Below are 57,671 nucleotides of genomic sequence, written 5' to 3' on the forward strand. Positions count from 1 at the left end.
ATCGCCGACAAGGCGGACGCCTACCCGTCGCAGCTCAGCGGCGGGCAGAAGCAGCGGGTGGGCATCGCCCGCGCGCTGGCGACCAACCCGCGCATCCTGCTCGCCGACGAGGCGACCAGCGCGCTCGACCCCGAGACCACGCGCGAGGTGCTGCGCCTGCTCCAGCGCGTCAACCGCGAGCTCGGCATCACCGTCGTGATCATCACGCACGAGATGGACGTGGTGCGCTACTGCTGCGACCGGGTTGCCGTCATGGAGCACGGACACGTGGTCGAGACCGGCGGGGCGTACGAGATCTTCTCCAACCCGCAAGCGCCCGTGACGCGTCGCTTCGTGGCGACGTCGCTGCGCGACCGGCCCTCGGACGAGACCCTCGCGCGGCTGCGCGAGCGGCACCCCGGCCGCCTCGTCGTCGTCGGCATCGACGAGGTCACCGGCTCGACGCGCGCGATCTCCCAGGTGCTGCGTGACCAGGGCGTCGAGCCCTCCATCGTCTACGGCGGCATCACCGAGGTGGCCGACCGGCCGTACGGGTCGCTGACCTTCGAGCTCACCGGGCCCGACGACGCCGTGGCCGCCGCGATCGCCCGCCTGCGCGAGGTCACGGGCGTCGACGACCTCGGCACGGCCGCCCGTCCGGCGGTGGCGCCCGCGGTGGCTGAGCCCGCGGTGGTCGAACCCGCGGTGGTTGAGCCTGTCGAAACCACTCCCGGGGGCTCGCCCGGCAGGCCCGGCATGCCCGGCACGAGCGGGCCGCAGCGCCGTCCGGGTGGCGGGCCGTTCGGCGGCCCGACCGGGTTCGTGGAGGGAGACCACTGATGGACTGGGCGAACCTCGGGCCGCTGCTGTGGCAGGCGGCCGGCGAGACCCTCTACATGGTGCTCATCACCCTGGTCGCGGGCGGGTTCTTCGGCCTGCTGATCGGGTTGGGCCTGTATCTGACGCGGGCGGGGAACCTGCTGGAGAACCGCGTGGTCTTCACGGTCCTCAACGTGCTGATCAACCTCATCCGGCCCGTGCCGTTCATCATCTTCCTGGTCGCGCTCGGCCCGGTGACGCGGTTCGTCACCGGACGCACCATCGGCATCGACGCGTTCACGTTCGCGATGTGCGTCATGGCGTCGGTGGTGTTCGCCCGCCTGGTCGAGCAGAATCTGGTGACCATCGATCCCGGCGTCGTCGAGGCCGCGCGCGCGATGGGCGCCTCGCCGCTGCGCATCATCCGCACCGTGCTGGTGCCCGAGGCGCTCGCGCCGCTCATCCTCGGGTACACGTTCCTGTTCGTCGGCGTGCTCGACATGTCGGCCATCGGCGGCTACCTCGGCGCCGGCGGCTTGGGCGACTTCGCGATCGTGCACGGGTACCAGCAGTACAACTGGGGCGTCACGTTCGTCGTCGTCGTGATCATCGTCGCCGTCGTTCAACTCGTCCAGGTGCTGGGCAACACGCTCGCGAAGCGCGCGCTGCGTCGGTAGCGCGCGCGACGGCGACGGCGAGGGCGTGTGCGTGACAGCGCAGGCCTGCGTGTGAGTCCTCAGAGTCACACTTCAGAACGGTGGCTCGCCGTAGGGGTTGGGCTCGCCGTACGGGTCGGGTTCGGCGCAGGGGTCCTCTTCGGGCCCATGAGGCCGATGGATGGTCGCCGGCACGACTGCGGGGTGCGTGGTGTGGGTGCGGCCGGTCGGTGTGGTCCAGGTCAGCGCGCCCTCGGCGTCGGTCTGCCTGACGGTGAACGTCGTCTGATGCTTGGTCACGTGGTGCCGTCGGCACAGGTGGGCGAGGTTCCCCGCTGTGGTGGGCCCGTGGTCGGCGTGCGCGAGCGTGTGGTCGACGTCGGTCGTGGCGGCGGGTCGGGTGCAACCCGGGAACCGGCAGGTCGTGTCTCTGACCTTGACGAAGTGGCGTAGCTCGGCTGGCGGCCGGTAGGCCTCGGAGCCGACGGCCAGCACGCGGCCCGTCTCGGGATGGGTCAGCAGTCGGGTGAACGAGGTGGCCAGTCCGGCCAGTTCGCGAGCTGTCTCGGGATCGATGGGGACCACGCCGTCCAGAAGGGCCGGAGCGTCCGTTCGGCCCAGCAATGTCAGCACGGGAACGGTGACATAGATCCGAGGTCGAATCGCGCGGGCGATGGCCGCCAGGCTGAACTCCGTGCGCTCATACTCACCGGTCCGGTTCCCAGCGTCAGGGGTGAGCGGGTTGCTCACGGCCTCGACGACGCCTGAGGCGCCGCGGGCGCTCGCGGCGCCGGCGCTGCTTGCGGTGCTGGTGCTCTTCGCGACGTCGGTGATGCGCGCCGCCTCGGTGGCCCGCACGGCGCCGGCACCGGCACCGGCGGCGGGGGTCGTGGCGGTGGCGTAGGCCGTGGGGGTCGCGCTCTGCCGGCCGCGGATGGCTGCGGCCCGCACGTCGAGCGTTCCGTCGTCGAGAAGGAGCGCGCACGCGACGTCGGCGCGCAGTTGCCCGAGCGTGCGCCCGTCGCCCCGCCCACGCACAGTCTGTGCCGCCAGGGTCAGTCGGTCGGCGATCGCGTGAACGGCGGGGGCCGGGGCGAACAGCGTCAGGTAGGCCATGCCGTCGGCGGCAGGGTCGGTCCACACCCCTCGCTTGGTCGCCGCCTCGCTGTGGCGCACCTCCGCGGGCGCGGGGCAGAGCCGCTCCCGTGCGCGGCGCACCGTGCGCGAGAAGGTGCGCGGATTCTGGTGTTGGGCGGCCGTGACGACGTCGGCGTCGAGCCGTGACGCGGTGTGTTCGTCCAGTTCGGCGACGGCGTCGCCCAGCCGACCGGCGTTGGCCCATGCGACGTCGCCGGCGACGGCCGCGGCCAGGGTGCGCGGCGCCCGCGCGACCAGTCCCTGTGCCTGCCCCATGCGGGCCGTCACCGCCTGCTCGCTCTGGCGCACGGCCAGCGCCACCTCGGCCACGACTGCGCGGAGGGCAAGCTCGCGTCGCCGCCGCGGGCCTGCCGCGCGGACCATGGGATCACGCTCGTCGACCAGGCCATCGGCCCGCAGCCCCTGGCGGCGCACCCTCTCCAGCAGCACGCCCTCAAGCGCCTCCAGCGCGTTGACCCGCGCCCTCACGTCCTCGATCAGCGCGAGCGTGGCGTCGATGTCGTCGACCCCGACAGGCCCACTGACGTCCACCAGCCTTGAGACGAGCGGCGGGAGGATCGCCGCCTGCGCAGGTGAGGGACGGGATGAGCCCACGCTCGCCGGATCCAGCGGAGAGCGACCCAGGATCGCGTTCGCCAGGCCCGGCTGGTCGGACAGGCGCACAGCCAGCGAGCCGTCGTCCTCGATCCGTACGTTCGCGAGCGCGGCGAGGCGTTCGGCGAACTGCGCGCGGAGTGCGTCGTGCGCGTCGTCAGGCCGGGCAGCGGGTTGCACGGCGAGCCGCATCTCGGGCCGGACGGCAGGAGGCTGACCTGGTTCGATCGTGGACTCAGCGCTGGGCTCAGCGCTGGGCTCAGCGCTGGACCCGGGACTGGACTTGGAGCTGGACCCAGCGGTGGACGTGGTACCGGACTCGGGGCTAGACCCACCGCTGGACCTAGTGCTGGGCTCGGAGGTGGTGCGTGCGCCGGGCTCTGCGGGCTCGCCCCTCGGTGGCCTGTCCGCGGTCGGCTCGCTGGCCCTCGCGCCGCCGACGTCGTCGGGCAGGAGAGTCGGAGTCGGAGCCGCGGCCGGTGTGAGCGCATCACGGTGTGCGGTGCGACCTGTCACGGTCTCCCGCATCCTGGCTCCGGCGCCTGAGTTGCCCACGAGGACAGTTTAGTCGAACATGTGTTCGAACCCAAGCCGGTTGGTCATTTCGCGACAGTGTCATGTCTCTGGACATCGGTGACGGTTCTGCATCAGGACATCGGTGACGGTTGATGTGTCAGGACTTCGGTGACGGTTCGGGCTTCTTGGGGTGGGTTCCGCGGGTTTGCCGTTGCCGACGTACCTGACTCCGGGAGCGGCCCGAGTGTGCTCGATGAGGATCTCGCCGTGGTGGTCGGCGACGATGATCCGTTCGCCGTCGATGACGACGATGACTTCCGCGAAGGCGTGCTCGGCGCCGACCATGTAGAAGACCTTGCGTAGGTAGAAGGTGCCGGCGTGGTTCAGCTTCTTGATGCAGGCGCCCTGGGGAAGTGCCGCCCGCACGGGCGCCGGTACGACTGCCTGCGGCTTGGGCGCGGTGCGCGTGAACAGGGCGCGGATCGGGTTGGGATGGGGAGCCTCGGCCTTCGCCGTCGCGTCCCATGCCGCCTGCGGGGTGATCCTGCCGGGCAGCCCCTGGTGAGGGCGCTGCGTGTTGTAGATGAGGTCGAACGCGTCGACCTGCGCCTGAAGCTGGTCGAGCGTGTCGGCCAGGGGCTGCTTGCCGAGGTAGCGGAACAGGGTCTGATGGAAACGCTCGTTCTTCCCCTGTGTGGTGGGCTTGTAGGGCTTGCCGGTGATCGCCTCCACGCCCAGGACGGTCAAGTGCTCGACGAGCTGGCCCGCGTAGCCGCGTCGAGTGGGGTTCAACGCGGCGCCGTTGTCGCTGAGCAGTCTCTGCGGGACGCCGCGCGCCGCGATGGCCTTGTCCACGACGACGATCGCGCCCTCGGATGTCTCACCCCACGCGACGTGGGAGGCGACGGCGTAACGGGAGTGGTCGTCGATGAGTTGGAAGATCACGCACTTACGCCCACCGGTCAGGACGTACTCGGTCGCGTCGAGCTGCCAGCACGCGTTCGGCGCCGGGTAGACGAACCGCCGGTACGCCGCCCGCGGCTTCTTCCTCGGCTCCAGCCTCGCGACGCCGGCCTGCCGGAAGATCCGTGCGAGCGACGCTGTCGAGGGTGCCGGGTCCAGACCCATCGCGACCATCTTGTCGTGCACGCTGATCGGCCCGTGGTCCAGCCCGGACGCCTCCAGCGCCGACCGCACCGCGACGGCCTGCGCCTTGACCTCGTCGGTCAGCCTCGTCGGGCTTGACGCTGGGCGCCGCGACCGCGGCTCGAGCACCGCCGCCTGGCCCTCAACCGCCGCACGCTTGCGCAACTCGTAGAACGACTTGCGCGAGATGCCATGCTCCGCGCAGAACGTCGTCACCGACCCTCGCGGGGCGTCATCGGGCCACTGCGCGATCGCCAGACGGACACGCGGATCGATCGGTTCTGGGGCTGCCATGCCCCGAGCCTCAGGGCAGAAGTGTCACCACCAAGAACCCCGAAAGCGTCACCGATGTCCTGATGCACAACCGTCACCGATGTCCTGGGACATGACAGTCATTTCGCGACAGTGCCATTTCGCGACAGCGTCGCTTGCTGCGCTTGCTGCGCTTGCTGCGCTTGCTGCGCTTGCTGCGCTTGCTGCGCTTGCTGCGCTTGCTGGGCTTCCCGGGCCTGGCTCGCTGGACGCGGCTCGTCGCGCCCGCGCCCGCGCCCGCGCCGCGCCCGTGACCATCTGCGCCGACTGAGCCCGTCCATGGCCGTCGTCGCAGTCGATCGGAACAACCGCGAGATGACGAGATGTCGGCGCGGGGCGACCCTGGCGAGGAGGACCCCGACGGGTTCGCGTGCTGGACGCTGAACGACGAGGGATGGGAGCGCGGGTCAGGCCGACGCAGACTTCGCCGACCGTTGCCGCCTCATGGACGGAGGATGGGCCAGCGCTGATTGGTGTTCGGCACGCACCACAAGGGCGCGGGGCCACCGTCGACGCCGGGCCTGGCGCAACGGCCGACGGCGTCGCAGCGGTCGCCGCCACGCTCGCGGACGCGCCGAAGGCCGAGCGCCGCGCCCACAGGGAGGTCATTTCCCGCATCACGGACGGCTGAGTGGTCGCCACGAGGACGTGTCGCCCGGCGGTTGGTGGGGCATGGGAGTGGTTCGGGGGGAGCGCGGGAGCAGTAGGCTCCCCCTCGCCGTCGTGCTCGACGTCTCCGCGGTCGGCGGTCGCGGCCCCGCGCGCCAGCGTCCACAGGGCGGCCAGCCGCGTGTCGGCGCCGCCGTCTAGGGTGGTCGGGTGACCACCGCCCTGTACCGCCGCTACCGGCCCGAGACGTTCTCCGAGGTGATCGGTCAGGAGCACGTCACGGGGCCGCTCATGCGGGCGCTGCGCAGCGGGCGCGTCAACCACGCCTACCTGTTCTCCGGGCCACGTGGCTGCGGCAAGACGACGTCGGCGCGCATCCTCGCGCGCACGCTCAACTGTGCGCGCAACACCCCCGAGACCCCGATCGACACTCCCTGCGGGCAGTGCGCGTCGTGCGTGGAGCTCGCGCGTGGCGGCCCTGGATCGCTCGACGTCGTCGAGATCGACGCCGCGTCGCACGGTGGCGTCGACGACGCGCGCGACCTGCGCGAGCGGGCGACGTTCGCGCCGACTCGCGACCGGTACAAGATCTTCATCATCGACGAGGCCCACATGGTCTCGCCGGCCGGGTTCAACGCGCTGCTCAAGATCGTCGAGGAGCCGCCCCCGCACATCAAGTTCGTGTTCGCGACGACCGAGCCCGACAAGGTCATCGGCACGATCCGTTCGCGCACCCACCACTACCCGTTCCGGCTTGTGCCGCCGGACGTGCTCGGCCCGTACCTGGAGGAGCTGTGCGCCGCCGAGGGTGTGACGCTGGGTGGCGGGGTCGTGCCGCTCGTCGTGCGCGCCGGCGGCGGGTCGGTCCGTGACTCGCTCTCGGTGCTCGACCAGCTCATCGCGGGCGCCACGGGTGGCACGGTCGACTACGACCTCGCCGTCGGGCTGCTCGGCTACACGCACGCGTCGCTGCTCGACGACGTCGTGGACGCGCTCGCCGCGCGTGACGGCGCCTCGATCTTCCGCGTGGTCGACCAGCTCATCGTGTCAGGCCACGCGCCCCAGCGGTTCGTCGACGACCTGCTCGAGCGGCTGCGCGACCTCATCGTCATCGCGGTGTCGGGCGACGCCGCCGGGGCGGTGCTGCGCGGCCAGCCCGAGGACCAGCTTGAGCGCATGGCCGCACAGGCGTCGCGGCTGGGGATCGCCGAACTCTCGCGGGCGGCCGATCTGGTCAACACCGCGCTGACCGAGATGACCGGGGCGACGTCGCCGCGCCTGCACCTGGAGCTGCTGTGCGCCCGATTGCTGCTGCCCGGCGCGGACGCCGGGTCGGCGGGCCTCGCCGCACGAGTCGAGCGGCTGGAGCGTGGCGGGATGTCCGTCGGCGCTCGCGGACCCGCACCGGTCCGGCCAGGGGCTCCCGCCGACGACGACGCCGCGGGGCCCGGGGGCGCTGACCCCGAAGGGCTGCGCGGCGCGGCGGCCGTTCGGGCGGCGATGCGCCCCGGTCGCCCGGTGCCCGGGACGGCGCAATCGGACGCAGTCGAAGGCGCGCGGTCGGACGCCCGCGGCGGCGCTCGGCCAACGGCGCCGGCTGGGCGTGACAGGGCGCCCGCGCAGGCCGAAGCGCCTGCCGGGGTTGGCTCGCCCGCGCAGGCCGACGCGTCTTCCAGCTCCGGCTCTCCTGCGCGCGCCAGTACGACCGTCAGTCCTGGCGCGCCCGCTCCGGGGCCCGTACTGGCGGAAGCCAGCGAGTCCGTGCCCCCCGCCGCTGCGCCTGCGGCGGAGCCGACTGCATCTGGCCAGCAGGATTGGCCGGAGTCCGGTCAGCCGGAGCGACGCATTGCCGGCCCGTCGGCGCCGCCGGCGTCCGGACGACTGGTTTCGGCCGCGCCCGACGCGGCGGCGCCAGCCATGCCCGACGAGCAGACTCCTGCCATGCCGGACGTCCCGGCACTTGCGGCGCCTGGCACGCAAGCGCCCGCCGCGCCCGCCGTCTCGGAGCCCGACGTGCCCGGGCAGGCGCGAGTGGCGTCCGGCGAACAGACCGACTCGCATCCGGCGGCGCCCGAGGCGTCTGTCTCTGCGGCCGAGCCCGAGTCTGCGTCGTCGGCCGAGTCTGCGACGCCGACTGACTCTGCGTCGGTGGTGGAGACCGCCTTGGCGTCATCGGGAGCGGGCGACGTCACGACCGAGGTTGTCCGACGCCGCTGGCGCGAGGTGCTGGCAAGCATCGGCAATCCCCGAGCAGAGGCGTTCCTTGGCGAGCACTCCCAGGTGCTGAGGCTTGAGGCAGACGTGCTCCGACTCGGGTTCCCGCCCGCCGTCGTCGCGCAGGCGCGGCACGGACGCCCCGAGACCATCTCGGACGCCGTCTACCAGACGCTCGGCATTCACGTCCGGATCGAGATCGACGTCGACGACGGCGCACGCCCGCGCGAGTCGGGGCTCGTTCGCGGCCCGTCATCGGACTCTCCCGACGAGGAGGCCGCGCGCGCGGGCGGGCAAGGTCTCGGCCGCGCGCGCGACGACGTGACAGAGGAAGAGGCGACAGAGGGCTCGTCCGCCGAAGGCCGCGCCGTGGCGTCGACGAGCCGCACCGACGCACTCGAGGCAGTGCGCGCGCACATTGCGACGGCATCGATCAGGTCGGAGGCGGCCTCGGAGCCCGCGCAGGCGCTCGCGTTGGGCACGGAGCCCTGGCCGGAGCCCACTTCGGGCACGGAGCCCCGGCCAGAGCCCGAGCGGCCGACGGAGCCTCCTTCCGAGCCGCAGTCTGCGCTGCGGGATGCTCCGCAGTCCGCGCGACCGACTGGGGCGCAGCCTGCGCGACCGACTGGGGCACCGTCCGCGCGGCCGACTGGGGCGCAGCCTGCGCAGGTGTCGCCTCCCGCGCCCGCTGGCGCGTCCGAGGCGGGGCCAGGGTCGCAGGAGCCCGGGTACGACGAGGCCGACGCCGCGTGGCTGGCCGGGGTTCCGCTGCACGAGCCGCCCGACTTCGACGAGCCTGAGCCGCCCTTCGACGACCCGGTCGAGGAGTCGCTCGGCGACGCGGCGCCCGGTGTTGTGACTCCCACGGCGACGACCCGGCCCCCGGCGCAAACGCATTCCGCAGCTCTCGCCGGGCGGGCGGCCGCGCTCGGTCGCGGAGCTCCCGCGTCGTCAGCGGCGGCGTTCGCTCCGGGGGCGGCGTCCGGTGCTGCTGCTGCGGCGGCGTCCCCCGCGACGGCGTCCTCGCCGGCCCCGGCTTCCTCGGCGGCTGGTGCTGCGGCGGGATCGGCGACTCCGAGCGCCTCGGCGTTCGCGCGCGTGGCGGCTCCCGCTCCGTCCGCGCGCACCGTGGTCGCAGCGCCCGACCCCTACGACGACTCCTCGGCAGACGACCCCGACATCGCCTCGAGCGGACTCGTCGGCGTGCCACTGGTGGTCAAGATGCTCGACGGCACGATCATCGACGAGCAGGTCGACCAGACGTGAGCGGGGCGGCGCCTGGCCCGTCCGGTGAGGTGACGGGCAGCGCGCCCGGCGCCGCAGACCCCACGGTGCTGCGCATCGTCGCCGCGGTCATCGTGCGCGACGGGCGGTTCCTGCTGGTCCGCAAACGCGGGACGACGTCGTTCATGCAGGTGGGCGGCAAGATCGAGCCGGGGGAGCGTCCGGGCGATGCGCTCGTGCGCGAGGTCGCGGAGGAGATCGGGGCGTCCCTGGACCCAGGCAGTGTTCGCGCGCTTGGGCGGTTCTCGGCAGTGGCGGCCAACGAGTCGCACCACGTGGTGGACGCGCACGTCTTCGAGGTCGACCTGCCCGCCGACGTCGACCCGCGACCACAGGCCGAACTCGAAGACCTCATCTGGGTCGACCCGGAGGCCCCGGTCGCGCCGCACCCGATCGCGCCGCTGTCGCTCGACTTGATCGCGGCCTGGTCGCGTCGCGCCCGCTGAGGCCAACAGCCCAGGTCACAGGCCTGTGCGCGCCATGCGGGCCACCGTCGGGCGGACGCGAGAGAATCCCCGGGTGACTGCCTCCCCGCGGCGGCTGCCGCGCACATCGCCCGAGGCCGTGGGCGTGAGCCCGCAGGCCCTGACCTCGCTCGTCGACGCCCTCGACGCGATCGGCGGTGCGCACAGCCTCATGGTGCTGCGCCACGGCCACGTCGTCGCCGAGCACTGGTGGCAGCCCCACGCACCGGGCCAGCGGCACGCCATGTTCTCGGTCTCCAAGACGTTCACGGCGATGGCCGTCGGCCTGGCTGTCGAGGAAGGCCTGCTGACCATCGAGGACCGCGTCGTCGACCTGCTGCCCGAGGCCGCACCCCCGGCGCCGAGCGACCACCTCGCCGCGATGCGGGTGCGCCACCTGCTCACGATGACGAGCGGCCACTCGGACGACTCGATGGCGGTCGTCGACGCGGGTCCCGCGGACTGGACGGCCGCCGTGCTCGCGCACCCGGTGGACCTTGAGCCCGGCACGCGGTTCGTCTACGACACCGGCGCGACCTTCCTGCTCTCGGCGATCGTGCACCGGCTCACCGGGCAGCGTCTGCTCGACTACCTGACTCCGCGCGTGTTGGCGCCGCTCGGCATCGAGGGCGCGACCTGGGAGCAGGACCCGAGCGGCGTCGACATGGGCGGGTTCGGACTGACGCTCCACCTGGAGGACATGGCGGCCTTCGGTGAGCTGTTGTTGCGCCGCGGGCGATGGGGCGAGCGCCAGCTCATTCCCGCGGCGTGGGTCGACGCCGCGACCGCCGCGCACGTCGACAGCTCAACCCAGGGCTGGGGCCCGGACACGCGTGTCGGCTACGGGTATCAGATGTGGCGGTGCCGTCCGGGCGCGGTGCGCGCCGACGGCGCGTTCGGCCAGTTCATCGTCGTCTGGCCCGAGCACGACGTCGTTGTCGCCCTCACCTCCGGCACGAGCCAAATGCAGGACGAGCTCGACGCCGTGTGGCGCAGCCTCGGTGGGGCGTTCGGCTCGGCGCCGGACGCGGTGGTGCCGAGCGAGGTTGTGCCCGTGCCCGTGCCCGTGCCCGTGCCCGTGCCCGTGCCCGTGCCCGTGCCCGTGCCCGTGCCCGTGCCCGTGCCCGTGCCCGTGCCCGTGCCGGCGCCCGCGCCGCCCGAGCACATGCTGCGCCTGGCGGTCCCTGTGGGCCAGGGGCGTAGCGCGCTCGACGGCGTCATCGACGGCCGGACGTTCGCGCTCGACGTCGCGCACGCCGGCGGCGAAGCGTTCGGCGGCGGGCACGCCCCGGGCACGCTCACGGTGCGCCGCGATGGGGACCTGCTCCTGCTCGACGTCGGAGGGGAGCGGGCCTGGGCGGCGCACGCCGACTGGCACACGCCCACGTCCACGCACCCCGAACCGGAGCGGGAGCGGGAGCGGGATACTCAGACGGGGCAGGCCGACGTCCGGGCGGGACGCGCCGATCTGAGCGCGGCGTCGTCGTACGCGTGGACCGACGAGCGCACCCTGGAGGTGCGCGTCGCCGGGCTCGGCACGCCGTTCATGTGGACAGCGCGGCTTGCCTTTGGTGACGACGGCGCCACGGTGGACGTCGCGATCGACCAGAACGTCTCGTTCGGGCAGACGGTGGTGCTGCTCGCGGTGGGCCGCGCGGGCTAGCGGCGTCGCGCGAGCAGCGCCCGCGCGATGGTGAGGTCGGGCGCGGCGAACGGCCGACTGGGCGCCTCGAGCGCCCACAGCAGCGAGGACAGGCAGCGCGCCAGCGTCCATGCCACCGCGCGATCGGGATCGAGGCAGGCGGACTCGATGAGGCGGTCGAAGCGCCGCAGGGCAACGCGCGCGGCGTCGCCGGTGGCCACCGCCTCGTCCCAGCGGTTGTGCAGCGCGGGCAGCAACTCATAGCAGGGGTCGCCGAGCAGCGGCTTGGGGTCGATGGCGAGCCACTCGCCGCGCTCGGCGGCCGGGGATCCGGCCAGCGGTGCGAGCACGTTGGCGTAGTGCAGGTCCCCGTGCAGGACCCGGTCGCCGGGCTCGGTGATGACCTCGGCCAGGGCGGCCGCGCAGCCGTCGAGCACGCGGCGCCATCCGGCGTCGGGCGCGACGACGTGGGGCGCTTCGTCGAGCAGGCGAGCGCCGAGGTCGGCGAGCGTCCGCAGGGCGCCGTCCGGCGGCGTCGCAGGAGCGGGTGGTCGCGCGGTCGCCCGAGTGGGTGACGGCGTGGGCTGCGGTGCGGGTGGCGGCTCGGGTGGCGGCGGGGGCTGCGGTGCGGGTGACGGTACGGCTGGCGGCGGGGGCTGCGGTGGGGGTGGCGGCGTGGCAGGCGGCAGGGGCGACCGGTGGAGGCGGCGGAGCAGTGCGCCGATCACGTCGAGCGCTGCGGGGACGGGCAGCGTCCCGATCGAGCGTGAGGCGTCAAGCCGTTCGAGCAGCATCGACCCGCTCGGCTCGTCGTGGTCCAACAGCAGCACCGCGCCGTCGCCCGACCAGACGCGCAGGGCCAGCGGCTCGCCCACCGTCTCCTCGTCCCGCGGCTGCAATTTGAGCACGGCCTGGCTGCCGTCGGCTCGCCGGACGGGCACGATCCAGGCGACGGCGCCGTGCGCCGTCGGGCCGTCCACCCGCAGGCCCCACGCGTCGAGGAGGCGCGCGGCGAGGTCGGGGGCGGCGTCGAGCCAGGCGCCGGTGTCGGCGCCGTGACCGCGGTGCGCCTCGCGCAGCGCCCTCGGCACGCGCAGGCCGTCCGCGCGCGAGAGGTCCGCCCGCGAAAGGCCCGCGCGCCTGGGGTCCAGGGGCGCGGGGTCCAGGGGCCGGGGGTCCATGGGGCCATCCTGGTCTCGCCTGCGACCAGCGCCAATCCGCCTTCGGGAATTGAACGCGACGCGATCCTCCGCTACAGATGGACTCATGAGCACGTCCCCCTCTGGCGCCGGATCGCAGGCATCGCTGCGTGAGCGGAACACCGCGGCCCTCTCGGCCGCCCTCTCGGCCCGCGGCCCGCAGCTACAGGCCGAACTCGCCACGCTGACCGGACTGTCGCGCGCGACGGTGTCCAACATCGTGGGCCAGGAGGTCGAGGCGGGCCGGTTCCGCGTCGAGCGCGTGCTGCGCGACGGGCGCTGGGGCGTGCTGGTCTCGCTCGTGCCCGAGGGCTGGGTCGTCTTCGGCGTCGACGTCGGGCGCACGCACGTGCGCCTGGTCGGGTGGGACACCGCACGCCATGAGATCGGCGGCCGGGCGGAGCCGCTGGCCCCGGGCCACTCGCCCGAGTCGACGCTGACGCTGGTCGCGCGGCTCCTGGACGACGTCGTGGCCGACGCGGGCATGGGCAGGTCGGCCGTGCGCCGCGTGGGCCTGTCGCTTCCGGCGTCGATCGGGCCCGACGGCGAGGTGGTCCAGGGCTCGGTGCTGCGCGAGTGGTCGGGGCGCGACCTGCATCGGCTGGCGGTCGAGGCGTTGGGCGTCGACGTCGTCATCGAGAACGACGCCAACCTCGGGGCGCTGGCGCACGCGCAGCATGCGTCCGCGCGCGGCGGGACCCTCGTGTACGTCAAGATCGCCTCGGGCATCGGCGCCGGGATCGTCACCGGCGACCAGGTGTACCGGTCCACGTCCGGGCTGACGGGGGAGATCGGCCACGTGCAGGTCGTCGACGGCGGGCAGACCTGCTACTGCGGGTCGCGCGGCTGCCTGGAGACGCTGGCGTCGGTGCGCACGATCGTCGCGGACTATGGGCACGCCCGCGGTCGGGAGGCCACCGTGGACGACCTCGTGGCGGCGGTGCTCGCTAACGACCGGGTGGCGGTGCGCATCCTGGAGGAGGCGGGCGACGCGCTCGGCCGCGTGCTGGCGTCGGTGTGCAACCTGCTCGGGCCCGACGCCGTCGTCCTCGGTGGCCCGCTCGCTCCGGTCGGCGAGCCGTTGCTCGCCGCCGTGGTCGCCTCGGTGCGTAAGCGCGCCCTGCCGTCGGCGATCGGCGGGGTCGAGTTCTCGATGTCGCACCTTGAGCCGCGCGCCGAGGTCCAGGGGGCGTGTCTGCTCGCGCTGGCGCCCGGTGGCGTGGTCTGAAGCCCTTCGTCACAAGAACGTAACGCGACCTGGCAATTTGCGTTCAAGACTTGAAAGGGTGGTTTCCCGTCCCTAGCGTGGGGCCTGCCCGGCGCGGACGCCGGGCGACGGCGCCGCGATGTCGCGGCCGGGAAGGAGCACCCGATGCGGAACCAGGACCCCATCCTGGAGATGCGGTCGATCACGAAGACGTTCCCGGGCGTCAAGGCCCTGGACAACGTGTCGATGACCGTCGCGCAGGGCGAGATCCACGCCATCTGCGGTGAGAACGGCGCGGGCAAGTCCACGCTCATGAAGGTGCTCTCGGGCGTCTACCCGCACGGCTCCTATGAGGGCGAGATCGTCTACCGGGGCCGCGAGGTCGCGTTCAGCTCGATCAAGTCGAGCGAGCAGTCGGGCATCGTCATCATCCACCAGGAGCTGGCGCTCATCCCCGAGCTGTCGGTCGCGGAGAACATCTTCCTCGGCAACGAGCAGCGCGGCCCGGTCGGGATCGACTGGCTGACGACCCACGAGAAGGCCAAGGAGCTCCTGCGCCGTGTCGACCTCAAGGTGGACACCAGCACGCCCGTCAAGAACCTCGGCGTGGGTCAGCAGCAGCTCGTCGAGATCGCCCGCGCGCTGTCCAAGGACGTCGAGCTGCTCATCCTCGACGAGCCCACGGCGGCCCTCAACGAGCACGACTCGCTGCTCCTGCTCGACCTGCTGCGCGACCTGCGCTCCAACGGCCTGACCTGCATCATCATCTCCCACAAGCTCAACGAGATCATGGCGGTCTCCGACTCGATCACCGTCATCCGCGACGGCCAGACCGTCGAGACGATGGACGTGGGCGCCGCGGACGTCGACGAGGACCGCCTCATCCGCGCGATGGTGGGCCGCTCGCTCGAGTCCCGGTTCCCACCGCGCACGCCCGACATCGGCGAGGTGTTCTTCGAGGTCGAGGACTGGACCGTCGAGCACCCCCAGATCCCCGGGCGCCTGGTCGCCAAGGGGTCGAGCTTCTTCGTCCGGCGCGGCGAGATCGTCGGGTTCGCGGGCATCATGGGCGCCGGCCGCACCGAGCTGGCCCGCTCGCTCTTCGGACGCTCCTACGGGCGCTACCTGGCGGGGGCCATCCGGATGAACGGCGAGGAGATCAAGATCCCGAACGTCCCCGCGGCGATCGAGCACCACATCTCCTACGTCACCGAGGACCGCAAGGCGCTCGGCCTCAACCTCCTTGACGACATCCAGACGACGGTCGTCTCGGCCGACCTGAGGAAGGTCAAGCCCGGCGTGGCGCTCGACGCCAACCTGATCCATGAGGCGGGCGAGCACGCCCGCTCGTCATTGCGGATCAAGGCGACGAGCGTCTCGGACGGCGTCGCCAAGCTCTCGGGCGGCAACCAGCAGAAGGCCCTGCTCGGCAAGTGGCTGTTCCCCGAGCCAGAGCTGCTGATCGTCGACGAGCCGACGCGCGGCATCGACGTCGGCGCCAAGTACGAGATCTACGGGCTCATCAACGCGCTCGCCGCCGAGGGCAAGGGCGTGGTGGTGATCTCGTCGGAGCTGCCCGAGCTGCTGGGCCTGTGCGATCGCATCTACACGATCTTCGAAGGCGCCATCACCGGTGTGCTCCGCCGGGGCGACGCCGACCAGGAGAAGCTCATGCGGCTCATGACCGGCGTCGGCGCCGACGCCGCGTGACGACGACCACTGACACACAGCAACGACAAAGGACGACGATGACCGCACTCAAGGAGCTCTTCAGCGGCGGGGCTCGCAAATTCGGCATGGTGTTCGCCCTGCTCGCCCTGGTGATCATCTTCAACTTCGCCACCAACGGCCTGGTCGTGACCCCGACCAACGCGCAGAACATCATCTTCGGCAACGCGCACATCCTCGTGATGACCATGGGCATGGTGCTGGTGATCATCGCCGGGCACATCGACCTGTCCGTCGGTTCGGTCGCGGCGGCGGTCGGCGTGATCGTCGCGGTCGCGACGCGTGACTGGGGAGTGCCGTGGTGGGCCGGGATCCTGCTGGGCGTCGCGTGCGGCCTGATCATCGGGGCCTGGCAGGGCTTCTGGGTGGCGTACGTCGGCATCCCCGGCTTCATCACCACACTCGCCGGCATGATGCTGTTCCGCGGTCTGCACCTGTACATCTCGGCCCAGGCGGGCACCAACGTGCGGGTCCCCAAGGAGATGTGGTTCATCGGCTCCGGGCACCTGCCCGAATGGGGCCCCGACACCGGGCTCAACAACTCGACCCTCGTGCTGGGACTCGTCGGCGTCGCCCTGGTCGTGTGGGGTGAGATGCGCAGACGCGCCAACGCCAAGCGCCTGCAGGGCGAGGCCCCGAGCCTGAGCCTCTCGCTCCTGCGGGCGGGCGGCCTGGCGATCGTGATCGGCTACCTGACCTGGCTGTTCGGCTCGGGCCGCCCGGGCACGTCGTTCCCGGTCACGGGCCTGATCGTGCTCGCGATCGCCGCGATCTACTGGTTCCTGTCGACCAAGACGATCACGGGCCGGCACGTGTACGCCGTCGGCGGCAACCGGGCCGCGGCCGCGCTGTCCGGCGTCAACATCAAGCGCGTCAACTTCCTGGTCATGATGAACATGTCGCTGCTCGCGTCGGTCGCGGCGATCCTGTTCATCAGCCGCGCACGCACCACGGGCCCCGCCGACGGCACGGGCTGGGAGCTCGACGTTATCGCGGCCGTGTTCATCGGCGGCGCCGCGGTCTCCGGCGGCATCGGCACCGTGACCGGCTCGCTCATCGGCGGCATGGTCATGGCGGTGCTCAACAACGGCCTGCAGCTCATGGGCGTCGGCGCCGCCCAGAACTACATGATCAAGGGCCTCGTGCTCCTCACCGCGGTCGCCTTCGACGTCTACAACAAGGTCCAGGGCCGCCCGTCGATCATCGGGAAGATCACCGACTCCCTGCGCGGACCCACGACGACGGAGGCAGCCGCCCCCGCCGCCCCCACCCCCACGTCCACGTCCTGACGGACCGATGCCGGCACGGATGGGCCTGCCGGCAACAGAAAGGTGCATCATGAAGAAGCTCAAGTCCGCTCTCGTCGCCTCGGCGATGGTCAGCGTGCTCGCCCTGTCGGGCTGCGGAGAGGGCCGCGGCGGCGACGCCACCGCGGATGGCGACGGTGACGGTTTCGGCGCTGACGCCGTGATCGGTGTCGCGCTGCCGCAACAGACCTCGGAGAACTGGGTGCTCGCCGAGGACCTGTTCAACGACGGCCTACGCGAGGCTGGGTTCGAACCGATCGTGCAGTTCGCCAACGCCGGCGTCATCGAGCAGCAGAACCAGATCGAGGCGATGATCGAGCGCGGCGCGTCCGTCATCGTCGTCGGCGCCGTCGACGGCGCCCAGCTCGGCACGCAGGTCGAGGCCGCCCGCGCCGCCGGCGCGACGGTCATCGCCTACGACCGGCTGCTGACCCAGACCCCCGACGTCGACCTGTACGTCGCGTTCGACAACTTCCAGGTGGGCGTGCTCCAGGGCACCGCGCTGCTGGACGGCCTGGCCGCGCGCAAGGGCGAGGGCCCGTGGAACATCGAGCTGATCGGCGGCTCCGCCGACGACGCGAACTCCACGCCGTTCTTCGAGGGCGCCATGAGCGTCCTGCAGCCCAAGATCGACGACGGCACCCTGACCGTCGTCTCGGGCCAGAACACGTTCGAGCAGGTCGCCACGGCCGGCTGGCTCGCCGACAACGCGCAGCGCCGCATGGACACCGTGCTCGCCGGCTTCTACGCCGACGGCGCCGAACTGCACGGCATCCTGTCCCCGAACGACACGCTGGCCCGCGCCGCTCTGACGGCGGTCGACTCGGCTGGTCTGGACGTCCCGGTCATCACCGGCCAGGACTCCGAGGTCGAGTCGGTGCGCTCCATCATGGAGGGCGTCCAGTTCTCGACCATCTACAAGGACACCCGCGCGCTGGTCGCCGAGACCATCCGCCAGATCAAGCTCGCGCAGCAGGGCGAGTCGTTCGACGTCAACGACGAGCTCGACAACGGCGTCACCGGCGTCCCGACGTTCTTCCTGCCTCCCGTCATCGTGACGCAGGACAACGCCGTCGAGGTCTTCGACGGAGACCCGATCCTCGAGCCCGTCATGTCCGAGTTCAAGTGACGCCCACCCTGTAGGCGCCCGAGGCGAAGCGGTCCACGGCGTCCGCCGTGGGCCGCTTCGCGCGCTTTTGTGCGTACCGTCATACGCACCGTGGCACCACCCTGTGCGCACCGCCGCACGCACCCTGACTCATCGAGGAGAAACCCCATGACGGCCCTGTCCGGATCGGTCGCCGCGACGTGGCCATCGTCGCCGACGCACCGCCGCTGGCTCGACGACGAGGCCCGCCGCCTGCTCGCCTTCGGCGCCGCCGCCGCACGTCCCGCCGCAGACGGCGGCGCCGCCTACCTGGACGACGACGGACGCCCCGACGCCTCCCGCGGCGTGCAGACCTGGATCACCGCCCGCACCGTCCACTCGTTCGCGCTCGGGCATCTGCTCGGGGTCCCGGGCTGCGCGCCCGTCGCCGACGCGGCGCTCGCGGGGCTGACGGGCGTGCTGCGCGACGAGGAGCACGGCGGCTGGTTCCATGCGGTGGCGTCGTCGGGCGAGCCCGACCGCGGCGCCGGCAAGTCGGCGTACGACCACGCGTTCGTCATGCTCGCGGGAGCCTCCGCCACGATCGCGGGCCGCCCGGGCGGGCCCGGCCTGCTGGCCGCCGCCACACAGACCTACCTCGACAAGTTCTGGGACGAGGAGACGGGGCGCCCCGTCGACACGTGGGACCACACATTCACCACGGTGGACGGGTATCGCGGGCTCAACGCCATGATGCACTCGGTTGAGGCGATGCTGACCGTGGCGTCGGCGGTCGAGGCAGGGCAGGGCGCGGCGTGGGTCGACCGCGCCGCGCGCGCCGTCTCCTTCGTCGTGGACATGGCGGCCGCGCACGCCGGGCGGCTGCCCGAGCACTTCGGCCCCGACTGGGAGCCCGCGCTCGACCTCAACGCCGACCGTCCCGGCGACCAGTTCAAGCCATACGGCGCCACCCCGGGGCACGGACTGGAGTGGGCGCGGCTGCTGCTGCACCTGGAGGCGATGCGCCCCGCCGACCGGCTCGTGGAGACCGCCGTCACGCTCTTCGACCGGGCCGTGGCCGACGCCTGGGCCGCCGACGGCGCCGACGGCTTCGTCTACACCACCGACTGGTCGGGCGCGCCCGTGGTGCGCACGCGCATGCACTGGGTGGTCACCGAGGGCATCGCCGCGGCCGCCGCCCTGTACGCGCGCACGGGCCAGGACCGCTTCGCCGACTGGTACGCCACCTGGTGGGACTACGCCGAGCGGCGCCTGATCGACCGGGTCCGGGGGTCCTGGCGCCATGAGCTCGACCCCGACAACCGGCCCGCGGCGACCGTGTGGCCGGGCAAGCCCGACATCTACCACGCGCTGCAGGCGACACTCGTCCCGCGCCTGCCGCTGGCCCCGATGCTGCCCGCCGCGCTGCGCGACGGGAGCCTGCGGTGACCGGCCCGGCCGCGGCGCGGCTCGTCGTCGTCGGTGAGGCGCTCGTCGACGTCGTGCCGGACGCCGACGGCGGGACGCGCGACCTGCCCGGCGGCAGCCCGGCCAACGTCGCGGTGACCCTCGGCCGCCTCGGCCACCGCCCCACTCTCGTGACGTCGTTGGCCCAGGACGCGCGCGGCGCCCTGGTGCGTGACTGGCTCGAGGCGTCCGACGTCGAGGTCCGCCTCGCCGCGCCCGCGTGCGGGCGCACGTCCACTGCCGCCGTCGTGCTCGGCGCCGACGGCGGCGCGTCCTACGAGTTCGACCTCGACTGGGACCTGCCGGCCGACCTGCTGCGCGCCGCGCTGGACGGCGCCGACGTCGTGCACACCGGCTCGATCGCGACGGTGCTCGACCCGGGGGCCGACGCCGTCGAGGTGGCGATGCGCGCGGCCCGGGGGCGCGCGCTGGTCTCCTTCGACCCCAACGCCCGTCCCGTCATCACCCCCGACGTCGACGCGGCGCGCACGCGCGTCGAGCGGCTGGTCGGTCTGTCGGACCTGGTCAAGGTCTCCGACGAGGACCTCGGCTGGTACTACCCCGGGCAGCCGGCGCCCGCGGTCGCCCGGCGCTGGGCGACCGCGGGCCCGGTGCTCGTCGTGGTCACGCTCGGCGCGCAGGGAGCGCTGGTGGTGCGCGGCGAGGACGTCGTGACCGTCCCCGGCGTGCGGGTGCAGGTCGCCGACACCATCGGCGCCGGGGACACGTTCACCGGGGCTCTCCTGGACGCGCTGACCAGGGCCGGCGTCGGCGGGCCACGCGCCCGTGGGGCGCTGGCCGACCTGAGCGTCCGGCAGCTCGCCGACGCCGCCGCATGGGCGGCGCGCGCCGCGGCCGTCACGGTCTCGCGCCCCGGGGCCGACCCGCCCACGCGCGCCGAGCTCGACGCGGCCGACGCCTGAGGGGAGCGGCGGCGGCCGGAGCGGGCGCCGTCGTGCGTGGGCGAGGTCACCCGCCCGACCGCTCGGGGCCTGGCTCTGGTCGCGCGGGCGGGCGTAGACTCGTCGGCGGCCCGACAACGGCCGCCAACGCGCGATCAACCAGCGCCCGGGACGAAGGAGGTGGCACGCCATGCGCAGCGAGCCTCCCAGTAGTCCCTGCCGCGGCTGACGCCCCGGCGGAGTCCCTCCCCCGCTGCACAGGCCGCGGCACGCCCCGCGTCCCATCCCTCGCACGCCTGCGCGCGCCTCGCCGCGCCCACCCGGCGTCGCGCGCCCGCGGAGGTTTCCCATGACCACGTCCTTGCCCACCCCTGCCCTTCGTCCGACGACGCCGCGCCCGGCCCCGCGCGGCCTGAGTGGAGTCCTGCGACCCCGACGACGACCCGCCGAGGTCGCCGTCACGGTGACCCCGCCGACGCGTCCCGCGCGCCCGGGCACCGTCGTCGCGTCCGCGATCTACGACGACGGCGCCCGCCGATCGAGCCACGTCCGCCTCGGCGAGACGTTCCGCGCGCTGCGCTCGCGCCCGGGTGGCATGGCGTGGATCGACCTCGACCGGCCCGACGCGACCGAGCTGGCGACGCTCGCCGCCGAGTTCGACCTGCACGCGCTCGCGGTCGAGGACGCCGTCCAGGCCCACCAGCGCCCCAAGCTGGAGCGGTACGGCGACACGCTGTTCGTGGTGCTGCGCGCCGCCCGGTACGTCGACGCCGCCGAGGAGGTCGAGTTCTCCGAGCTGCACGTGTTCGTCGGCCCCGACTTCGTGGTCACGGTGCGCCACGGCGGCTCGCCGAACCTCGCCGAGGTGCGCGAGCGACTGGAGGCCGACCCGGCGATGCTCGCGCGCGGCCCCGAGGCGGTGCTGTACGCGATCCTGGACGCCGTCGTCGACGGGTACCTGCCCGTGGTCAGCGGCCTGGAGAACGACATCGACGAGATCGAGTCCCAGGTCTTCGCCTCGGGCGCCGAGGCGTCGCGGCGCATCTACGAGCTCTCGCGCGAGGTCGCCGACTTCCAGCGCGCCGTGCGCCCGCTGCGTCAGGTGCTGCACGCGCTGACCCAGGGGTTCTCCAAGTACAAGGTCGACGACGAGCTGCAGGCGAACCTGCGTGACGTCGCCGACCACCTCACCGAGGTCGCCGAGCGCGTCGAGACCCACCGCGGCGCCCTGCGCGACATCCTCACCGTCAACGCGACGCTCGTCGCACAGAGGCAGAACGAGGAGGCCACGGTCCAGAACGAGGAGATCAAGAAGATCTCCTCGTGGGCGGCCATCCTGTTCGCGCCCACCGTCGTCGGCGGCATCTACGGCATGAACTTCGACGTCATGCCCGAGCTGCACTGGGCGTTCGGCTACCCGTTCGCCCTGGGGCTCATGCTCGCCGTGAGCGGTGTGCTGTGGATGGTCTTCCGCCTGCGGCACTGGATCTGAGCGCGCGGGACTGTCAGCCCGCGGCCGTAGGCTGTCGGGCGTGTATGAGGGCGCAGTCCAGGATCTGATCGACGAGCTCGGACGCCTTCCCGGCGTCGGACCCAAGAGCGCCCAGCGCATCGCGTTCCACCTGTTGGCGGCTGACACCGCCGACGTGCGCCGCCTCGCGGACGCGCTCATCGAGGTCAAGGCCCGGGTGCGGTTCTGCGAGGTGTGCGGCAACGTCGCGGAGGCCGAACGCTGCCGGGTCTGCCTGGACCCGCGCCGCTCGGACGAGGTCATCTGCGTGGTCGAGGAGCCCAAGGACGTCGTCGCGATCGAGCGCACCCGCGAGTTCCGCGGGCGCTACCACGTGCTCGGCGGCGCCATCAACCCCATCGACAACGTCGGCCCCGACGACCTGCGCATCAAGGAGCTGCTGACCCGCCTGGCCGACGGGCGCGTGCAGGAGGTCATCCTCGCGACCGACCCCAACGTCGAGGGTGAGGCGACGGCCACCTACCTGGCCCGACTCATCGGCCCGATGGGGGTCACAGTGTCACGCCTCGCGTCCGGGCTGCCCGTCGGGGGAGACTTGGAGTACGCCGACGAGGTCACCCTCGGGCGGGCGTTCGAGGGACGCCGCGTCGTCGGGCGCTGAGGACGAGAGGAGCACGTCATGGGCGAGATCCAGTCCGGGAGCGACCTGCGCGAGATCGCCGAGAAGACCCAGGCCCAGGTGCGCGCCTTCCTGTCGACCGTGATGGAGGTCGCCTCGGGCAGCGCGCCCGGCGCCGAGCTGTCGCTGCTGCTGCTGGCCACGAGCGACCTGCTCGGGTGCGGCGCGCACCTGGCGGCCATCACCGACGTCGTGCCCGCCGAGCGATTCGAGCCCGACGCCGGCCCCGACACCGACGTCGATCCGCTGCGCGCGGCGCTCGCCCAGATGTTCGACGGGTTCGACGACTACGTCGAGGTCGTCGACCCGGTGCTCGGCGCCGAGATCGGGCCGGCCACCCTCTCGGGCGACCTCGCCTGCGTCGTCGAGGAGCTCGCCCGCGGGCTCGCGCACTACGACGACGGGCACGAGCTCGAGGCGCTGTGGTGGTGGCAGTTCTCCTACCTGTCCTCGTGGGGCGAACGCGCCGCCTCCGCGCTGCGCGTGCTCCAGGCCGTGCTCGCGCACGTCCGCCTCGACGTCGAGGACGACGTCGCCCAAGAGGCCGAGTACGACGCCCTCCACTCCTGAGCCCCCCGGCGGTTGAGCCCGTCGAAACCACCCGAAACCCACGCCGGTGGTTGAGCCTGTCGAAACCACCGATGCTCAGGCGACGCGCGTGCCCCGCGGGAGCGTGCGTGTCGGGATGCGCAGACGGTTGACGGCCAGCACCACGCCCCCGGCGCCGAGCAGGAGCTGGAGGCCGAGGCCCCACGGCCACACCGGGTTGCGGCTGGGCTCGACCGGCGCGACCGGTGAGGCGGGCTGCGCGATGAGCTCGCCCTGGCTGTTCCACTGCGTGAAGTTGCCGGTGCAGTAGTCGAACTCGTCCGCGGCCCCCGCGCGCACGTACCGCACCGCGAACTGCAGCGCCGCGAGCGGGTTCGCGTCGTCGGCGAAGGCGCGCGCCAGGTCGCCCTCAGGCAGCGGCTGCGCGTCGGCGACGATGACGAACGGGTTGGGAGCGAGCAGCCACCAGGTGCGCTCGGAGTGCCACACCTGCTGCTCCTGGGTCTGCCACTCGCACACCGCGGGGTCGTTGCTCGAGTAGTCCCAGTTGGTCGGCACGGTCCACACGCGCACCTGCGACGTCGTCGTCACGAGCGGCGCCGACAGCCCGAACAGCACCGGTGCGACGACGGCCAGGCCGCCGATCGTCAGATACGTGAGCACCGCCGAGCCTGACGTCTTGGTCACGAGCGCGGAGAAGCCGAGCCCGATCGCGCACACCACGAGCAGCACGGCTGCGAGCATCAGCAACGTCGTGACCAGCGAGAGCACGCCGACGCCGCCCGAGGCCAGCGCCCACAGGATGAACGGCACGCTCGTGAGCAGGAACGCGAGCGCCGCGACCCACGCCGCGAGCAACTTTCCGAGCACGATCTCGGCGGGGCTGAGCAGCGTCGCCTGGAGGGTGGCGAGCGTGCCCGCGTTGCGGTCGCCGTTGATCGCCGCGGCGCTCAGTGTGGGCGAGACGAGCAGCCCGAGGAACAGCACGAAGAACACGACGATGCCGTAGATCATCGGGCCGAGCGGCGGGTCCGTGGCCGAGCGGTCGTCGGCGAGCACGTGCAGCGCGCTCGTGGTGAGCCCGGTGATGACGCCGACGACCACGAACCACACGACGAGCGCGACCTTCCAGCGCGTGGAGCGCACCCGCTGGCGCAACTCCAGTTGCGCGACCGTCCGCAGCCCCTGCCAGGTCACGCGCCAGTCGCCGCGGCGCCTCGGTGAGCGGCCCGACGGCGCAGCGACCGACACCTCGACCGTGGGAGTCTCGGGGGTGCTCATCGTCGCTCCTCCTCGAGAGCCAGGTACGCCTGTTCGAGCACGCCGCCCGCGGGGGCGATCGAGCTGATGGGAACGCCAGCGGTGACCGCCGCGCGCAGCAGCGCGGCCGCGGCGTGCTCGCCGTCGAGGTCGACGACGACGCCGGTCGAGCCCGTCGCCCCGCTCCCGGTGGTTTCGACAGGCTCAACCACCGGGGGTGGGGGGCCGGCTGCGGGGGCGCCGAGGTAGCCGGCCGTCGTGAGCCAGCGCTCCAGTGCGGGCTGGTCGAGTGCGGTCACGCGCCATGGCCGGCGCTGCGCGGCCGCGCCCTTCACCGACTGTGTCGCGACCGTGCGGCCGCGCGAGAGGAACACGGCGTCGTCGACCATCTCGTCGAGCTCGCTGAGCACGTGGCTCGAGACCAGCACCGTCTTGCCCTGAGCGGCCAGCCGCCGCACCAGGACGCGCAGGTCCACCCGCGAGCGCGGGTCGAGGCCCGAGGCGGGCTCGTCGAGCAGCAGCACCTGCGGGTCGTGGACCAGTGCGCGGGCCAGGCCGAGCCGCTGCTTCTGCCCACGCGAGAGCACGTGGGCGGGCGCGTCGGCGAGGTCGTCGAGGTGCACGAGCGTGAGCAGGTCGGCGGCGCGGGCCGCGGCGACGTCGCGCGGCAGGCGGTAGGCCGCCGCGACGGTGGTGAGGACCTCGCGCGCGGTGAGCGAGTCCCAGGTGCCGAACACGTCGGGCATCCAGCCCGTGCGGCCGCGGGCCTGCGCGCCCTGCGTCACGGGGTCGAACCCGGCCACCGTGACCGTGCCGGCGTCGGGCACGAGCAGGCCCGCCAGGACGAGCAGCAGAGTCGTCTTGCCCGAGCCGTTCGGCCCGACCAGCGCGGTGACCCGCCCGGGCTGCGCGTCCAGGTCGACGCCGTCGACCGCCCTGACCGCGCCGAACGCGCGCCGCACGCCCGAGGCGTGGACGCCCCCGGACCCTCCGACATCGGTGTCCATGCGTGGAACGTACCCGCCGAGAGGTCTGACCGACAGGCGCACCGCCGCACACGCGGGTGAGACCATGCGCGAGTGCTCGAACTCGACGTCCTGGCGTGGGTCCTGCTGCTGCTCGCGGGGCTGACCGCGGGGTGGGTCGACGCCGTCGTGGGCGGCGGCGGCCTCATCCAACTGCCCGCGCTGCTGCTCGTCCCCGGCATGGCGCCGGTTCAGGCGCTCGCGACCAACAAGGTCGGGTCGATCATGGGGACCTCGACGTCGTCGATCACCTACGCCCGGCGTGTGCACCCCGACTTCACGACGGCGGGGCCGATGGCGGTTGCGGCGCTCGCGGGCGCCGTCGGGGGAGCGGCGCTGGCCGCGCGCATCCCGGCGTCGGCGTTCAAGCCGATCATCCTCGTGGTGCTCGTCGCGGTCGCCGCCTACACCGTGGCCAAGCCGTCGCTCGGCGAGCACACGCGGCTGCGCTGGGAGGGCAACAGGCACCGCGTCTCGGCCGCCGTGATGGGCCTGGTCATCGGCGTGTACGACGGTGTGCTCGGGCCGGGCACGGGCACATTCCTGGTCATCGCGCTGGTCGGCGTGCTCGGGTACGCGTTCCTGCCGGCCTCCGCGCTGGCCAAGATCACCAACTTCGCCACGAATCTGGGCGCGCTGGTCTTCTTCGTGCCCGCCGGGCACGTCGTGTGGCACGTGGGTCTCGCGGTCGGTGCCGCCAACCTGGTCGGCGGGTACGTCGGGGCGCGCATGGCGGTCGCGAAGGGGTCGCGGTTCGTGCGCGCCGTGTTCGTCGTCGTGGTCGCGGCGCTCATCGTGCGGCTCGGGTATGACGTTGTCACGGGAGCGTGAGGCTGCGACGGTGGATGGCGTGAGCATCGCGCGCACGCCCGAGCCGCCCTACACCGCCGTCATCTTCACGTCGCTGCGCACTCCCGGCGACCAGGGGTACGCGCGCATGGCCGCGCGCATGGAGGAGCTCGCGCGGCTCCAACCCGGATTCCTGGGGATCGAGTCGGCCCGCGAGGGTCTGGGCATCACCGTGTCGTACTGGTCCGACGACGCCGCCGCGGCCGCGTGGAAGCAGGTGCACGAGCACGTCGTGGCGCAGGATCGCGGCCGTGAGGTCTGGTACGCCGACTATGAGGTGCGGGTCGCGACCGTCACGCGGGCGTACGGGGCACGCGACGGTGAGCGGGGCTGAGGCGGGTCAGGTGGTGGCCGGAATGTGGCCCTCGGACGCCGCGCGCGGCTCGAGGCACGTACCATCGACGCGCAAGCACAAGCACCCGGCGGGCCGTTGAGAGAGACGGAGGCCGGCGACAGAAAGAGCAACAGCATGGCACTGGTCGTACAGAAGTACGGCGGGTCCTCGGTCGCTGACGCGGGCAGCGTCAAGCGCGTCGCCAAGCGCATCGCCGAGGCCAAGCGAGCCGGGAACGACGTCTGCGTCGTCGTCTCCGCGATGGGCGACACGACCGACGAGCTCCTCGACCTCGCGGCGCAGATCACGCCTCTGCCCCCGCAGCGCGAACTCGACATCCTCCTGACCGCCGGCGAGCGCATCTCGATGTCGCTGCTCGCGATGGCGATCAACAACCTCGGCGTCAAGGCCAAGTCGTTCACCGGCCAGCAGGCCGGCGTCATCACCGACGCCGTCTACGGCCGTGCGCGCATCGTCGACGTCGTGCCGGCGCGCATCCGCGAGACGCTCGACAAGGGACAGGTGGCGATCGTCGCCGGGTTCCAGGGCGTCAACACCGACACCAACGACGTGACGACGCTGGGCCGCGGCGGGTCGGACACGACCGCCGTCGCCATCGCCGCGGGCCTGGGCGCCGACGTCTGCGAGATCTACTCCGACGTCGACGGCGTCTTCACCGCCGACCCGCGCATCGTGCCCACGGCCCGCAAGATCGACCGCGTCTCCTACGAGGAGATGCTGGAGCTCGCGGCCTCAGGCGCGAAGATCCTCGCGCTGCGCGCCGTCGAGTACGCCCGGCGCTACGACGTGCCGGTGCACGTGCGCTCATCGTTCTCCGCCGCCTCCGGAACGCTCGTGACCGGCACGTACGGCGACTTTCTCGACCCCAACGCACCCGTGGAGGCTGACGTGGAAGCCCCGATCATCTCCGGCGTCGCGCACGACCGCAGCGAGGCCAAGATCACCGTCGTCGGCGTGCCCGACGTGCCCGGCATGGCCGCGCGCATCTTCGAGGTCGTGGCTGCCGCCGGCGCCAACATCGACATGATCGTGCAGAACGTGTCGGCGGCGCAGACCGGCCTGACGGACATCTCGTTCACGCTGCCCGAGGGTGACGGGCCCGCGACCCTGGCCGCGCTCAAGGGCGTGCAGGGCGAGATCGGCTACGACTCGCTGCAGTTCGACGACCAGATCGGCAAGCTGTCGCTCATCGGCGCCGGGATGAAGACCAACCCGGGCGTCTCGGCCAGGCTGTTCGGCGCGCTGCGCGACGCCGGCATCAACATCGAGATGATCTCGACGTCGGAGATCCGCATCTCCGTCGTCACGCGCTCCGACTCGCTCGACGAGGCCGTGCGCGCCGTCCACTCGGCCTTCGGGTTGGACTCGAGCGAGGGCGAGGCCGTGGTCTACGCCGGGACCGGGAGGTGACCAGGATGACGCAGATCAACCCTGAGGGTGTCAACGTCGCCGTCGTCGGCGCGACCGGGCAGGTCGGCGGCGTCATGCGCCGCCTGCTCGCCGAGCGGGACTTCCCCGTCAAGGAGCTGCGCCTGTTCGCCTCCGCGCGCTCGGCGGGGTCCGTGCTGCAGTACCAGGGCCACGACGTCGTCGTCGAAGACGTCGCCGCAACCCCGACGGACCAGCTCGCCGACGTCGACATCGCGCTGTTCTCGGCCGGTGGGTCGACGTCGAAGGAGCACGCGCCGCGCTTCGCGGAGGCGGGCGCCGTCGTCGTCGACAACTCCTCGGCCTGGCGTCGCGACCCGCAGGTGCCGCTGGTCGTCTCGGAGGTCAACCCCGAGGCCATCGCCGACGCCGAGCTCGGGATCATCGCCAACCCGAACTGCACCACCATGGCCGCGATGCCCGTGCTCAAGCCCCTGGCCGACGAGGCCGGGCTGGAGCGGCTGCGCGTGGCGACCTACCAGGCGGTGTCCGGGTCCGGGCTGGCCGGGGTCGCCGAGCTGGCCGGGCAGGTGCGCGCCGCCGTCGAGCAGGACCTGGAGGGGCTCGCGCACTCGGGCGACGCCGTGACGCTGCCCGAGCCGGTCAAGTACGTCGCGCCCATCGCGTTCGACGTCGTGCCGCTGGCCGGGTCGCTCGTGGACGACGGGTCGCTCGAGACCGACGAGGAGCAGAAGCTCCGGTTTGAGTCGCGCAAGATCCTGGGGTTGCCTTCGCTCGCGGTCGCGGGCACGTGCGTGCGCGTGCCGGTGTTCACGGGGCACTCGCTCGCGATCCACGCCGAGTTCGGCTCGCCGATCACGCCCGAGCGCGCCGTCGAGCTGCTCTCCGCGGCGCCCGGGGTGCGGCTGACCGACGTGCCGACGCCGCTTGCCGCGGCGGGCGTCGACCCCTCGCTGGTGGGGCGCATCCGCGTCGACCAGTCGGTGCCCGACGGGCGGGGGCTCGTGCTGTTCGTGTCCAACGACAACCTGCGCAAGGGCGCCGCGCTCAACGCGATCCAGATCGCCGAGCTCGTGGCGGCCGACATCGCGGAGCTCGCGACCCTGGATGCCGCGCAAGCCTGAGCCCGTCGGTGGTTGAGCCCGTCGGTGGTTGAGCCCGTCGAAACCACGCCTGTCAACGCACGGGTGGTTTCGACAGGCTCAACCAACGGGGTGCGGGGTGGTTTCGACAGGCTCAACCAACGGGGTGCGGGGCGGTTTCGACAGGCTCAACCGCCAGAGCGGTCAGGCGTGTGACACCGCGAACGGGCCGCCCGGGCCGAACGCCCGACGGGCGAAGCGCTCCCCGATCCGGCGGTGCGCCGCCGTCGTCGGATGCAGGTTGTCGGGCAGCGGCAGCTGCGCCTCATCGGCCTTGCCGTACAGCTCCCGGCCGTCGAGGTAGTGCAGGTTCGGGTCGTCCGCCGAGCGCTCCTCGACGATCCGGGCCAGCTCCTTGCGGATGACGCGCAGCGTGAGCCGACCGGCGTTGACCTCGTCCGGGTCGCCCGTGGCGATGAACTTCAGCTCGCCGCGCCCCAGCGCCTCGACGTCGAACGCCCCCGGTCCTGGGGTCGACTCGTGGATCGGGCACAGGATCGGGGAGACCACCAGCAGTGGCGTGGTGGGGTGCCCCTCGCGGATCGTGTCGAGGAACCCGTGCACCGCAGGGCGGAAAGCGCGTCGGCGCATCGCGTCCGCGTTGACGACGTTGATGCCCAGGCTGAGGCTGATGAGGTCGGCGGGCAGGTCGCGCATGGTGCGGGCCACGAACGGGTCGACCATCGCCGAGCCGCCGAAGCCCAGGTTGAGCAGGTCGACGCCGCCGGCCATCGCGGCGATGGCCGCCCACGTGCCCGTGGGGTGCGCGGCGTTGGAGCCCTGGCTGATCGAGCTGCCGTGGTGGACCCACCGGCGACCCGCCGGATCGACGGGGCGCACCGGCGCGTCGCTCAGGAGTTCGACCAGTTCGATCGTCTCCTGGTGTGGCAGCCAGATCTCGACGCGCTTGTCGCCCTCGGGGAGGTTGTCCGCGACGACGCCGCGCACCTGGCCGGGCGTTGTCTCGGCGCCGCCCGTGCGCGGGTCGAGCGTCACGAGCGTGGCGTCGTCGAGGGTCCCCTGCGCGACCAGGGCGCCGTCGACGACGACGTCGAACACGCCGTCAGGTCGCGCAGGCGCGCCGCGGTAGGCGAAGCGGGTGGCGAGCGCACGCAGCTCAACGCGCCGCGCCGTCGTCGAGACGACGACCCGAGCGCCCGCAGGCTGCGCCTCGACCATGGCGAGCTGGGGGTCGGCGGCCTGGGCGCGAGCCCATGTGGGCAGGCGGTGGACACGCAGCCCGGCGTCGGTGGGCTCGAACTCGACGGCTCCATGGACGAGAGCCTCGGTGAGCGGCGTGGTGTGCATGGCGTTCTGAGGGTCCTTCGCGGGCGGGGGGCGGAGCGGCTCCGAACCTACCTCTTAGCAGGTGGTGTGTCGGTTGAGGGTGTCGCAGTACAGGTGGGTGCGGGCCTCGGTGAGGGTGTAGGTCCCGGCGGGGCTGGTGGTGGTGAGGGTGTCGGGGATGGTGGTCCAGGTCGGGGCGCCGAGGATGCGGTATTGGCCTTGCCAGGTGGTGGTCAGGGTGATGGTGACGTTGGTGCGGTATTTCGCGCCGTTGGCGGCGCGGTGGGTTTCGGCGTTCTTGCCGGTGGGGGTGTCGGGGTCGCCGAGGCGGGTCCAGGCGTGCGCGGTCCAGGTGTGGTCGACGTCGCCGTCGCCGGGGGTCCACGCCCTGCCGGGGTCGGTGGTGGTCAGGGTGGGTCCGGTGGGGGAGAACGGGTCGTCGAAGTCCCAGGTGTATTGGGTGGGGATGGCGCGGACCTGGACGGGCACGCCGAGCAGGGTGGCCTCGCGCGTGATGGGGGTGGCGGTGGTGTGGGCGGGGTACCAGGCGTTGACCAGCAGGGTCGGGGACGCGGTTTGGAGGGTCGCGTTGGGGGTGGGCACGTGCAGGGTCGCGAGCTCCCGACGGGCCTCGGCCTGCAGGTCCGCGGCGGTCACACACTGTGCGGGGGAGACCATCTGCGCGGGACCGTACGTCCCGTCCTCGGCAAGGCGCTGGACCCACAGCGCGGCCAGTTTGTGCGAGTCCTCGGGGCAGGGGGCGGGGATGAGCCACTCCACGGCGCCCTCGCCGCACGGCTCGCGCTGCTTGACCTTCGCTCCGTCCAGGTCAAGGAGCGCGCAGTAGAACACGTCCGCCCGGAAGTACACCTCGGGCGGCAACGCCTGCTCCTTCTCGTTGCGACCTCCGCCCGACGACTCCCACGCCGAATCCTCCGCCGAGACGTTCACTTCCTTGGTTGAGCGATCGAGTATGCCGTCGAGCGCGGCGTCGCTCGGGTAGGGCGATCCAACAAGCGAGAGAGCGAGAAGTCCAACGAATGCGGTCTTCGGCACGAGGTCACCTTCCTGGGATATTGCCGGCTTCGAAGAAGACCCAACGTCCATCGCGCCGTGCCACCTCCACGCGGCGGTCGCCTTGGCCCGAGTCGATCACCGTCACGATCGAACCGTTCGCGTCGGTCACAGTCGCAGGCGCCTGGGTGATCTCGACGTCAATGGGCCAGATCCCGGTCGCAGCGTCTTGGGCGTACGTGTGAAGAACCCTGACGGAGACCTCGCCTCCTTCCCACGTGTACCCCTCGTGCTGGACTCGTCGGGCTTGTGCGAGTAGGTCCGCGCAGTAGTCGCAGGTCGAATGCGACATCGCCTCCCACTCCGCGGTGTCGCCGGTGGCCTGCGTGTAGGAGTCCAGTTGCAGGAAGTAGGTGGCCGCGGCCTCGGCGCCGGCGGGGCCGTCGTCGTCCATCGCGGCGGGACGCTCGGGCTTGACCACGACGCGCGACGGCGTTGGGCTGGGCTCCGACGGCGAGTCGGTCACCTCGGCGTCGGCGCCCGCTCCGCCGTCGAACCGGCTCCCATCGGGCCCGCGACCGTCAGGCGAGCACCCGACGCCGCCCAGCAGTATGAGCGCCCCCAGCACCGCGGCGCCCCGACGCACCCTGTGACCCATCCGAGCAGTCCCCTCGTCGACCGGCCCAAACAGGCGTCAAGATAGCCATGCCGACGACCACGCCCAAGCGCCCTGTGGATAACCTCGCGACCAGCGAAAACTCCCTCAAGACTCCCTCAGAGTTGCCTCCCGGGGGCGCCGGGACGTGGAGCGGCGCGGCGTCATCGGGCGCCCAGCCACCGAGCCCCCGTATCAGCGCCGGGGCCAAAAAGTGGGCGCCAGAGGGAGATGTGTCGAGGAGTCCATTTGTTGACTGGTGGAACGGGGAATGCGAGGCGGGCCGCTCATCGGTGCTGCGCGCAACATCTCACGCATTGTCTCACCATGCGGGATATCTCGGTTGGGTGTGATGTGAGCATTGCGTTTCGGTGAGCATCTTTGGTTCGGTGGAGGTGTCCCGAAAGAACCGAGGAAAGGAGCGCAGCGTGCTCACGGTGACCGACAACGCGCGAGCGGCAGTCGAGAGCCTGGCTCAACAGGCTGGCATTCCCCGGGAGGGCGGTCTGCGAATCGCCCAGTCCGCCGGACAACCCGGCAACTTCGAGCTCGCGCTCGTGCCCGCGCCGCAGCCCGACGATCAAGTCGTCGACGAGGCGGGCGCCAGCAACGTCTTCGTCGAGAGGCAGGCCGCGCCCGAGTTGGACGCGCTCAGCCTCGACACCGACCCGGAGGCGCAGAGCCCGGGCTTCGTCCTCACCTACCAACGCTGAGGCGCCTCGCGCAGGTCGGACGGTCGCACAGGCTGTCTGACCTGCGCGAGCGTCCAGCGCTCGGACGCTCGCACGCGGCGCGGCCGGGCCGTGAGACACTAGTGGCCTCGAGTGCCGCGACCACGCGGCGCCGACGTCGTGGTGATCGCCCCCGGATCGTGCGCGGCGCGCCACGCCTCGAAAGGCATCATGAACTTCTCTGACTTCGGTCTGCCCAGCTCCGTCGTGTCCGTGCTCGCGGAGCGCGGCGTCACGACCCCCTTCCCCATCCAGGCCGCCTCGCTGCCCGACTCGCTCGCCGGCAAGGACGTGCTCGGCCGCGGCCGCACCGGCTCCGGCAAGACGATCGCGTTCGCGCTGCCGGTGGTCACTCGCCTGGCGTCCGGCCGCCGCGCCCCGCGGCGCCCGCGCGCGCTGATCCTCGCCCCGACGCGCGAGCTCGCGCTGCAGATCGACGCGACGACGGCGCCGCTCGCCGCCGCGCTCGGCCTGCGCACGACGACGGTGTTCGGCGGCGTCGCGCAGTCGCGCCAGGTCGCGGCGCTCGACGCGGGCGTCGACGTGCTCGTGGCGTGCCCCGGCCGCCTGGAGGACCTGCTCAACCAGCGGCTGCTGACGCTCGACGGCGTCGAGATCACCGTGCTCGACGAGGCCGACCACATGGCCGACCTCGGGTTCCTGCCCGTCGTCAAGCGGATCCTGGACCGCACGCCGCAGCGCGCCCAGCGCCTGCTGTTCTCGGCGACGCTCGACAACGGCGTCGACATCCTGGTCAAGCGGTACCTCCACCAGCCCGTGACGCACTCGGTCGACGAGGCCGCCGCCCCGCCGCCGCAGATGACGCACCACGTGCTCGCGGTCGCCGACGCCGCGTCCAAGCGCGACGTCGTGCAGCAGCTCGCCGCGGGCGCCGGGCGCCGCGTGCTGTTCACACGCACCAAGCACCACGCCAAGAAGCTCGCCAAGCAGCTCACGGCCGCGGGCGTGCCCGCCGTCGACCTGCACGGCAACCTCGGGCAGGGCGCGCGCGAGCGCAACCTCGCCGCGTTCAGCTCGGGGGCGGTCACCGTGCTGGTCGCCACCGACATCGCCGCGCGAGGCATCCACGTCGACGACGTCGAGCTGGTCGTCCACGTCGACCCGCCGGCCGAGCACAAGGCCTACCTGCACCGGTCGGGCCGCACCGCGCGTGCCGGGTCGGGCGGCGACGTCGTCACGATCATGCTGCCCGAGCAGCGCGGAGACGTGGCCGACCTGACCCGCAAGGCTAAGATCCGCGTGCAGCCGCAGCCGGTGACCCCGGGCGACGCGACCGTCACGGCGCTGGTCGGAACGGTGCTCGCACCGGTCGCCCCGCCGCGTCCGACGACGACGCAGCCCCGCCCCGCCCAGCAGCCCCGCTCTGCCCAGCCGCGTCAGCAGGGCGGTCGCGCCCCGCAGGCGCAGTCCCCGTCGTCCCCGTCGGCCTCGCGCAACCGCCGCGGCCGTGGACGCGGACGTGGGCGTGGCGGTGTGGGCGGCCAGTCGACGCCGCAGCCGGCCCGCGCCGCCGGCGCGCGCTGAGCCGCGGGCCGCTCAGGCGCTCAGAGGCACGGGTCCGAGGATCCAGGTCGCGCCGAGCGCGAGCGCCCCGACCGTCACGGCCAGGAACACCAGCACCCAGAACAGGCCCGGCAGCCCGGTGAGCCGTGCGAGCTGGTCGGCGTCGGACTGGCGCGCCGCCCGCCGGCGCCGCTGCGCCTGCAACTCCAGCACGGGTCGCACCGACCCGAGCAGCAGGAACCAGGTCACGGCGTAGGCCACGGCGGCCTGTGCGGGCTCGTCGAGAAACCAGGACACGCCCACCAGGCCGACCCCGGCCACGAGCACCGACCACAGCCCGAACAGGTTGCGGATCTTGAGCAGCAGCAGCGCGAGCAGCGCCACGAGCAGCCACAGCAGCCCGACGGCGTAGCCCGCGCGCAGCAGCCACGCGGCGCCGAGCCCCACGAGCCCCGGGCCGACGTACCCCGCGAACGTCGTCGCGACCATGCCGAACCCGCGCGGGCGGCCGGCCGAGATGGTCAGGCCCGAGGTGTCGGAGTGCAGGCGGATCGCGTCGAGCCGCCGCCCGGTCAGGGTCGCGACCAGCGCGTGGGCGCCCTCGTGCGCGATGGTGATGACGTGCCGCGCCGTGCGCCACACAGGCCCGACGAGCACGACCGCGAGCGCCACCAGGCCCGCGGCGAGCACCACCGGCTGGGCCGGTGAGGGCACGGGTGACGTCGCCGCCGTCCAGATCTGGGCGAGCACGTCCTTCACGGATGTCAGGTCCACGGGAACGAGCATGCCTCGTTTGGTGTTCAGGTGGGCGGAGGTGCGAGATGACAAACAGGTACGAAGTGACCAAGTCCAACGAGCAGTGGCGCGCCGAGCTGGACCCGAGCGAGTACCGGGTGCTGCGCGAGGCGGGCACCGAGCGCCCCTGGACAGGTGAGCTCCTGGGCGAGCATCGGGTCGGTGTGTACAGCTGTCGCGCGTGCGGCAACGAGCTGTTCCGGTCCGAGACGAAGTTCGACTCACACTGTGGCTGGCCGAGCTTCTACAGCCCGCTGGCCGGTGATCGCGTCGAGCTGATCGAAGACCGCACCCTCGGCATGGTGCGCACCGAGGTGCGCTGCGCGCGGTGCGGCTCCCACCTGGGGCACGTCTTCGACGACGCGCCGCAGACCCCGACAGGCGACCGGTTCTGCATGAACTCGGTCAGCCTGAAGTTCGAGGCCGGGCAGGCTCAGGCGTCCTGAGTGTCGCGCCAGCGCACCCAGTCGTCCGAGTAGCGCCGCAGCAGGCCCGCAAGGGTCGCGACGTCCTTCGGACTCCACTCGGACAGTGCGTGGCCCAGGGCGCTGACGCGTCCGTCGCGCGCGGCCGCGAATCGCGCCTCGCCGTCGTCGGTGAGCGTGATGAGCTGGCCGCGCGTGTCGTCGGGGTCGACCTCGCGGTGGATGAGCCCGAGGTCGGCGAGCCGGGACAGCTGCCGTGACACGGTGGCACGGCCCACGCCGAAGTGGGCGGCAAGGTCGGACCCGCGGGTGCCGGGGTGCAGGTGGATGTGGGCGAGCAGCGGGTAGGCGCTGGCCTCGAGCTCGGGATGCACGATCTGTGCGATCTGTGACGACGACGACGCCGCGCGGCGCACCAGGATCCGCAGCTCGCGCTCCAGGGCGCCGAAGGGGTCGGTCGTCGGATCGGGCGCGGTAGATGCTTGCGTCATTCCCCCATCATGGTGGTTGACCAGGCAAAGATGGTAGAAAGCCGGTCCGAACGAGCGTCCCGCGCCGGTGCGCAGTGTTGTGCGCGCACCGGCGCGGGACGCGCCGCCGTGGACTCAGCCGACGGACCGGGCGCCGACCGCCTGGTCCGTGGCGCCCGAGGCGGCGGCGTCGGAGCCTGCGCCAACTGTCGCGAGCGCGACCTGCGGGTTCGCCGACTCGGCCTGGTCCTGGAGCTGCTCGATGCCGGAACGCTGGCCGAGCGGGATCTCCTTGAGGAACAGCACCGCGACGAGTGCGATGACGGCCATCGGCACGGCGATCAGGAAGATCTCCGAGATTCCGTCGGCGTAGGCGCCCTCGAAGACGGCGCGCACCGGAGCGGGCAGCGTCGACATGTCGGGCACGGCCCCGCTGCCGCCGCCCATGGCGTCGGCGGGCACGCCGAGCCGGCGCAGGCCCGAGAGCACGTCGCCCTTGACCTGGGAGGCGAGGACCGCGCCGAGCGCGGAGACGCCCACGGCGCCGCCCAGCGAGCGGAAGAACGCGACGGTCGAGGTGCCCGAGCCCATCTCGTGCACGGAGAGGGTGTTCTGGACGGCGAGCACGAGGTTCTGCATGAGCGCGCCGACCGAGATGCCCAGGCCGAACAGGTACACGCCCATGATCCAGAAGCTCGTGTCCGTGTCGAGCGTGCTCAGGCCGAGCAGCGAGACGATGAGCACGACGCCGCCGCCGACCATGATCGCCTTGTAGCGGCCCGTCTCGGAGATGATGCGGCCCAGCACGACGCCGGCGAGCATGGTGCCGACGACCATCGGGATGGTCAGCAGACCGGACTCGGTAGGCGTCCGGCCGCGCGAGAGCTGCAGGTACTGCGACAGGAAGACCGCGGTGCCGAACATCGCGACGCCCACGGCGATCGAGCCGATCACGGCCAGCACGAAGGTCCGGTTGGAGAACAGGCGCAGCGGGATCATGGGCTCGGCGACCAGTCGCTCGACGAACACGGCCCCGACCAGGCTCAGGACGGCGCCGCCGACCATCGCGGCGGTCTGCCATGACGCCCAGGCGAACGAGCTGCCCGCGAAGGTGATCCACAGCAGCAGCAGCGCCACGCCCAGCGAGATCAGGGCGGCGCCCCAGTAGTCGATCTGGGCGACCTTCTTGGGGCGCGACGGCAGGTGCAGCGTCTTCTGCAGCACCAGGAGCGCCGCGATCGCGAACGGGACACCGACGAAGAAGTTCCAGCGCCAGCCCAGCGCCGAGTCGGTGATGACACCGCCGAGCAGCGGGCCACCCACCTGGGACACGGCCATGACGCCGCCCATGATGCCCATGTACCGGCCGCGCTCACGCGGCGAGACGATGTCGGCGATCAGCACGGTGGCGAGCGCCATCATGCCGCCGGCGCCCACGCCCTGGGCGGCGCGGAAGCCGATGAGCATGCCGATGTCCTGCGAGAAGCCGGCGGCCGCGGCCGACAGCACGGTGATGACCAGGGCGACCTGGACGAGGCTCTTGCGGCCGAACAGGTCGGCGAACTTGCCCCACAGCGGGGTCGAGACGGTCTGCGCGAGCAGCGTGGCCGTGATCACCCAGGTGTAGGAGCTCTGCGAGCCGCCCAGGTCGGACACGATGCGCGGCATCGAGGAGGAGGTGATGGTCGCCGCGAGCAGCGCGACGAACATGCCGAGGATGATTCCCGAGAGCGCCTCGAGGACCTCCCGGTGGGTCATCGCGGGCCGGGGGCCCGGGGCGGTGGTGGTGGACGTCATCAGTAAGTGCCTTCTTCGTGACGTGGTGTGGGGGAGGTGTGGGGGGTCTCGTGCTCGGGCTCGCGGGAGGGCTCGGCGAGCGAGTCGTGCGCGGCGGTGATCGCTTGGGCGACGCGGCGGATCTGTTGGGCCGCGTCCCCCATCTGGGTCGTCGTCCAGCCGGTGAACACCGCGGCGAGCAGGTCGGAGAACTGCGCCGACATCTGCTCGAGGACGGCCTCGCCCTGCTCGGTGAGTTCGAGCACGCGGGCCCGGCGGTCGTCGGCGGCGACGGTGCGCCGCACGTACCCGCCGTCGACGAGCTGGCTGACCTGCCGGCTCGCGACCGAGGTGTCGACGCGGAGCTTGGCCGCGACGTCGGACAGTTGGACGGGGCCGCACACCGACAGCAGGCGGACGACGCCGAGGCCGGCGCGTGGCCAGTCGAGGCGGCGTGCGATGTGGGTTCCCGCCTCGCGCTGGGCGCGGGCGAGCTCCTCCAGGGCGGCGTAGAGGTCTTCGGCGGGAGGCTGAGCGGGGCTCGGCGACCCGGCCGGAGGGGCCGGTGCGTGGGTGATCACGAGACTCCTTAGTTGCTGAACGCAACTATACACCCATCTGTTTGCTGCAAGCAACTATGACCGCGCGGCCGGCGCCGTCGAGCCTGGCGCACACTGGGGGCATGAACGAGGCCCGCTTCCGCCGCCCCGCCCGGCTCGACCCCCGCGACGCGGAGGAGCTCGTCGGCGACCACGACCCCGCGCTGCGCGACGAGGTCGCGCACACCACCGCGCGCGCCGTCGTGAGTAACGCGCGCGCGTCCGAGGACCCGGAGGTGGTCGCACGCCTCGTGCGGCTCGTCGAGAGCGAAGGGCTCGACGCCGTCGCCGCCCTGTGGGCCGACGCCGCCCCGGTCACGCTCCCCGGGGCGCTGTGGCGGCTGTACGTGCTGCGCGAATGGGTGCGACGCGACCCGCAGACCGTCTCCCTGCGCTACCGCCTCGGCGTCGACGCCGCGCCCGTGCAGGAGGCCGTCGCGGGCGTGCCGCGCCCGCCCGAGCCCACCGACCTGCGCGCGCTCGCCGACGCCGTCCTGTCCGGCGTCTACGCCGGCGACCTCGCCGTCGCGCTCGAACGGGCCGCGGCGTTCTGCCGCATCCTGGCCACCGGCGCCGCGTTCGACGCCGACGCGCGCGAGGTCGCGGACCCGCACGGCGCCGACCGCATGACCCGCGGCGCCGCGGGCCTCGTGCGCACGGCCGAGGAGCTCGAGCAGGCGGCCGGGCACTGGCGCGCCGGAAAACTCGACTGAGGCTGACGGGCGCGCGACCCGCGCGCCCGACGCCTGACTACAATGAACGCGCGACGTCGGGTCGGGGTAGCCCCGGGCTCCATCTTCAGCCGCTACGAGCGGCCACGCGCCGAGAGGCGCTCCCCGGTCCGACGTCGCGCATCCCGGCGCCGCGCCCACATTCCCTGATCGGCACGTGTGACGGTGGACGCAGCGCGCCGTGCAGCGTGGTGTGGGCAGTGCCTGGCATTTACCCTGTGTTCGCCCCCGCTTCAACTCGCTCCGACTGGAGAAACGACGTGCGTCTGCGCTTGACTCCGCGCGATACCACCTACTTCGACCTCTTCACCACGCTTGCCGGGCACGTCGTGACCGGGGTCGGCCTGCTGGCCGAGTTGTTGGGCGCCGACAAGGCGGGCCGCGAGGAGATCGCCGCACGGTTCGTCGAGGCCGAGCACGACGCCGACGGCGTCGCGCACGACATCACCAAGCGCCTCAACCAGACCTTCGTCACCCCGTTCGACCGTGACGACATCTACGGGCTGGCCAACGCGCTCGACGACGTCATCGACGCGATGGAGGAGGCCTGCGACCTCATCGTGCTGTACCGGATCGAGCAGCTTCCCTCGCGCGTGTCCGAGGTCGTCCAGGTGCTGCAGCGCTGCGCCGAGCTCACGCACGAGGCCATGCCGCGCCTGCGCACCATGGAGGAGCTGAGCGAGTACTGGATGGAGATCCACCGGCTGGAGAACCAGGCCGACCGGCTGCACCGCAAGCTCCTCGCCCAGCTCTTCGACGACACGACCGACGCCATCACGCTCATCAAGCTCAAGGAGATCGTCGACGTCCTCGAGGACGCGTGCGACGGCTTCGAGCGCGTCGCCACGCTGGTCGAGACCATCGCGCTCAAGGAGTCCTGACCGGTGGAGGTCGCACTCGTCATCCTCGTGGTGGCGCTCGCCCTCGGCTTCGACTACACCAACGGGTTCCACGACGCCGCGAACGCCATCGCCACCTCGGTCTCCACGCGCGCGCTGACCCCGCGGGTCGCGCTCGCCATGGCCGCCGTCATGAACTTCACCGGCGCCCTGCTGGGCGTCGCCGTGGCCGAGACGATCGCCAAGTCGATCGTCGACCTCGGCCACACCTCGACCATCACCGAGCTGACGGTGGTCGTGTGCGCGCTCGTGGGAGCGATCACATGGAACCTGATCACCTGGTGGTTCGGGCTGCCGTCGTCGTCGACGCACTCGCTCATCGGCGGCCTGGTGGGCGCCGGCTTGGCCGGCGGACTGCCGATCTTCTGGGACGCGATCGTCGACAAGGTCGTGCTGCCCATGGTCATCTCACCGCTGCTGGGCTTCGGGCTCGCGTTCGTGGCGATGATCGCCGTGCTGTGGATCTTCCGCAACGCCGCTCCCGCCCGCACCCACCGCCGGTTCCGCATCGCGCAGACGGCCTCGGCCGCCGCGATGGCCCTGGGCCACGGCCTGCAGGACGCGCAGAAGACCATGGGCGTCATCTACCTCGCGCTGCTCGCCGTCGGTTGGGCCAACCCCGACGACGGCATCCCGCTGTGGGTCAAGATCGCGGCGGCCGCCGCCATCTCGGCAGGCACCTACTCAGGCGGGTGGCGCATCATGCGCACGCTCGGACGCCGCATCATCGAGCTCGACCCCGCGCGCGGGTTCGTCGCCGAGTCGGTCTCCGCCCTGGTGCTCTACGTCAACGCGTTCGTGCTGCGCGCCCCCGTCTCCACGACGCACACCATCACCTCGGCGATCATGGGCGTCGGGGCCACGCGGCGGCTGTCGGCAGTGCGCTGGGGCGTCGCGAAGAACATCGCGGTCGCCTGGGTCCTGACCATCCCCGCCGCGGCCCTCGTGGGCGCGCTCGTCACGTGGGCGCTGAGCCCGTTCCTCGGCTAGCGGGCGAGCGGCGTGGCGCGAAGGACTGCCAGCGAGGTGGGCGGGGTCAGCTCAGCGGGGGAGTGACGTGCTCGACCGCGACCACGCGCGGGCCGCGGGGCGTCGTGGCCACGTGCGCGACGAGCAGTTCGCCGGGCTCGAGGAACGGGTCCTGGGGTGGGAGCAGATCGGCGACGTCGCGACGCGAGTGCTGGCCCAGCACGTCCAGCACCGTGGAGAGCACGGGCCGGTGCGTGCACAGCACCGACGACGCCGGGGACTCCAGGAGCTGGCGCACCGTGCGGGCGACGCGCGCAGGCGACTGCTCGTGGCGAGTCTCGGTCAGGTGCTCGCTGAACCAGGGGCGCACCGCCCCCGCCTTGACGTACGGGGCCACGGTCGCGGCGCACCGCTCCCAGCGTGAGGAGACCACCCGCCGCACGCCGTAGGCGGCCAGCACCGGCACGAGCGCGGCCGCGTGCGCGTGCCCGATCGGCGTCAGGGGCCGGTGCAGCTCCTCGCCGTGCCACTGGGCGCGCGGCAGGGCGCGGCCGTGCCGCGCGATGACGACGGCGTGCGTCGCCAAGCGCCCTTGTGCGTGCTCCTCGACGAGCGCGAGGAGCGGCTTGCGGTCGGTGCGCCGGGTCAGGCGCGCGGCGGCGTCGTCGACGTCGAGCCAGCGGACCTTGTCGATCTCCTCGGGCGACGCGGGCGGCACCGCGGGCCGCGCCGACAGCGCGCTGAGGTCGGACGACGGCTTGGCGCGCCGGGCGGCCCAGTAGGCGACCGTCTTCCAGCGCCCGTCGGGCATGCGGTAGCGCATGGCGGGCAGCGGCACTCCGAGCACCACCGGCTTGGCCGTCTCCTCGGCGACCTCGCGCACGGCCGCGGCCTGGTGCGACTCGCCCGGCTCGAGTTTTCCCTTGGGCCACGACCAGTCGTCATAGCGCGGGCGGTGGACGAGCTGCACCTGCAGCCGGTCGTCGCGCACACGCCAGACCAGGCCGCCCGCCGTGCGGACGGCGGGCGTGCGCGTCGTCACCGGCCCTGCTCCCGCCGACGGCGGTGGCGGCGGACCAGGACCGCCTGAAGGTCGGCCAGCGGCTTGCCGTCGGCGTCCTTGTGGCGCCGGGTCCACGCGCCGTCGGGGCCCAGGCGCCACGACGCGGTCGTGTCGGAGGCGGAGACCTCCAGCAGGTCCAGCAGTTCGGTGACGTGGCCCTCGTCGGTGATGCGCACGAGCGCCTCGACGCGGCGGTCGAGGTTGCGGTGCATGAGGTCGGCCGAGCCGATGAACACCTCGGGCCCGGTCTCGGGGCCCTCACCGATCGCGGGGCCCATGGCGTTGGCGAACGCGAAGATGCGCGAGTGCTCCAGGAAGCGCCCGAGGATCGAGTACACGTGGATGTTCTCGCTCAGGCCCGGCACGCCGGGGCGCAGCGCGCAGATGCCGCGCACGATCAGGTCGATCTGCACCCCGGCCTGCGACGCGCGGTACAGCGCGTCGATCGTGGCCTCGTCGACCGCCGAGTTGACCTTGATCTTGACCCACGCCTCGTGGCCCGCGCGCGCCGCCGCGGCCTCACGATCGATGCGCTCGATGAGGCCCGAGCGGACGGTGCGCGGGGCGACCAGCAGCCGGTGGAAGCGCGACTGCGGCGCGTAGCCCGACAACTGGTTGAACAGGCGCGTCAGGTCCTGCCCGACGTCGGGGTCGCACGTCAGCAGTCCGTGGTCGGTGTACAGCCGCGCCGTCTTGGGGTGGTAGTTGCCCGTGCCCACATGGCAGTAGCGGCGCAGGCCGTCGGCCTCCTGCCGCACCACGAGCGAGAGCTTGGCGTGCGTCTTGAGGCCCACGATGCCGTAGACGACGTGCACGCCCGCCTCCTCAAGCTTGCGCGCCCAGGAGATGTTGGCCTGCTCGTCGAAGCGCGCCTTGATCTCGACCAGGGCGAGCACCTGCTTGCCCGCGTCGGCCGCGTCGATGAGCGCGTCGACGATGGGGGAGTCGCCCGACGTGCGGTACAGCGTCTGCTTGATGGCGAGCACCTTCGGGTCGGCCGCGGCCTGCTCCAGGAAGGTCTGCACCGACGTCGAGAACGAGTCGTACGGGTGGTGCAGCAGCACGTCGCGGCGCTTGATCGCCTCGAACACGTTGGTGGGGTTGGCCGACTCGACCTCGGCGAGCTGGCGGTGCGTCGTCGGGACGAACGACGGGTAGTGCAGCGCCGGGCGCTCGACGTCCGCGATGACGTTGAGGCCCGTCAGGTCGAGCGGCGCGGGCAGCTGATACACCTCGTCGTCGGGCACACCCAGCTCGCGCACCAGCAGGTCGCGGATACGGGGGCTGATGCCGTCGGCGAGCTCCAAGCGCACGGGAGGCCCGAAGCGGCGGCGCAACAACTCCTTCTCCATCGCCTTGAGGAGGTTCTCGGCGTCGTCCTCCTCGACCTCAAGGTCCTCGTTGCGCGTCACGCGGAAGGTGTGCGACTCGATCACGTCCATGCCCGGGAACAGGTGGTCGAGGTGCTGGGCGATGACCTCCTCAAGCGGCACGAACGACGTCGGGCGCTGGCCCGTGCTGCCCGAGCCACCCGTCGTCGGGTTGCTCGGCCGGCCGCGCTCGTCGACGGCGATGAACCGCGGCAGCAGCGGCGGAACCTTGACTCGCGCGAAGTGCTCTTTACCCGTCAAGGGGTTGCTGACCACCACCGCCAGGTTGAGCGAGAGGCCCGAGATGTAGGGGAAGGGGTGCGCCGGGTCGACCGCCAGCGGCGTGAGCACCGGGAAGATCTGCTTGCGGAAGAACTTGTGCAGGCGGTCCTGCTCGCGCGTCTCCAGGTCGTCCCAGTGGACGATCGTGATGCCCTCGGCCGCGAGGGCCGGCTGCACGTCGTGGGAGAACACACGCGCGTGGCGGGCCATGAGGCGGTGGGCGGCCTTGCCGATCCCGTCGAGCACCTCAAGCGGTGAGGACCCCGACGCCGACGTCACGGCGATGCCGATTGCGATGCGGCGCTTGAGGCCGGCGACGCGGACCATGAAGAACTCGTCGAGGTTCGAGGCGAAGATCGCCAGGAACCGCAGCCGCTCCAGCAGCGGCAGTTCGGTGTCCTCGGCGAGTTCGAGGACGCGCTCGTTGAACGCGAGCCAGCTCAGCTCGCGATCCGCGAAGCGGTCGTCGGGCAGGGGGGCGAGCGCGTCCGGGGCCGGGACGCCGTTGGTCTCGGAGTCCTCGGCGATGTGCTCGGCGATGTGGGCAGCCAGCTCGGGGTCGATCGTGCGGGCGAAGCGACCACGGTCGTCACGGACCCGCAGCTCGGGGTTGCTCATGGCTGAATCATGACATTGTTGTGACGTCCGTACTGGACGTCGACCGCGCTGTGCGTGAAGCCCGCGCGCCTGTAGACCGCGAGGGCCGCGGCGTTGTCGCCGTCGACATAAAGCACCGCGCGGCGGGCCCTGCCGGTCAGGTGCGCGAGCCCCGCGCGGGTCAGCGCCGAGCCGAGCCCGCGGCCCGCGTGGGCGGCGTCGACGCCGACGGCGTAGATCTCGCCGTCGTCGGCCAGACCGCCGTGAGCGCCGCCCTCGACGAGCCCTTCGACCTTGGTCCAGATCGAGCCTGCGAGCGTGCCGTCGGGCGCCTCGGCGAGCAGGAGCCCGGCCGCGTCGAACCACGGCTCGGCCATGCGGTCGCGCAGGTCGGCGACCGTGAGCCGGCCCTGCTCGGGGTGCGCGGCGAAGGCGCGCGCGTTGAGCGCGACCCAGGCGGCGTCGTCGCGCCCGGGGACGAACGGCCGCAGGGTGTACCCGCCGGCGAGGGGGGTTGAGCCTGTCGAGACCCGGTCGGGGTGGGTGGTTTCGACGGGCTCAACCACCGGGGCGGGCTCCACCACCGGGGCGGGCTCAACCACCGGGGCGGGCTCAGGCGCCGGGAGGGGCATGGTGAGGAACAGCAGCTCGCGCACGACGACGTAGCCGGCGCTCGCCGCGAACGCGCGGGCGGGCGCCAGATCGCCGTGCGCCCACACCCGCAACGCCTTGCCGCGCTGGCCGGGCGTGCCGCCGAACTGGGGCAGGGCGGCGTCGCGCTCGGCGGTGCGCAGCAGCAGCCGCCCGACGCCGCCGCGCCGGTGCTGCGGGTGCACGACCAGTTCGGCGCTCGCCTCGCCGCCGCCCCGGTCGATCTGCGCGTAGCCGATCGCCTGCCCGGACTTCGACCGCACCAGCGCGTGCGTCAGCCAGCCCTCGTCGGCGCGCAACCGCAACAACGGCTGCTCAGACAGCGGAGCGACGCCGTCGGCCCGGCTCGCGGCGTCGGCGAGGTCGCGCACGGCGTCGGCGTCGGCGGCAGAGAGCGGACCGATCTGCAGAGGAACGGGCAAGCGCATGGCCCCATCGTCCCCCACGGCCGCCGGGATGAAGCCTGGGGTGAAAAGCCGGGCGCTGCGCCACGGCGGCTTGCCCGGCTGCCGACGATCGATCTGGTAATCGAGGCACGCCGAGGCTCGAAGTCCCTCGGCACTCTCGCCGGGACGCCCTCGCCGGGCCGCAGCACCACCGCGGACCGAGGAGAGCGCGTCGCTCCGGGAGACCAGGAAGGCGAGGCATCTCCAGTGACCAGACAAGTCGTCAACACCGACCGACGAGGCCACTGGAGCGCGGCCCGTCGGCGCCTGAGCGCGCCGCTCGCGCTCGCCGTCATGCTCGCGCTCGCCGTCGTCGCTGTGGCCGGAGGCCTCTTCGCCACACCCGAGCAGGCGCGGGCGGAGAGCGGCCCGGCCAACAGTTGGGTGCGAGGCGAGCAGACCTGGTACGCGTACGTCCAGGCGGGAGAGACCTTCTCCGCCGACTTCACCTTGACTGGTCAGGATGCGGGGGTGGGTTGGGGCGACAACTCCCGCGTTCAGGTGAAGGATCCCCAGGGCAACGTGGTCAAGACGTGCGACTTCACGTATAACTCCACGAGGGTGACGGAATGCAGGTACACGTCAGGCCCTCAGGCGACTGCGGGCGTCTTCAGTGTGTCGCTCGGGAAGCTCCCGGGGAACACATCTTCGAGCCCCCTTGGTCGGCCGATCCTCGCATGGGATGTCAGCGTGACGCACGGAGCGGAGCGAAAGTCTGGCCGCGTCTGGTCCGAGCAATTCGTGATGGAGGACTCGCCGTCGACGCCTGTCGACCTGACGCTCTTCTACCAGACGGTGTCAGGGTTCACCTATCGGGCGGATCATGTGGGCATGGTCGGGATCGCCTCGCGATACGTCTCCAGCGCCTTCGGGAACGTGCACGCTGAGGACGTCCCAGGAGAGGGTCAGCCGAAGAAGTGTGACTCGGCCTATCAGTCGATCCCCAACAACTCTCTGCGGGGGAGCAACAAAAACCTCGCGCCGGGGTACAGCGAGCTCGGGATTCCGGCCGACAAGACGGGATGCAAGTTCACGCCGTTCAAGATCTTCTTCGAGGAGCCGAGTAAGGATCTTCCTGCCGAAGCGACCCTGCCCGGAAGTGACTCGCCGGCCTGGCTTCGCGACGCGCCCATGGAAGCCGAAGACGTCCAGGTGACTGACTTCACGTTCGAGCCCGCGTCGCCGGGCTCCCGTGCCGGGACCATCTCCTTTCGGATCCCGCGGCACGAGGGCGTCGCGCGCGTCCAGGTCGACGTCAACGACAACGGCGAGTTCGACGACGAGAACGACCGCGAGTTCCAGACGCGTGTCCTGGCCGGACAGGACGGCAAGGGCGAGCTGGTGACGATCGCGTTCAACGGCATGGACGCGAAGTCCGTTGCGATCGCGCCGACCACACCCCTTGCGGTGCGCGTCACCGTCGACAGGATCGGCGAGGTTCATTTCACGGCCATCGACCTCGAGGTGCTCGCAAACGGCCTGAAGGTCGAGCGCCTCAACGGATGGCAGCCCGGCCCAAGCGGCCTGTCCTGGGACGACTCGATGATCGAAGAGCAGCACAACGGCGCCGTCAAAAAGTGCTCCAGGACCGCCGCGACCACGGGAGATGGGGTGGACAGCAGCCAAGGAGTGCACGGCTGGAACGAGTGCGAATCCGGCACCAACGTCGAGCCGTGGACCTCTCCGAACCCTGGGCACATGGGCTCCTGGGGCAATCTCGCCGCGATCGACAACTGGACGAGCATCCCGGTGGACCACGAGATCATCGTCGAGATCCCCGCGTTCAAGATCTCCAAGACGTCCAGCCCCGCGACGGGTGCTGCCGTCACTCCGGCCGAGCGGATCGAATACTCGATCACGGCGGAGCCCGTGCAGTACTCGCATCCGGGTGACGTGAACGCCTCGAACCCCAGGTGGGTCCCGGCCACCACGTGGAGCGGGCGGTACGTCGACTCCGCCGCCTCGGTCGCCGACGGCGCCACCATCGACTGGGATAGCCTCAAGAGCTCTCCCGCGGCGCACAGCAAGCTGGAGCCGAACACGACGTCGAACCAGTTCACATGGACCGGCGAGGACGTGCCGATCGGCCCGCCCGTCGTGACGAGCTACAGCGCGACGGTCAAACCGGTGGCCGAACAGGGCGAGTCGGGTCTGCTGCACAACCGGGCCGACATCCAGGCGTCGAACTTCGAGCAGCCCAAGGAGTGCATCAAGGATTTGTGCGGCGAGACGAGGCACGCCCTGCTGGAGGTCGAGAAGTCGTCGACGCCGACGGACGGGCAGGACGTCGCCCCCGGGCAAGAGGTCGCGTACACGATCACCTTCACCAACCGAGGCTCACAGAGGGCGCCCGTCGACTATGAGGACCGCATCGCGGACGTCGTGGACGAGGCGGTGGTGAACGCCGCCTCCCTCACCGCGACGAACGGACTGACGGCCGAGTGGAACGCTGAGGGGACGATCATCAGCGTGAAAGGCGGGCTGCCGGCGTCGAACGCCTCCGGGCCGGCGACGGGGACGGTCACCTACACCGTGAAGGTCAAGGACGCAGGGTTCAAGAACGGCACGCTGCGCAACTACGTCGTCAGGCCCACTGCGGACACCCCCGAGGCGTGCGACCCGAAGGACGTGCTGTGCACCGAGCATCCGATCACGGGCGGCTACACGGTCACCAAGACCTCCGATCCGGAGTCCGGCGTGTACGTCTCGCCTGGCAACGTGGTGAAGTACACCGTCACCGCGGTCGGGACGGGCACCGGCGCCACGGGCATCTCCCTGACCGACGACCTCACGAACGTCCTCAAGCACGCGAACTTCACCACGGAATCGGCGTCCCTCAAGGTCGGGAAGGCTGACCCGGCGCCGGTCAGCGACCCGGGCACGGAGCAGAAGCTCGTCGCGGGCCCCTTCGACCTCGCGGAGGGCGAGACCGCGACTCTGACCTACGAGGTCGTCGTCAAGCTCGACGCCTGGTCGAAGGCCCTGGCCAACGTGGTGACCGGCGTCGACGAGAATGGCAAGCCGCCCGCGACGTGCGACCCGTGCGCCACGCGCACGCCGGTGACGGCGCGCATCGAGATCCTCAAGGTCGGCCGCGGGATCAACGGTGCGGGCCCGCTGGGAGGCTCGGCCTGGACGGTGCACAAGGACGTCGCCGGCGCGATGGGCGCCGAGTTGGAGTCACCGCGAGTGACGCCAATCTCCGTCGACGGGCAGGTGCAGGTCGGCAGGTTCGAGTTCACCGAAGCCCTCCCGGGCACGTATTGGTTGATGGAGACCCAGACGCAGGCCGGCTTCTCACTCCTGGCGGCGCCGGTGCGGTTCGTCATCGGCGACGACGGCACTGTCAGCCTCCCGGACCAGCTCGCCCATGGCCAGGCCGTGTCCGTCGCGGGAAATAGTGGCGTGGCAGTCATCACGGTGGAGAACACCGCGGCGGTCATCCTGCCCCGCACCGGCGACTCGACGGGCGACGGACCGCACGTGATGGTCGGCGCGAGCGTACTCGTGGTCGCGATGTCCGCCATCGCGCTGCGCGAGCTGCGGCGCCGAGGCGCCGCAAGGACGCGGCGCGCATGAGGCCGGACTGAGCGGCGCCGCACGTCGGTCGAGCCTGTCGAGTGGTCTCGACAGGCTCGACCGACGGGGGTGCGGCTCGTGCGGGGCGTCAGCGGCGGGCGGTGGTCCCCGCGCCCAGACCCGCGGAGATCAGGTCCATGACCGAGCTGTCCGCGAGCGTCGTCGCGTCGCCCACGGCGCGGTTCTCGGCGACGTCGCGCAGCAGGCGGCGCATGATCTTGCCCGAGCGCGTCTTGGGCAGCTCAGGCACCACGAGGATGCGCTTGGGCTTGGCGATCGGCCCGATCTGGCTCGCGACGTGCTGGCGCAGCTCCTCCTGCACCGCCTGCGCGCCCTCGGGCGTCGCGGCCCGGTCGGCGTGCTCCCCACGCAGGATCACGAACGCGACGACCGCCTGCCCCGTCGTGTCGTCCGAGGCGCCGACGACGGCGGCCTCCGCGACGATGTCGTGCGCGACGAGCGCCGACTCGATCTCCGTCGTCGACAGGCGGTGGCCCGAGACGTTCATGACGTCGTCGACGCGACCCAGCAGCCAGATGTCGCCGTCGTCGTCCCTCTTGGCGCCGTCGCCCGCGAAGTACAGCCCGCGGAACCGCGACCAGTACGTGTCCTCGTAGCGCTGGCGGTCGCCCCAGATGCCGCGCAGCATCGCCGGCCACGGCTCGGTGAGCACCAGGTACCCACCGCCGCCGTCGGGCACGGGGTGGGCCTCGTCGTCGACGACGTCGGCGCTGATCCCCGGCACGGGGACCTGCGCGGACCCCGGCTTGGTGGCGGTGACGCCCGGCAGCGGGCTAATCATGATGGCGCCGGTCTCGGTCTGCCACCACGTGTCGACGATGGGGGTCTTGTCGGCGCCGATGACGCGGCGGTACCACATCCAGGCCTCAGGGTTGATGGGCTCGCCCACCGACCCGAGCACGCGCAGCGAGGACAGGTCGTACGCCGCGGGGATGTCGTCGCCCCACTTCATGCAGGTGCGGATCGCCGTGGGCGCCGTGTACAGGATCGAGACGCGGTACTTCTCGATCAGCTCCCACCAGCGGCCCCGGTGCGGGGTGTCGGGCGTGCCCTCGTACAGGACCTGCGTGGCGCCGTTGGTCAGCGGCCCGTAGACGACGTACGAGTGCCCCGTGACCCAGCCGATGTCGGCGGTGCACCAGAACACGTCGCCGTCCTTGAGGTCGAACACCGTCTGGTGCGTGTAGGCCGCCTGCGTGAGGTATCCGCCCGTGGTGTGCAGGATGCCCTTGGGCCGGCCCGTGGTGCCCGAGGTGTAGAGGATGAACAGCGGGTGCTCGGCGTCGACCCACACGGGCTCGTGGAACGTGTCGGCCGACTCCAGGGCGTCGTGCCACCAGATGTCGCGGCCTGGCGTCCAGGCGGTCTCCTGACCGGTGCGGCGCACCACGAGCACGTGCTTGACGGTCTCGGCGCCCTCACCCGCCAGCGCCTCGTCGACCGCGGGCTTGAGCGCCGACGGCGCTCCGCGGCGGTAGCCGCCGTCGGCGGTGATGACGAGCGTGGCCTGCGCGTCGGCGATGCGCGAGCGCAGCGCGTCGGCCGAGAACCCGCCGAAGACGACGGAGTGCGGCGCGCCGATGCGCGCGCACGCGAGCATCGCGACGACCGACTCGACCAGCATCGGCAGGTAGATGACGACGCGGTCGCCCTTGGACACGCCCAGCGCCGCGAGCGCGTTGGCGGCGCGTGCGACCTCGCGCTGCAGGTCGGCGTAGGTGACGGTCCGGGTGTCGCCGGGCTCGCCCTCGAAGTGGATGGCGACGCGGTCGCCGTGGCCGGCCTCGACGTGCCGGTCGACGGCGTTGTAGGCCGCGTTGAGCGTGCCGTCGGCGAACCAGCGCGCCACGGGCGCGTCTGACCAGTCGAGGGTCTGCGTGAACGGCGTGTGCCACGAGATGAGCTCGCGTGCCTGGGTCGCCCAGAAGCCGAGCCGGTCCGCCTGAGCGGCGTTGTAGAGGCTCGCCTGCGCGTTGGCCGCGGCGGCGAAGTCGGGCGCCGGGGGGAAGGATCGGGTCTCGTGGAGCAGGTTCTCGAGGCCTGCGGTCTCAGGCTGCGGAGTAGTCAACGGAGAAACCTCCTGCGTCGTCGCGAACGACCCCGCTCCGTCGCGGTGCCGCGTTCGCGAGTGTAGACCGTTGAGTGACAAGCGTCACAAGCCCTTGGGCGATCGCAGGATGAGATCACACCGCCGAGCCGCACCCCTGAGGCCGCGCGGTTCCTAGGGTGGGTGGCCGTGAGCCTCCTGTTCGAGCCCCTGCGCCTGCGCGACCTGACCGTCACCAACCGTGTGTGGCTGGCGCCCATGTGCCAGTACTCCGCGCGCGACGGCCTGCCCGGCGACTGGCACCTGGCGCACCTCGGCGCCCGCGCCGCGGGCGGGTTCGGGCTGCTGATCACCGAGGCCACCGCCGTCGTGCCCGAGGGGCGGATCACCGCCCACGACACGGGCCTGTGGGACGACGCCCAGATCGCCGCGTGGCGCCGCATCACCGGGTTCGTGCACGAGCAGGGCGCGGCGATCGGCGTGCAACTCGCCCATGCGGGCCGCAAGGCCTCGGTGCACCGGCCGTGGGCGCCCGTGCAGGGCACCGTGCCGGGGGCCGAGGGCGGATGGCCCACGCTCGGCCCGAGCGAGCAGCCCTTCCCCGGGTACGCGGCGCCTGCCGCGATGACGAGCGAGCAGGTCGCCGCCGTGCCCGAGCAGTTCGCCGCCGCGGCCCGCCGCGCGCACGCCGCGGGCTTCGACGCCGTCGAGCTGCACGCCGCGCACGGCTACCTGCTGCACCAGTTCCTCTCGCCGCTGACCAACGACCGCAGCGACCGGTACGGCGGCACGCCCGCCAACCGCGCGCGCCTGCTCATCGAGGTGGCCGACGCGGTGCGCGCCGTGTGGCCCGACGGCAAGCCACTGCTGGTGCGCGTGTCCGCGACCGACTGGGCCGACGGCGGACTCCAGGCCGACGACGTCGCGCAGGTCGTCAAGGAGCTGCGCGCGCACGGCGTCGACCTCGCCGACGTCTCGACGGGCGGGTTGGTGCCCGCGACCGTCCCGACGGCGCCCGGGTACCAGGTGCCGCACGCGCGGACGGTCCGCGAGGTGGCCGGGATCACCACCGCCGCCGTCGGCCTCATCACCTCGGCCCACCAGGCCGAGCAGGTGCTCGTCGTCGGGGCCGCAGACGCCGTGCTGCTGGGACGCCCCGCGCTGCGCGACCCGCACTGGCCGTTGCGCGCCGCGCGCGAGCTGGGCGACGCCGTCGCGTGGCCGCCGCAGTACCAGCGCGCCGCGTGGCGGTGAGGGTGCGCGATGCGGCGGTGAGCGGCGCGGGCGCGGTGTGGGCTTGTTGAGCGGGATGCGTGGCGAGACGCACGACTGCGGCACCCGGGAGTCGTAGTCGACCGGGTGCCGCCATCGCCGGTGGGCACGGGTAGCAGGCGCCTGCGTCCTGCTCCGTTACGGGACCTGGCCCGCCGGAGTGTCCTCGAAGGGGACTACCTTGGCGTGGGTTCCGTGCCCTGCCGATGTGTTGCTGTCCCTCAATCAGACGCCCGTTCAGGCCTTTCCGCAAGGCGGGCTGTCGCGCCGTGATCGACCTCTCGCCCGGAGCACCTCAGCGGTGCCTCAGCGCCCGCCAGACCAAGAACCCGACCGCCGCGGCGGTCAGCACGCCCAGCACCCCGAGCACCGGCGTCGGCGGACGCAGGTTGGCGCGCAACGCCACGGGACGGGAGAACGTGAGCGCGCCCCAGCCGCGCTCGGCCGCCAGGCGGCGCAGGCTGCGGTCGGGGTTGACGACGAACCCGTGCCCGACCGCCTCGAGCATGGGCGCGTCGGTGACCGAGTCGGTGTACGCGTACGAGCGCGTCAGGTCGTAGTCGTGCTGGGCGGCCAACTCGCGGATCGCGATCGCCTTGTTCTCGCCGTACGCGTAGAACTCCATGTCGCCGGTGTACTTGCCGTCCTCGACGCGCATGCGGGTCGCGATGACGTGGTCGGCGCCGAGCACCGCGGCGATCGGCTCGACCAACTCGGCGCCCGACGCCGAGACGATGACCACGTCGTGCCCCAACTCGTGGTGCTCGGCGATGAGGTCGACGGCCTCGGCGTAGACGTACGGGTCGATGACGTCGTGCACGGTCTCCGCCACGATCTGGCGGACCTTGTCGACGTCCCACCCGGCCGCGAGCTCCGACAGGTGCTTGCGCATGCGCTCGGTCTGGTCGGCGTCAGCGCTGCCCACCACGAACAGGAAGTGGGCGTAGGCGGTGCGCAGCACGTCGACCCGCGTGACCAGTCCACCCTCGTAGAACGGGCGGGACAGGGCCGCCGACGCGCTCGTGGCGATGATCGTCTTGTCGAGGTCGAAGAATGCGGCGGCTCGGCTCACGAGGCCGAGCCTATCCGCGCGTCCCGCGCGACGCGGTAGGCCGAGTGGGTCGGGGTCGATCCCGTCCGGCCGGGGGTCCCCCACGTCGCGCGGTGCGCCATGGGGGCCGACCCCGGCGTGGGCCCCGCAGGGCCCGCCGCCCGGGCTTTTTGCGCAGGCCTCTGCACGGGCCTCTGCGCCAGGCCGCTGCGCTGGTCGTGGCGAGGTGGCGGGTGGCGCAGGCGCGACCCCCAGGCAGTCGCCGCCGGAGGTTGTGCACAGACCGTCCGCGACGCCGCCCGCCGACCCGGCCGCCGAGGTCAGGGTGAGCGCATGGGACAGGGAACCACGGCGCTGGTGGCGGTCGTCGGCGCGTGCGGAGGGGCAGGCGCCTCCAGCGTCGCCGCGGCGCTGGCACACGGGCTGCGGAGAGCGCGCGGGCGTGCGGTGCTCGTCGACCTCGACGCGGGCGGGCACGGAGTCGAGGTGCTGTTGGGCGTCGAGGACGAGCCCGGCGCCCGCTGGCCTGAGCTCGCCGGCGCGCGCGGCGACGTCGACGGCCGCGACCTGCTCGCCGCCCTGCCCCGCTGGGGCGCGGTTCCGGTGCTGTCCGCGAGCCGCCTGAGCCCCACCACGCCCGGCGACGACGTCGTGCTCGACGTGTGCTCGGCGCTCCTGCGCGCGGGCGAGGCCGTGGTCGCGGACCTGCCGCGGCCGGGCGCGTGGACTTCCGCCGCGCGGGCGCTGCTCGCGGACGCCGACGACGTGATCGTCGTGGCGCCGTCGACGCTGCCGGGGGCGGCGGGCGCCGTGGCCGTCTCGCGTGCGCTGGCCGGTCTGCCCACCGACGCAGGCATGGGGCGCACACGCCTCGTGCTGCGGGGGCGGGCGCCCGGACGGGTCGACGCCGCAGACGTCGAGGCCGTGACCGGGCTCGACGTCCTCGCCCGGGTGGGTGAGGACCGGGCGCTCGCCGCGGCCGTCGAACGCGGGCAGGGGCCGCGCGTCGGACGCGGCACCCGGCTCGGCAGGCTCGGCGCCCAACTCGCCGACGCGCTGACGTCACCGGGCGCCGACGCGCAGAGGCGACGGCGGTGAGCGGGCCGCTCCGGCCGGAACGGGGCCCCAGCGACGTCGCCGCCTTGGACCCGAGCCTGCTCGACGATGTGCGCGGACGGATCGGCTCGCGCGATGTGGACGACGCCGCGCTGGGCGCCGCGCTCACCGCGAGCGGACGGGTGCTCGGGTCGGACGCGCTGCGCGACCTGACCCGCGCGGCGCGCGCCGAGCTCACGGGGGCCGGCCCGCTCCAGCCGCTGCTGGAGCTGCCCGAGGTCACCGACGTGCTCGTCAACGGCCCACGCGACGTGTGGGTCGACCGCGGGCACGGCGTCGAGCGCGTCGACGTCGACCTCGGCACACCAGGCGCCGTGCGGGCGCTGGCGGTGCGGCTCGCCGCGCTCGCCGGGCAGCGGCTCGACGACGCGGCGCCCGTGTGCGACGGACGGCTTCCGGACGGCACTCGGCTGCACGCCGTCGTCGAGCCCATCGTGCCCAGCGGGGCGGCGGTCTCACTGCGCGTGCTGCGCCAGTCGACGCTCACCCTCGATGCGCTCGTGGCGCTGCGCGCGGTCCCCGCGGGCTGGGAGACGCTGCTGCACGGGCTCATCGCGCGGCGCGCCAACGTGCTGGTCTCGGGCGGGACGGGGACGGGCAAGACGACCCTGCTGGCCGCGCTGCTGGGACTGGCGCTGCACGACGAACGGCTCGTGGTCGTCGAGGAGGCGCGCGAGCTCGCTCCCGCGCACCCGCACGTCGTGGCGCTCGTGACGCGCCGGGCGAACGTCGAGGGCGCCGGAGCCGTGGGCCTGACCGAGTTGGTGCGCGCCGCACTGCGCATGCGGCCCGACCGGATCGTCGTAGGCGAATGCCGCGGCGCCGAGGTGCGTGAGGTGCTGCTCGCCATGAACACCGGGCACGACGGCGGCCTGGCCACCTTGCACGCCAACGCCGTCGAGCACGTGCCCGCGCGCCTGGAGGCGCTCGCGGCGCTCGCGGGCATGCCCCGCGATGCGGTCGCCGCGCAGGCGGTCGCGGCCGTCGACGTCGTGCTGCATGTGCGGCGCGAGCGCGGCAGACGGTTCGTGGCGGCGCTCGGGGTCGTCGACCGCGCCGACGACGGCTTCCGTGTGCGGGCGGCGGCGCGCTGGGACGGGCAGGCCGCGCAGGCGTGCGTGGCCGACGCGACGGCCTGGGAGCAGGTCCTGGCGAGGTGGGGATCGTGACCGCGAGGTGGGGATCGTGACTGCGGCGGGTGGCGGCGCCCAGGCGGTCGTGCTCGGTGTCGCGGTCACCTTCGCGGTGTGGGTGGGCCTTGACGGCGGGGGACGGCGTGCGTGCGACGTGCTCGGGCGCGCGCCGGGTGGGCGCGGGCGACCCGACGGGCCCCGCGGTGCGGCCCGGGAGCCAGCGACGCCGCTGCGGACCGGGGACGCCAGCGGCCCGCAGGCGTGGCGGGCGACCGCGCTGCGCGTGGTCTCGGCGCGCCGAGGCGGCGCCAGCCGCGACGAGGGAGCGCGCGTACGCGTCGTCGTCGCGCAGGTCGTGGCGCTGCTGCGAGCCGGGGCGCCGCCCGGCGCCGCGTGGACGCGCGCCGCGGGCGTGCCGGTCGACGGCCTGGGCGTGCCCGAGGCCGCGGCGCTCGCGACCGTGGTCGGCGACGCGCCAGCCCGGGCCGTCGCGGCGGCGACGCGGCTGGCGCTGACCGTGGGGGCGCCGCTCGGGCGGGTGCTTGAGGCCGTCTCGGACACGCTTGCGGCACAGGCCGAGTCCGACGCCGAACGCGAGGCCGCGCTTGCCGGTCCGCGCGCGACGGCACGGGTGCTTCTGTGGCTCCCGGCCGTGGGCGCGCTGCTCGGCTGGGCTCTGGGAGCAGACCCGTGGGCCGCCGCCACCGATGGGGGGCCAGGCACGGCCGCGGTGGCGGGTGGGCTCGTGCTGCTCGCCGTCGGGCACTGGTGGACCGGGCGCCTGGTCGAGACGGCGCGGCGCGTCGAGGAGGCGACGTGACCGGCGCGGTCGCGGTCCTGGCGGGCGCGCTGGGTGGTCTGCTCGCCGCCTCGCCGTGGCTGCTCACGACCGCGGGAGTCCGGCGGCGGTGTGGCCTGCTCACCGTCGCGCCACCAGCCCGGCGCGACGACGACGTCGTCCCTGCCGACGTGCCGGTGACGCTGGAGTTGCTCGGCGCCGCGCTGCGCGCGGGGGCCGGAGTGCCGCGCGCCCTGGAGGCGGTGGGGGACGCCGTCGGCGGCGGTGACGGCGCCGCGCTGGGCGCCACGGGGGCGGCGCTGCGGCTGGGCGCGTCCTGGTCGCAGGCATGGGGCGCGGCGCCCGGCCGGCTCGACGTCGTCGCGCGGGCGCTGCGCCCGGCGTGGGAGGAGGGGGCCGCGCCAGCCGCGGCGTTGCGCGCGGCGGGCGAGGAGGTGCGGCGCTCACGTAGGGACGCGGCGCGGCAGGCCGCGGGCCGCCTCGCCGTGCGGCTCGTGCTGCCGCTCGGCGCGTGTTTCCTGCCCGCGTTCGTGCTGGTGGGGCTTGTGCCGGTGCTGCTGGCGTGGGGATCGGGGCTGGCGTCGGGATGACGGCCGGCGCCCACGGGCGTCCCGGCGGCCGCCGGGACGAGGCAAGCGCGGAGGCGAGGGCCGCCGCGCGGACGAGAGGGGATGTCATGGAGAGGGACACGATGGTCAGGACGAACGGGATGAGCCGAATGAATAGGGCGAGCGGGACGGGCGGCACGGGCGGTGCCGACAGGGCCGTCGACGGGCCGGAGGCGGGTATGGCGACCGCGGAGTACGCCGTCGCGACGATCGGAGCCGTCGGGTTGGCGGGGCTGCTCATCGCGATCCTCAAGAGCGACATGGTGCGTGGCCTGCTGGAGGGCATCATCACGTCGGCGCTCTCGGTGGTGTGAGGCCGACGTGACGAGAGTGCGGGCTTGCGCGGCGTCGGCAGGATCGCCCGTGGGGGTGGGGCGGGTCTCACGGACGGCCGAGCGCGGCGCCGTGACGGACGCGCGCGGCGCCGTGACCGCTGAGCGCGGCGCCGTGACCGCCGAGCTCGCCGTCGGACTGCCCGTCGTCGCGCTGCTGCTCGTCGCGGTGCTGACCCTCGCGGCCGCGTCCGGCGCGCAGCTTCGCGCGACGGACGCGGCCCGCGCGGGGGCGCGGGCCGTCGCCATCGGGCAGGACGACACGCAGGTGCGCGAGGTGGTCGCCCGGGTCGGCGGCGCCGGGGCGACAGCGCAGTTGCAGCGCGACGGGCCGTGGGTCGTCGTCGAGGTGTCACGGCCTGTCGGCGATGGATGGTTCGCCCACATGCCGCTGCGCGCGCGGGCGCAGGCGACGGCGTG

49 protein-coding genes and 2 pseudogenes (3 of these 51 running past the window's edge) are annotated in these 57,671 nt (G+C 72.7%); 34 read left to right on the forward strand and 17 right to left on the reverse strand.

Going from position 1 to position 57,671, the window contains the following annotated elements; all coding sequences use genetic code 11:
• Window positions 1-819: the 3' portion of a methionine ABC transporter ATP-binding protein gene (locus EV386_RS16065; RefSeq protein WP_242608116.1), read on the forward strand. The gene continues 408 nt to the left of window position 1, outside the view; only the last 819 of its 1,227 coding nucleotides appear in the window; its start codon lies beyond the left edge, outside the window; its stop codon occupies window positions 817-819.
• Entirely contained in the window at window positions 819-1,475 is a 657-nt protein-coding gene (locus EV386_RS16070; RefSeq protein WP_130416309.1) for a methionine ABC transporter permease, read from the forward strand. Before EV386_RS16065 ends, EV386_RS16070 begins: the two co-directional genes overlap by 1 nt.
• Before the next feature lie 72 nt (window positions 1,476-1,547).
• Here the strand turns inward: EV386_RS16070 and EV386_RS16075 are convergent, their stop codons facing one another.
• Both EV386_RS16075 and EV386_RS16080 read right to left on the reverse strand, forming a co-directional pair.
• Window positions 1,548-3,386, reverse strand: coding sequence for an HNH endonuclease signature motif containing protein (locus EV386_RS16075; RefSeq protein WP_130416310.1), 1,839 nt, complete (start codon window positions 3,384-3,386; stop codon window positions 1,548-1,550).
• 753 nt (window positions 3,387-4,139) lie between these two features.
• Window positions 4,140-5,162 (reverse strand): annotated as a pseudogene (locus EV386_RS16080) (integrase core domain-containing protein); the annotation flags it as partial.
• A gap of 134 nt (window positions 5,163-5,296) precedes the next feature.
• Between EV386_RS16080 and EV386_RS18405 the strand changes: the two are divergent.
• From EV386_RS18405 to EV386_RS16100, 4 genes are all read left to right on the forward strand, one after another.
• A complete protein-coding gene (locus EV386_RS18405; protein ID WP_165399777.1) occupies window positions 5,297-5,434 on the forward strand; it encodes a hypothetical protein in 138 nt (45 codons plus the stop codon).
• Window positions 5,435-5,999: 565 nt separating this feature from the next.
• Window positions 6,000-9,269, forward strand: a complete 3,270-nt coding sequence (locus tag EV386_RS16090; RefSeq protein ID WP_130416312.1) for a DNA polymerase III subunit gamma and tau — start codon at window positions 6,000-6,002, stop codon at window positions 9,267-9,269.
• Complete coding sequence (locus tag EV386_RS16095) at window positions 9,266-9,733, forward strand: NUDIX hydrolase (RefSeq protein ID WP_242608007.1); 468 nt, start codon at window positions 9,266-9,268, stop codon at window positions 9,731-9,733. Before EV386_RS16090 ends, EV386_RS16095 begins: the two co-directional genes overlap by 4 nt.
• 73 nt (window positions 9,734-9,806) lie before the next feature.
• Window positions 9,807-11,414 (forward strand): serine hydrolase domain-containing protein, encoded by a 1,608-nt coding sequence (locus EV386_RS16100; protein ID WP_242608008.1) that lies wholly within the window; start codon window positions 9,807-9,809, stop codon window positions 11,412-11,414.
• Here EV386_RS16100 and EV386_RS18540 read toward each other — a convergent pair.
• A complete protein-coding gene (locus tag EV386_RS18540; RefSeq protein WP_242608009.1) occupies window positions 11,411-12,574 on the reverse strand; it encodes an aminoglycoside phosphotransferase family protein in 1,164 nt (387 codons plus the stop codon). The genes EV386_RS16100 and EV386_RS18540 overlap by 4 nt on opposite strands.
• 85 nt (window positions 12,575-12,659) lie before the next feature.
• On the opposite strand from EV386_RS18540, the gene EV386_RS16110 reads away from it, so the two are divergent.
• From EV386_RS16110 to EV386_RS16150, 9 genes are all read left to right on the forward strand, one after another.
• Window positions 12,660-13,820 (forward strand): ROK family transcriptional regulator, encoded by a 1,161-nt coding sequence (locus EV386_RS16110; RefSeq protein ID WP_130416314.1) that lies wholly within the window; start codon window positions 12,660-12,662, stop codon window positions 13,818-13,820.
• A 144-nt stretch (window positions 13,821-13,964) separates the two neighbouring features.
• On the forward strand, window positions 13,965-15,509 hold the full coding sequence (locus EV386_RS16115) for a sugar ABC transporter ATP-binding protein (protein WP_130416315.1): 1,545 nt from the start codon (window positions 13,965-13,967) through the stop codon (window positions 15,507-15,509).
• Between the two features lie 38 nt (window positions 15,510-15,547).
• A complete protein-coding gene (locus EV386_RS16120; RefSeq protein ID WP_130416316.1) occupies window positions 15,548-16,816 on the forward strand; it encodes a sugar ABC transporter permease in 1,269 nt (422 codons plus the stop codon).
• A gap of 49 nt (window positions 16,817-16,865) precedes the next feature.
• Window positions 16,866-17,963, forward strand: a complete 1,098-nt coding sequence (locus tag EV386_RS16125; RefSeq protein WP_130416317.1) for a substrate-binding domain-containing protein — start codon at window positions 16,866-16,868, stop codon at window positions 17,961-17,963.
• A gap of 147 nt (window positions 17,964-18,110) precedes the next feature.
• Window positions 18,111-19,370: an AGE family epimerase/isomerase gene (locus tag EV386_RS16130; RefSeq protein WP_130416318.1), complete on the forward strand. Its 1,260-nt coding sequence runs from the start codon at window positions 18,111-18,113 to the stop codon at window positions 19,368-19,370.
• Window positions 19,367-20,311: a carbohydrate kinase family protein gene (locus EV386_RS16135; protein ID WP_130416319.1), complete on the forward strand. Its 945-nt coding sequence runs from the start codon at window positions 19,367-19,369 to the stop codon at window positions 20,309-20,311. The genes EV386_RS16130 and EV386_RS16135 overlap by 4 nt, the downstream gene beginning before the upstream one ends.
• A 328-nt stretch (window positions 20,312-20,639) precedes the next feature.
• Window positions 20,640-21,782 carry a magnesium/cobalt transporter CorA gene (gene corA, locus EV386_RS16140; protein ID WP_130416320.1) on the forward strand — a complete coding sequence of 381 codons (1,143 nt, stop codon included), beginning with the start codon at window positions 20,640-20,642 and terminating at the stop codon, window positions 21,780-21,782.
• A 40-nt stretch (window positions 21,783-21,822) separates the two neighbouring features.
• On the forward strand, window positions 21,823-22,422 hold the full coding sequence (gene recR, locus EV386_RS16145; protein ID WP_130416321.1) for a recombination mediator RecR: 600 nt from the start codon (window positions 21,823-21,825) through the stop codon (window positions 22,420-22,422).
• 18 nt (window positions 22,423-22,440) lie between these two features.
• Complete coding sequence (locus EV386_RS16150; protein WP_130416322.1) at window positions 22,441-23,010, forward strand: DUF5063 domain-containing protein; 570 nt, start codon at window positions 22,441-22,443, stop codon at window positions 23,008-23,010.
• A 75-nt stretch (window positions 23,011-23,085) separates the two neighbouring features.
• On the opposite strand, the gene EV386_RS16155 is transcribed toward EV386_RS16150, so the two are convergent.
• Window positions 23,086-24,270, reverse strand: a complete 1,185-nt coding sequence (locus EV386_RS16155; RefSeq protein WP_130416323.1) for an ABC transporter permease — start codon at window positions 24,268-24,270, stop codon at window positions 23,086-23,088.
• Window positions 24,267-25,256: an ABC transporter ATP-binding protein gene (locus EV386_RS16160; protein ID WP_130416324.1), complete on the reverse strand. Its 990-nt coding sequence runs from the start codon at window positions 25,254-25,256 to the stop codon at window positions 24,267-24,269. The genes EV386_RS16155 and EV386_RS16160 overlap by 4 nt, the downstream gene beginning before the upstream one ends.
• Before the next feature lie 72 nt (window positions 25,257-25,328).
• Here EV386_RS16160 and EV386_RS16165 point away from each other — a divergent pair, with 72 nt between their 5' ends.
• From EV386_RS16165 to EV386_RS16180, 4 genes are all read left to right on the forward strand, one after another.
• A complete protein-coding gene (locus EV386_RS16165; protein WP_130416325.1) occupies window positions 25,329-26,105 on the forward strand; it encodes a TSUP family transporter in 777 nt (258 codons plus the stop codon).
• 19 nt (window positions 26,106-26,124) lie between these two features.
• Complete coding sequence (locus tag EV386_RS16170; RefSeq protein ID WP_207216557.1) at window positions 26,125-26,457, forward strand: antibiotic biosynthesis monooxygenase family protein; 333 nt, start codon at window positions 26,125-26,127, stop codon at window positions 26,455-26,457.
• Between the two features lie 135 nt (window positions 26,458-26,592).
• Complete coding sequence (locus tag EV386_RS16175) at window positions 26,593-27,888, forward strand: aspartate kinase (protein WP_130416327.1); 1,296 nt, start codon at window positions 26,593-26,595, stop codon at window positions 27,886-27,888.
• Window positions 27,889-27,893: 5 nt separating this feature from the next.
• A complete protein-coding gene (locus tag EV386_RS16180) occupies window positions 27,894-28,991 on the forward strand; it encodes an aspartate-semialdehyde dehydrogenase (RefSeq protein ID WP_130416328.1) in 1,098 nt (365 codons plus the stop codon).
• A gap of 162 nt (window positions 28,992-29,153) precedes the next feature.
• On the opposite strand, the gene EV386_RS16185 is transcribed toward EV386_RS16180, so the two are convergent.
• From EV386_RS16185 to EV386_RS16195, 3 genes are read right to left on the reverse strand one after another with little or no spacing between them, the layout of a single operon-like run.
• Window positions 29,154-30,317, reverse strand: a complete 1,164-nt coding sequence (locus EV386_RS16185; protein WP_130416329.1) for a GDSL-type esterase/lipase family protein — start codon at window positions 30,315-30,317, stop codon at window positions 29,154-29,156.
• A gap of 54 nt (window positions 30,318-30,371) precedes the next feature.
• Window positions 30,372-31,352 (reverse strand): hypothetical protein, encoded by a 981-nt coding sequence (locus EV386_RS16190; RefSeq protein ID WP_130416330.1) that lies wholly within the window; start codon window positions 31,350-31,352, stop codon window positions 30,372-30,374.
• Between the two features lie 4 nt (window positions 31,353-31,356).
• On the reverse strand, window positions 31,357-31,968 hold the full coding sequence (locus EV386_RS16195; protein ID WP_130416331.1) for a DUF6318 family protein: 612 nt from the start codon (window positions 31,966-31,968) through the stop codon (window positions 31,357-31,359).
• Between the two features lie 425 nt (window positions 31,969-32,393).
• Here EV386_RS16195 and EV386_RS16200 point away from each other — a divergent pair, with 425 nt between their 5' ends.
• Together EV386_RS16200 and EV386_RS16205 are read left to right on the forward strand one after the other, a co-directional pair.
• Entirely contained in the window at window positions 32,394-32,678 is a 285-nt protein-coding gene (locus EV386_RS16200; protein WP_130416332.1) for an iron-sulfur cluster biosynthesis family protein, read from the forward strand.
• 189 nt (window positions 32,679-32,867) lie between these two features.
• Window positions 32,868-34,241, forward strand: a complete 1,374-nt coding sequence (locus EV386_RS16205) for a DEAD/DEAH box helicase (RefSeq protein WP_130416333.1) — start codon at window positions 32,868-32,870, stop codon at window positions 34,239-34,241.
• Between the two features lie 12 nt (window positions 34,242-34,253).
• Here EV386_RS16205 and EV386_RS16210 read toward each other — a convergent pair whose 3' ends face one another.
• Entirely contained in the window at window positions 34,254-34,994 is a 741-nt protein-coding gene (locus tag EV386_RS16210) for a M50 family metallopeptidase (protein ID WP_423218983.1), read from the reverse strand.
• Window positions 34,995-35,041: 47 nt separating this feature from the next.
• Here EV386_RS16210 and msrB point away from each other — a divergent pair, with 47 nt between their 5' ends.
• Entirely contained in the window at window positions 35,042-35,461 is a 420-nt protein-coding gene (gene msrB, locus EV386_RS16215) for a peptide-methionine (R)-S-oxide reductase MsrB (protein ID WP_130416335.1), read from the forward strand.
• On the opposite strand, the gene EV386_RS16220 is transcribed toward msrB, so the two are convergent.
• The 3 genes from EV386_RS16220 to EV386_RS16230 all read right to left on the reverse strand — a co-directional run bounded on the left by EV386_RS16220 (window position 35,449) and on the right by EV386_RS16230 (window position 38,267).
• A complete protein-coding gene (locus tag EV386_RS16220) occupies window positions 35,449-35,931 on the reverse strand; it encodes a MarR family winged helix-turn-helix transcriptional regulator (protein WP_130416336.1) in 483 nt (160 codons plus the stop codon). The genes msrB and EV386_RS16220 overlap by 13 nt on opposite strands.
• 114 nt (window positions 35,932-36,045) lie before the next feature.
• On the reverse strand, window positions 36,046-37,707 hold the full coding sequence (locus tag EV386_RS16225; RefSeq protein ID WP_130416337.1) for an MDR family MFS transporter: 1,662 nt from the start codon (window positions 37,705-37,707) through the stop codon (window positions 36,046-36,048).
• Window positions 37,707-38,267 carry a MarR family winged helix-turn-helix transcriptional regulator gene (locus tag EV386_RS16230; protein WP_242608010.1) on the reverse strand — a complete coding sequence of 187 codons (561 nt, stop codon included), beginning with the start codon at window positions 38,265-38,267 and terminating at the stop codon, window positions 37,707-37,709. The genes EV386_RS16225 and EV386_RS16230 overlap by 1 nt, the downstream gene beginning before the upstream one ends.
• Before the next feature lie 101 nt (window positions 38,268-38,368).
• Between EV386_RS16230 and EV386_RS16235 the strand changes: the two genes are divergently transcribed.
• The 3 genes from EV386_RS16235 (at window position 38,369) to EV386_RS16245 (ending at window position 40,905) form a co-directional block, all read left to right on the forward strand.
• Complete coding sequence (locus tag EV386_RS16235; RefSeq protein WP_130416338.1) at window positions 38,369-38,998, forward strand: hypothetical protein; 630 nt, start codon at window positions 38,369-38,371, stop codon at window positions 38,996-38,998.
• A gap of 278 nt (window positions 38,999-39,276) precedes the next feature.
• Window positions 39,277-39,897, forward strand: coding sequence for a DUF47 domain-containing protein (locus EV386_RS16240; protein WP_130416339.1), 621 nt, complete (start codon window positions 39,277-39,279; stop codon window positions 39,895-39,897).
• 3 nt (window positions 39,898-39,900) lie between these two features.
• Window positions 39,901-40,905, forward strand: coding sequence for an inorganic phosphate transporter (locus tag EV386_RS16245; RefSeq protein ID WP_130416340.1), 1,005 nt, complete (start codon window positions 39,901-39,903; stop codon window positions 40,903-40,905).
• A gap of 46 nt (window positions 40,906-40,951) precedes the next feature.
• On the opposite strand, the gene EV386_RS16250 is transcribed toward EV386_RS16245, so the two are convergent.
• The 3 genes from EV386_RS16250 to EV386_RS16260 are packed head-to-tail and all read right to left on the reverse strand — an operon-like array spanning window position 40,952 to window position 45,275.
• Entirely contained in the window at window positions 40,952-41,926 is a 975-nt protein-coding gene (locus EV386_RS16250; RefSeq protein ID WP_130416341.1) for an NUDIX hydrolase, read from the reverse strand.
• A complete protein-coding gene (locus tag EV386_RS16255) occupies window positions 41,923-44,217 on the reverse strand; it encodes an RNA degradosome polyphosphate kinase (protein ID WP_130416342.1) in 2,295 nt (764 codons plus the stop codon). Before EV386_RS16255 ends, EV386_RS16250 begins: the two co-directional genes overlap by 4 nt.
• Window positions 44,214-45,275 (reverse strand): GNAT family N-acetyltransferase, encoded by a 1,062-nt coding sequence (locus EV386_RS16260; RefSeq protein ID WP_165399974.1) that lies wholly within the window; start codon window positions 45,273-45,275, stop codon window positions 44,214-44,216. The genes EV386_RS16255 and EV386_RS16260 overlap by 4 nt, the downstream gene beginning before the upstream one ends.
• A gap of 225 nt (window positions 45,276-45,500) precedes the next feature.
• On the opposite strand from EV386_RS16260, the gene EV386_RS16265 reads away from it, so the two are divergent.
• Window positions 45,501-48,872 carry a prealbumin-like fold domain-containing protein gene (locus EV386_RS16265; protein WP_130416343.1) on the forward strand — a complete coding sequence of 1,124 codons (3,372 nt, stop codon included), beginning with the start codon at window positions 45,501-45,503 and terminating at the stop codon, window positions 48,870-48,872.
• An 88-nt stretch (window positions 48,873-48,960) separates the two neighbouring features.
• On the opposite strand, the gene acs is transcribed toward EV386_RS16265, so the two are convergent.
• Window positions 48,961-50,961 (reverse strand): acetate--CoA ligase, encoded by a 2,001-nt coding sequence (gene acs, locus EV386_RS16270; RefSeq protein WP_130416344.1) that lies wholly within the window; start codon window positions 50,959-50,961, stop codon window positions 48,961-48,963.
• Window positions 50,962-51,129: 168 nt separating this feature from the next.
• Between acs and EV386_RS16275 the strand changes: the two genes are divergently transcribed.
• Window positions 51,130-52,194, forward strand: coding sequence for an NADH:flavin oxidoreductase/NADH oxidase (locus tag EV386_RS16275; RefSeq protein WP_130416345.1), 1,065 nt, complete (start codon window positions 51,130-51,132; stop codon window positions 52,192-52,194).
• A 313-nt stretch (window positions 52,195-52,507) separates the two neighbouring features.
• On the opposite strand, the gene EV386_RS16280 is transcribed toward EV386_RS16275, so the two are convergent.
• Window positions 52,508-53,284: an HAD family hydrolase gene (locus EV386_RS16280; RefSeq protein ID WP_130416346.1), complete on the reverse strand. Its 777-nt coding sequence runs from the start codon at window positions 53,282-53,284 to the stop codon at window positions 52,508-52,510.
• A 312-nt stretch (window positions 53,285-53,596) separates the two neighbouring features.
• Between EV386_RS16280 and EV386_RS16285 the strand changes: the two genes are divergently transcribed.
• Window positions 53,597-54,361 (forward strand): CpaE-like family protein, encoded by a 765-nt coding sequence (locus EV386_RS16285; protein ID WP_130416347.1) that lies wholly within the window; start codon window positions 53,597-53,599, stop codon window positions 54,359-54,361.
• Window positions 54,358-55,548 (forward strand): TadA family conjugal transfer-associated ATPase, encoded by a 1,191-nt coding sequence (locus EV386_RS16290; protein WP_130416348.1) that lies wholly within the window; start codon window positions 54,358-54,360, stop codon window positions 55,546-55,548. The genes EV386_RS16285 and EV386_RS16290 overlap by 4 nt, the downstream gene beginning before the upstream one ends.
• 16 nt (window positions 55,549-55,564) lie before the next feature.
• Complete coding sequence (locus tag EV386_RS16295) at window positions 55,565-56,332, forward strand: type II secretion system F family protein (RefSeq protein WP_242608011.1); 768 nt, start codon at window positions 55,565-55,567, stop codon at window positions 56,330-56,332.
• Window positions 56,329-56,901 (forward strand): type II secretion system F family protein, encoded by a 573-nt coding sequence (locus tag EV386_RS16300; protein WP_242608012.1) that lies wholly within the window; start codon window positions 56,329-56,331, stop codon window positions 56,899-56,901. Before EV386_RS16295 ends, EV386_RS16300 begins: the two co-directional genes overlap by 4 nt.
• 119 nt (window positions 56,902-57,020) lie before the next feature.
• Window positions 57,021-57,233 carry a DUF4244 domain-containing protein gene (locus EV386_RS16305; RefSeq protein WP_242608013.1) on the forward strand — a complete coding sequence of 71 codons (213 nt, stop codon included), beginning with the start codon at window positions 57,021-57,023 and terminating at the stop codon, window positions 57,231-57,233.
• A gap of 49 nt (window positions 57,234-57,282) precedes the next feature.
• Window positions 57,283-57,671 carry the 5' portion of a TadE family type IV pilus minor pilin gene (locus tag EV386_RS16310; protein WP_242608014.1) on the forward strand. Its footprint extends 13 nt past the window's final position, so only the first 389 of its 402 coding nucleotides appear in the window; it begins with the start codon at window positions 57,283-57,285; its stop codon lies beyond the right edge, outside the window.
• Window positions 57,624-57,671, forward strand: a pseudogene (locus tag EV386_RS16315) (Rv3654c family TadE-like protein); its annotated part runs 468 nt beyond the window's last position; the annotation flags it as partial. The gene EV386_RS16310 and the pseudogene EV386_RS16315, both read left to right, overlap by 61 nt.

It is taken from the genome of Xylanimonas ulmi (genome assembly GCF_004216535.1).
GTDB lineage: Bacteria > Actinomycetota > Actinomycetes > Actinomycetales > Cellulomonadaceae > Xylanimonas > Xylanimonas ulmi.

Excerpts from the sequence above, each read along its gene's own strand:
- EV386_RS16115 (WP_130416315.1), top strand. The coding sequence starts at position 13,965 with ATGCGGAACCAGGACCCCATCCTGGAGATGCGGTCGATCACGAAGACG.
- EV386_RS16150 (WP_130416322.1), top strand. The coding sequence starts at position 22,441 with ATGGGCGAGATCCAGTCCGGGAGCGACCTGCGCGAGATCGCCGAGAAG.
- EV386_RS16160 (WP_130416324.1), bottom strand. The coding sequence starts at position 25,256 with ATGGACACCGATGTCGGAGGGTCCGGGGGCGTCCACGCCTCGGGCGTG.
- EV386_RS16235 (WP_130416338.1), top strand. The coding sequence starts at position 38,369 with ATGAACGAGGCCCGCTTCCGCCGCCCCGCCCGGCTCGACCCCCGCGAC.
- EV386_RS16130 (WP_130416318.1), top strand. The coding sequence starts at position 18,111 with ATGACGGCCCTGTCCGGATCGGTCGCCGCGACGTGGCCATCGTCGCCG.
- msrB (WP_130416335.1), top strand. The coding sequence starts at position 35,042 with ATGACAAACAGGTACGAAGTGACCAAGTCCAACGAGCAGTGGCGCGCC.
- EV386_RS16125 (WP_130416317.1), top strand. The coding sequence starts at position 16,866 with ATGAAGAAGCTCAAGTCCGCTCTCGTCGCCTCGGCGATGGTCAGCGTG.
- EV386_RS16120 (WP_130416316.1), top strand. The coding sequence starts at position 15,548 with ATGACCGCACTCAAGGAGCTCTTCAGCGGCGGGGCTCGCAAATTCGGC.
- EV386_RS16175 (WP_130416327.1), top strand. The coding sequence starts at position 26,593 with ATGGCACTGGTCGTACAGAAGTACGGCGGGTCCTCGGTCGCTGACGCG.
- EV386_RS16260 (WP_165399974.1), bottom strand. The coding sequence starts at position 45,275 with ATGCGCTTGCCCGTTCCTCTGCAGATCGGTCCGCTCTCTGCCGCCGAC.
- EV386_RS16180 (WP_130416328.1), top strand. The coding sequence starts at position 27,894 with ATGACGCAGATCAACCCTGAGGGTGTCAACGTCGCCGTCGTCGGCGCG.
- corA (WP_130416320.1), top strand. The coding sequence starts at position 20,640 with ATGACCACGTCCTTGCCCACCCCTGCCCTTCGTCCGACGACGCCGCGC.
- EV386_RS16305 (WP_242608013.1), top strand. The coding sequence starts at position 57,021 with ATGAGCCGAATGAATAGGGCGAGCGGGACGGGCGGCACGGGCGGTGCC.
- EV386_RS16155 (WP_130416323.1), bottom strand. The coding sequence starts at position 24,270 with ATGAGCACCCCCGAGACTCCCACGGTCGAGGTGTCGGTCGCTGCGCCG.
- EV386_RS16110 (WP_130416314.1), top strand. The coding sequence starts at position 12,660 with ATGAGCACGTCCCCCTCTGGCGCCGGATCGCAGGCATCGCTGCGTGAG.
- EV386_RS16070 (WP_130416309.1), top strand. The coding sequence starts at position 819 with ATGGACTGGGCGAACCTCGGGCCGCTGCTGTGGCAGGCGGCCGGCGAG.
- EV386_RS16225 (WP_130416337.1), bottom strand. The coding sequence starts at position 37,707 with ATGACGTCCACCACCACCGCCCCGGGCCCCCGGCCCGCGATGACCCAC.
- EV386_RS18540 (WP_242608009.1), bottom strand. The coding sequence starts at position 12,574 with ATGGACCCCCGGCCCCTGGACCCCGCGCCCCTGGACCCCAGGCGCGCG.
- EV386_RS16220 (WP_130416336.1), bottom strand. The coding sequence starts at position 35,931 with ATGACGCAAGCATCTACCGCGCCCGATCCGACGACCGACCCCTTCGGC.
- EV386_RS16195 (WP_130416331.1), bottom strand. The coding sequence starts at position 31,968 with ATGGGTCACAGGGTGCGTCGGGGCGCCGCGGTGCTGGGGGCGCTCATA.
- EV386_RS16255 (WP_130416342.1), bottom strand. The coding sequence starts at position 44,217 with ATGAGCAACCCCGAGCTGCGGGTCCGTGACGACCGTGGTCGCTTCGCC.
- EV386_RS16285 (WP_130416347.1), top strand. The coding sequence starts at position 53,597 with ATGGGACAGGGAACCACGGCGCTGGTGGCGGTCGTCGGCGCGTGCGGA.
- EV386_RS16185 (WP_130416329.1), bottom strand. The coding sequence starts at position 30,317 with ATGCACACCACGCCGCTCACCGAGGCTCTCGTCCATGGAGCCGTCGAG.
- EV386_RS16205 (WP_130416333.1), top strand. The coding sequence starts at position 32,868 with ATGAACTTCTCTGACTTCGGTCTGCCCAGCTCCGTCGTGTCCGTGCTC.